The organism is Pontitalea aquivivens (assembly GCF_046507575.1).
Taxonomy (GTDB): domain Bacteria; phylum Pseudomonadota; class Alphaproteobacteria; order Rhodobacterales; family Rhodobacteraceae; genus Pontitalea; species Pontitalea aquivivens.
In genome coordinates, this window is sequence record NZ_JBKFEY010000002.1 from 167,748 (window position 1) to 222,849 (window position 55,102).

The 55,102-nt window shown below is 65.9% G+C and carries 54 protein-coding genes (2 of these 54 only partly in view); 27 read left to right on the forward strand and 27 right to left on the reverse strand.

Going from position 1 to position 55,102, the window contains the following annotated elements; all coding sequences use genetic code 11:
* The 5 genes from ACK8OU_RS04365 to ACK8OU_RS04385 form a co-directional block, all read right to left on the reverse strand.
* Nucleotides 1–221: the start of a TIGR03862 family flavoprotein gene (locus ACK8OU_RS04365; RefSeq protein WP_410302465.1), read on the reverse strand. The gene continues 955 nt to the left of window position 1, outside the view; 221 of the gene's 1,176 nt are visible here — the first part of the coding sequence; its start codon is at nt 219–221; the stop codon falls past the left edge of the window.
* 4 nt (nt 222–225) lie between these two features.
* Nucleotides 226–1,248, reverse strand: coding sequence for a DNA polymerase III subunit delta (gene holA, locus ACK8OU_RS04370; protein ID WP_410302166.1), 1,023 nt, complete (start codon nt 1,246–1,248; stop codon nt 226–228).
* Nucleotides 1,245–1,739, reverse strand: coding sequence for an LPS assembly lipoprotein LptE (gene lptE / locus ACK8OU_RS04375; RefSeq protein WP_410302167.1), 495 nt, complete (start codon nt 1,737–1,739; stop codon nt 1,245–1,247). The genes holA and lptE overlap by 4 nt, the downstream gene beginning before the upstream one ends.
* Nucleotides 1,726–4,269 (reverse strand): leucine--tRNA ligase, encoded by a 2,544-nt coding sequence (leuS, locus tag ACK8OU_RS04380; protein ID WP_410302168.1) that lies wholly within the window; start codon nt 4,267–4,269, stop codon nt 1,726–1,728. The genes lptE and leuS overlap by 14 nt, the downstream gene beginning before the upstream one ends.
* A 161-nt stretch (nt 4,270–4,430) precedes the next feature.
* Nucleotides 4,431–4,928: a DUF3576 domain-containing protein gene (locus ACK8OU_RS04385; RefSeq protein ID WP_410302169.1), complete on the reverse strand. Its 498-nt coding sequence runs from the start codon at nt 4,926–4,928 to the stop codon at nt 4,431–4,433.
* Nucleotides 4,929–5,199: 271 nt separating this feature from the next.
* Here ACK8OU_RS04385 and ACK8OU_RS04390 point away from each other — a divergent pair, with 271 nt between their 5' ends.
* From ACK8OU_RS04390 to ACK8OU_RS04400, 3 genes are all read left to right on the forward strand, one after another.
* On the forward strand, nt 5,200–6,123 hold the full coding sequence (locus ACK8OU_RS04390; protein WP_410302170.1) for a porin: 924 nt from the start codon (nt 5,200–5,202) through the stop codon (nt 6,121–6,123).
* Between the two features lie 147 nt (nt 6,124–6,270).
* The gene (locus tag ACK8OU_RS04395; protein ID WP_410302171.1) at nt 6,271–8,448 is read left to right on the forward strand and encodes a tetratricopeptide repeat-containing sulfotransferase family protein; all 2,178 of its coding nucleotides are present in this window, start codon (nt 6,271–6,273) and stop codon (nt 8,446–8,448) included.
* Nucleotides 8,435–9,088, forward strand: a complete 654-nt coding sequence (locus ACK8OU_RS04400; protein ID WP_410302172.1) for a YggS family pyridoxal phosphate-dependent enzyme — start codon at nt 8,435–8,437, stop codon at nt 9,086–9,088. The genes ACK8OU_RS04395 and ACK8OU_RS04400 overlap by 14 nt, the downstream gene beginning before the upstream one ends.
* Nucleotides 9,089–9,148: 60 nt before the next feature.
* Here the strand turns inward: ACK8OU_RS04400 and ACK8OU_RS04405 are convergent, their stop codons facing one another.
* Together ACK8OU_RS04405 and ribA are read right to left on the reverse strand one after the other, a co-directional pair.
* Nucleotides 9,149–9,655 (reverse strand): L,D-transpeptidase family protein, encoded by a 507-nt coding sequence (locus ACK8OU_RS04405; protein WP_410302173.1) that lies wholly within the window; start codon nt 9,653–9,655, stop codon nt 9,149–9,151.
* A complete protein-coding gene (gene ribA / locus ACK8OU_RS04410; protein ID WP_410302174.1) occupies nt 9,652–10,731 on the reverse strand; it encodes a GTP cyclohydrolase II in 1,080 nt (359 codons plus the stop codon). The genes ACK8OU_RS04405 and ribA overlap by 4 nt, the downstream gene beginning before the upstream one ends.
* A 136-nt stretch (nt 10,732–10,867) precedes the next feature.
* Between ribA and ACK8OU_RS04415 the strand changes: the two genes are divergently transcribed.
* Entirely contained in the window at nt 10,868–11,554 is a 687-nt protein-coding gene (locus ACK8OU_RS04415; protein WP_410302175.1) for a response regulator transcription factor, read from the forward strand.
* 17 nt (nt 11,555–11,571) lie between these two features.
* Here ACK8OU_RS04415 and ACK8OU_RS04420 read toward each other — a convergent pair whose 3' ends face one another.
* The 4 genes from ACK8OU_RS04420 to ACK8OU_RS04435 form a co-directional block, all read right to left on the reverse strand.
* Nucleotides 11,572–11,916: a DUF3775 domain-containing protein gene (locus ACK8OU_RS04420; protein ID WP_410302176.1), complete on the reverse strand. Its 345-nt coding sequence runs from the start codon at nt 11,914–11,916 to the stop codon at nt 11,572–11,574.
* A 69-nt stretch (nt 11,917–11,985) separates the two neighbouring features.
* Nucleotides 11,986–12,546 (reverse strand): DUF3833 domain-containing protein, encoded by a 561-nt coding sequence (locus tag ACK8OU_RS04425; protein WP_410302177.1) that lies wholly within the window; start codon nt 12,544–12,546, stop codon nt 11,986–11,988.
* A 35-nt stretch (nt 12,547–12,581) separates the two neighbouring features.
* Nucleotides 12,582–13,343: a DUF1365 domain-containing protein gene (locus ACK8OU_RS04430; RefSeq protein WP_410302178.1), complete on the reverse strand. Its 762-nt coding sequence runs from the start codon at nt 13,341–13,343 to the stop codon at nt 12,582–12,584.
* Complete coding sequence (locus ACK8OU_RS04435) at nt 13,340–14,626, reverse strand: NAD(P)/FAD-dependent oxidoreductase (protein WP_410302179.1); 1,287 nt, start codon at nt 14,624–14,626, stop codon at nt 13,340–13,342. The genes ACK8OU_RS04430 and ACK8OU_RS04435 overlap by 4 nt, the downstream gene beginning before the upstream one ends.
* Before the next feature lie 276 nt (nt 14,627–14,902).
* Between ACK8OU_RS04435 and ACK8OU_RS04440 the strand changes: the two genes are divergently transcribed.
* Both ACK8OU_RS04440 and ACK8OU_RS04445 read left to right on the forward strand, forming a co-directional pair.
* A complete protein-coding gene (locus ACK8OU_RS04440) occupies nt 14,903–15,412 on the forward strand; it encodes a sigma-70 family RNA polymerase sigma factor (RefSeq protein ID WP_250041519.1) in 510 nt (169 codons plus the stop codon).
* Between the two features lie 4 nt (nt 15,413–15,416).
* The gene (locus ACK8OU_RS04445) at nt 15,417–16,064 is read left to right on the forward strand and encodes a ChrR family anti-sigma-E factor (protein WP_410302180.1); all 648 of its coding nucleotides are present in this window, start codon (nt 15,417–15,419) and stop codon (nt 16,062–16,064) included.
* Here the strand turns inward: ACK8OU_RS04445 and ACK8OU_RS04450 are convergent.
* The 9 genes from ACK8OU_RS04450 to ACK8OU_RS04490 form a co-directional block, all read right to left on the reverse strand.
* Nucleotides 16,061–17,215 carry a DNA recombination protein RmuC gene (locus ACK8OU_RS04450; protein WP_410302181.1) on the reverse strand — a complete coding sequence of 385 codons (1,155 nt, stop codon included), beginning with the start codon at nt 17,213–17,215 and terminating at the stop codon, nt 16,061–16,063. The two genes, ACK8OU_RS04445 and ACK8OU_RS04450, sit on opposite strands and share 4 nt — an antisense overlap.
* Entirely contained in the window at nt 17,212–19,062 is a 1,851-nt protein-coding gene (gene mutL, locus ACK8OU_RS04455; RefSeq protein ID WP_410302182.1) for a DNA mismatch repair endonuclease MutL, read from the reverse strand. Before mutL ends, ACK8OU_RS04450 begins: the two co-directional genes overlap by 4 nt.
* Before the next feature lie 49 nt (nt 19,063–19,111).
* Complete coding sequence (locus tag ACK8OU_RS04460; RefSeq protein WP_410302183.1) at nt 19,112–20,416, reverse strand: M16 family metallopeptidase; 1,305 nt, start codon at nt 20,414–20,416, stop codon at nt 19,112–19,114.
* The gene (locus ACK8OU_RS04465) at nt 20,413–21,750 is read right to left on the reverse strand and encodes a M16 family metallopeptidase (RefSeq protein ID WP_410302184.1); all 1,338 of its coding nucleotides are present in this window, start codon (nt 21,748–21,750) and stop codon (nt 20,413–20,415) included. The genes ACK8OU_RS04460 and ACK8OU_RS04465 overlap by 4 nt, the downstream gene beginning before the upstream one ends.
* A 79-nt stretch (nt 21,751–21,829) precedes the next feature.
* Nucleotides 21,830–22,369: a DUF3035 domain-containing protein gene (locus ACK8OU_RS04470; RefSeq protein WP_410302185.1), complete on the reverse strand. Its 540-nt coding sequence runs from the start codon at nt 22,367–22,369 to the stop codon at nt 21,830–21,832.
* Between the two features lie 97 nt (nt 22,370–22,466).
* The gene (gene lspA / locus ACK8OU_RS04475; protein ID WP_410302186.1) at nt 22,467–22,964 is read right to left on the reverse strand and encodes a signal peptidase II; all 498 of its coding nucleotides are present in this window, start codon (nt 22,962–22,964) and stop codon (nt 22,467–22,469) included.
* An 84-nt stretch (nt 22,965–23,048) separates the two neighbouring features.
* A complete protein-coding gene (purH, locus tag ACK8OU_RS04480; protein WP_410302187.1) occupies nt 23,049–24,635 on the reverse strand; it encodes a bifunctional phosphoribosylaminoimidazolecarboxamide formyltransferase/IMP cyclohydrolase in 1,587 nt (528 codons plus the stop codon).
* A gap of 21 nt (nt 24,636–24,656) precedes the next feature.
* Nucleotides 24,657–26,450 (reverse strand): heparinase II/III family protein, encoded by a 1,794-nt coding sequence (locus tag ACK8OU_RS04485; RefSeq protein ID WP_410302188.1) that lies wholly within the window; start codon nt 26,448–26,450, stop codon nt 24,657–24,659.
* Between the two features lie 76 nt (nt 26,451–26,526).
* Nucleotides 26,527–27,816: an RsmB/NOP family class I SAM-dependent RNA methyltransferase gene (locus ACK8OU_RS04490; protein WP_410302189.1), complete on the reverse strand. Its 1,290-nt coding sequence runs from the start codon at nt 27,814–27,816 to the stop codon at nt 26,527–26,529.
* A 91-nt stretch (nt 27,817–27,907) separates the two neighbouring features.
* On the opposite strand from ACK8OU_RS04490, the gene ACK8OU_RS04495 reads away from it, so the two are divergent.
* Nucleotides 27,908–28,087 carry a DUF1674 domain-containing protein gene (locus ACK8OU_RS04495; RefSeq protein ID WP_250041219.1) on the forward strand — a complete coding sequence of 60 codons (180 nt, stop codon included), beginning with the start codon at nt 27,908–27,910 and terminating at the stop codon, nt 28,085–28,087.
* A gap of 37 nt (nt 28,088–28,124) precedes the next feature.
* On the opposite strand, the gene dapB is transcribed toward ACK8OU_RS04495, so the two are convergent.
* Nucleotides 28,125–28,940, reverse strand: a complete 816-nt coding sequence (gene dapB, locus ACK8OU_RS04500) for a 4-hydroxy-tetrahydrodipicolinate reductase (protein ID WP_410302190.1) — start codon at nt 28,938–28,940, stop codon at nt 28,125–28,127.
* Between the two features lie 99 nt (nt 28,941–29,039).
* Between dapB and rbfA the strand changes: the two genes are divergently transcribed.
* The 9 genes from rbfA (at nt 29,040) to ACK8OU_RS04545 (ending at nt 37,125) form a co-directional block, all read left to right on the forward strand.
* Nucleotides 29,040–29,465, forward strand: coding sequence for a 30S ribosome-binding factor RbfA (gene rbfA, locus ACK8OU_RS04505; protein ID WP_410302191.1), 426 nt, complete (start codon nt 29,040–29,042; stop codon nt 29,463–29,465).
* Nucleotides 29,443–30,171 carry a phosphodiester glycosidase family protein gene (locus ACK8OU_RS04510; RefSeq protein WP_410302192.1) on the forward strand — a complete coding sequence of 243 codons (729 nt, stop codon included), beginning with the start codon at nt 29,443–29,445 and terminating at the stop codon, nt 30,169–30,171. Before rbfA ends, ACK8OU_RS04510 begins: the two co-directional genes overlap by 23 nt.
* A 51-nt stretch (nt 30,172–30,222) precedes the next feature.
* Complete coding sequence (gene truB / locus ACK8OU_RS04515) at nt 30,223–31,125, forward strand: tRNA pseudouridine(55) synthase TruB (protein ID WP_410302193.1); 903 nt, start codon at nt 30,223–30,225, stop codon at nt 31,123–31,125.
* Between the two features lie 151 nt (nt 31,126–31,276).
* On the forward strand, nt 31,277–31,792 hold the full coding sequence (locus ACK8OU_RS04520) for a DUF1643 domain-containing protein (protein WP_410302194.1): 516 nt from the start codon (nt 31,277–31,279) through the stop codon (nt 31,790–31,792).
* Between the two features lie 104 nt (nt 31,793–31,896).
* A complete protein-coding gene (locus ACK8OU_RS04525; protein ID WP_410302195.1) occupies nt 31,897–32,823 on the forward strand; it encodes a calcium-binding protein in 927 nt (308 codons plus the stop codon).
* A gap of 156 nt (nt 32,824–32,979) precedes the next feature.
* Nucleotides 32,980–33,249: a 30S ribosomal protein S15 gene (rpsO, locus tag ACK8OU_RS04530; protein ID WP_250041523.1), complete on the forward strand. Its 270-nt coding sequence runs from the start codon at nt 32,980–32,982 to the stop codon at nt 33,247–33,249.
* 176 nt (nt 33,250–33,425) lie between these two features.
* On the forward strand, nt 33,426–35,573 hold the full coding sequence (gene pnp / locus ACK8OU_RS04535) for a polyribonucleotide nucleotidyltransferase (protein WP_410302196.1): 2,148 nt from the start codon (nt 33,426–33,428) through the stop codon (nt 35,571–35,573).
* A gap of 89 nt (nt 35,574–35,662) precedes the next feature.
* Entirely contained in the window at nt 35,663–36,355 is a 693-nt protein-coding gene (locus ACK8OU_RS04540) for a hypothetical protein (protein WP_410302197.1), read from the forward strand.
* Nucleotides 36,355–37,125, forward strand: coding sequence for a glycosyltransferase family 25 protein (locus ACK8OU_RS04545; RefSeq protein WP_410302198.1), 771 nt, complete (start codon nt 36,355–36,357; stop codon nt 37,123–37,125). The genes ACK8OU_RS04540 and ACK8OU_RS04545 overlap by 1 nt, the downstream gene beginning before the upstream one ends.
* Nucleotides 37,126–37,169: 44 nt before the next feature.
* Here the strand turns inward: ACK8OU_RS04545 and ACK8OU_RS04550 are convergent, their stop codons facing one another.
* The gene (locus ACK8OU_RS04550; protein ID WP_410302199.1) at nt 37,170–37,826 is read right to left on the reverse strand and encodes a peroxiredoxin; all 657 of its coding nucleotides are present in this window, start codon (nt 37,824–37,826) and stop codon (nt 37,170–37,172) included.
* Nucleotides 37,827–38,011: 185 nt separating this feature from the next.
* Between ACK8OU_RS04550 and ACK8OU_RS04555 the strand changes: the two genes are divergently transcribed.
* The 5 genes from ACK8OU_RS04555 (at nt 38,012) to ACK8OU_RS04575 (ending at nt 42,111) form a co-directional block, all read left to right on the forward strand.
* Nucleotides 38,012–39,448, forward strand: coding sequence for an aldehyde dehydrogenase family protein (locus ACK8OU_RS04555; RefSeq protein WP_410302200.1), 1,437 nt, complete (start codon nt 38,012–38,014; stop codon nt 39,446–39,448).
* A gap of 63 nt (nt 39,449–39,511) precedes the next feature.
* Nucleotides 39,512–40,300, forward strand: a complete 789-nt coding sequence (locus ACK8OU_RS04560; RefSeq protein WP_410302201.1) for an exodeoxyribonuclease III — start codon at nt 39,512–39,514, stop codon at nt 40,298–40,300.
* 63 nt (nt 40,301–40,363) lie between these two features.
* On the forward strand, nt 40,364–41,263 hold the full coding sequence (trxA, locus tag ACK8OU_RS04565) for a thioredoxin (RefSeq protein WP_410302202.1): 900 nt from the start codon (nt 40,364–40,366) through the stop codon (nt 41,261–41,263).
* A gap of 27 nt (nt 41,264–41,290) precedes the next feature.
* Complete coding sequence (locus tag ACK8OU_RS04570; RefSeq protein WP_410302203.1) at nt 41,291–41,929, forward strand: LON peptidase substrate-binding domain-containing protein; 639 nt, start codon at nt 41,291–41,293, stop codon at nt 41,927–41,929.
* 29 nt (nt 41,930–41,958) lie between these two features.
* Complete coding sequence (locus tag ACK8OU_RS04575; RefSeq protein ID WP_410302466.1) at nt 41,959–42,111, forward strand: Trm112 family protein; 153 nt, start codon at nt 41,959–41,961, stop codon at nt 42,109–42,111.
* Here the strand turns inward: ACK8OU_RS04575 and ACK8OU_RS04580 are convergent.
* Entirely contained in the window at nt 42,108–43,370 is a 1,263-nt protein-coding gene (locus ACK8OU_RS04580; protein ID WP_410302204.1) for a UbiH/UbiF/VisC/COQ6 family ubiquinone biosynthesis hydroxylase, read from the reverse strand. The genes ACK8OU_RS04575 and ACK8OU_RS04580 overlap by 4 nt on opposite strands.
* A gap of 43 nt (nt 43,371–43,413) precedes the next feature.
* Here ACK8OU_RS04580 and ACK8OU_RS04585 point away from each other — a divergent pair, with 43 nt between their 5' ends.
* From ACK8OU_RS04585 to ACK8OU_RS04600, 4 genes are all read left to right on the forward strand, one after another.
* Nucleotides 43,414–44,736, forward strand: coding sequence for an amidase (locus ACK8OU_RS04585; protein ID WP_410302205.1), 1,323 nt, complete (start codon nt 43,414–43,416; stop codon nt 44,734–44,736).
* Nucleotides 44,737–44,855: 119 nt separating this feature from the next.
* Nucleotides 44,856–46,034 (forward strand): aminotransferase class I/II-fold pyridoxal phosphate-dependent enzyme, encoded by a 1,179-nt coding sequence (locus tag ACK8OU_RS04590; protein ID WP_410302206.1) that lies wholly within the window; start codon nt 44,856–44,858, stop codon nt 46,032–46,034.
* A gap of 12 nt (nt 46,035–46,046) precedes the next feature.
* A complete protein-coding gene (locus ACK8OU_RS04595) occupies nt 46,047–49,187 on the forward strand; it encodes a DNA translocase FtsK (RefSeq protein WP_410302207.1) in 3,141 nt (1,046 codons plus the stop codon).
* Between the two features lie 83 nt (nt 49,188–49,270).
* Nucleotides 49,271–49,870 carry a LolA family protein gene (locus ACK8OU_RS04600; RefSeq protein ID WP_410302208.1) on the forward strand — a complete coding sequence of 200 codons (600 nt, stop codon included), beginning with the start codon at nt 49,271–49,273 and terminating at the stop codon, nt 49,868–49,870.
* A 17-nt stretch (nt 49,871–49,887) separates the two neighbouring features.
* On the opposite strand, the gene ACK8OU_RS04605 is transcribed toward ACK8OU_RS04600, so the two are convergent.
* On the reverse strand, nt 49,888–50,466 hold the full coding sequence (locus tag ACK8OU_RS04605; protein WP_410302209.1) for a transglycosylase SLT domain-containing protein: 579 nt from the start codon (nt 50,464–50,466) through the stop codon (nt 49,888–49,890).
* Between the two features lie 168 nt (nt 50,467–50,634).
* Here ACK8OU_RS04605 and hspQ point away from each other — a divergent pair, with 168 nt between their 5' ends.
* On the forward strand, nt 50,635–50,961 hold the full coding sequence (hspQ, locus tag ACK8OU_RS04610; RefSeq protein WP_410302210.1) for a heat shock protein HspQ: 327 nt from the start codon (nt 50,635–50,637) through the stop codon (nt 50,959–50,961).
* Nucleotides 50,962–50,964: 3 nt separating this feature from the next.
* Here hspQ and ppsA read toward each other — a convergent pair whose 3' ends face one another.
* The 3 genes from ppsA to ACK8OU_RS04625 all read right to left on the reverse strand — a co-directional run bounded on the left by ppsA (nt 50,965) and on the right by ACK8OU_RS04625 (nt 54,271).
* A complete protein-coding gene (gene ppsA / locus ACK8OU_RS04615; protein ID WP_410302211.1) occupies nt 50,965–53,349 on the reverse strand; it encodes a phosphoenolpyruvate synthase in 2,385 nt (794 codons plus the stop codon).
* A 78-nt stretch (nt 53,350–53,427) separates the two neighbouring features.
* Nucleotides 53,428–53,934, reverse strand: coding sequence for an ATP-binding protein (locus ACK8OU_RS04620; protein WP_410302212.1), 507 nt, complete (start codon nt 53,932–53,934; stop codon nt 53,428–53,430).
* Complete coding sequence (locus ACK8OU_RS04625; RefSeq protein WP_410302213.1) at nt 53,924–54,271, reverse strand: STAS domain-containing protein; 348 nt, start codon at nt 54,269–54,271, stop codon at nt 53,924–53,926. The genes ACK8OU_RS04620 and ACK8OU_RS04625 overlap by 11 nt, the downstream gene beginning before the upstream one ends.
* Nucleotides 54,272–54,364: 93 nt before the next feature.
* Here ACK8OU_RS04625 and ACK8OU_RS04630 point away from each other — a divergent pair, with 93 nt between their 5' ends.
* Nucleotides 54,365–55,102, forward strand: the 5' portion of a protein-coding gene (locus tag ACK8OU_RS04630) for an acetyl-CoA C-acyltransferase (RefSeq protein WP_410302214.1). It continues 441 nt past the right edge of the window; 738 of the gene's 1,179 nt are visible here — the first part of the coding sequence; it begins with the start codon at nt 54,365–54,367; its stop codon lies beyond the right edge, outside the window.

Here is a 55,102-nt window from a genome sequence, read left to right on the forward strand (position 1 = left end):
AAGCCCGCGACGATCGCTTCCAGCCAGTCGCAGCCGTAATGCGAAAGGAACGCGGGCAAGGGTTCGTCGCGCGTCAGGTTCAGCCCGGATTTCCCGGCCATCAGGAACTTGCGCGCAAGGGTGGGGCGGGCCTCGGCCAGGGTGACGCGGTGGCCGGCGCGGGCCAGTTCTTCCGCCGCCATCAGACCGGCCGGCCCCCCGCCGATGACCAGCGCCTGCATCATGTCAGCGCCGCGCCATCATCGCCAGCCGGATCAGCGCGCGTTCCATCACCGCCATCGCCGGTGCCCGGCTGGACGATCGCAACGTCAGATCGGTTTCGATCAGCGCCCGGATCGCGTCTTCCAGGCGGAACATCCCCCAGGCCTGCGCCTGTCGCTGCATCCGGTCACGCCGGGGGCCAAAGATCGGCGGGCGCATCCGCGCCATGCCCGCGCCGGGGCCACCGGGGTCGGCGGCGGCGGCATGCAGCGCGCGAAAATGGCGCAGCGCGGAAATGGCCAGCGTCACCGGGTTCACGCCCTGCCCTTCCAGCCGCCGCATCATCGGGCCAAGTTCGGCGGTGCGCCCTTCGGCAACGATGTGCAGCACGTCATCCACCTCGGCCTCGACGGTGGCGGGGGCGCAGGCGGCAACATCGGCGGGGGTCAGCGGTTCGGCATCGCCGTATTTGTAGATCGCGATCTTTTCCACCGTCTGGCGGAAATCGCCGGGGTCCAGATCCTTGGCCAGCGCCAGAAGATCGGTCATTGCCTCGGGGCCGATCCGCGCCAGCCCCGCCTTGCGCAAGGTATCTTCGATCTCTTCGCGCGATGGGGGATCGTCGTAGATGCCGATGGCATAGGCGTTCTTGTGATCCTCGAACGGCTTGCGCAGGGCGGATTTGGCCGTCAGCGACCCGGCGGTGACGATGATCTGCGCATCGCCGTCGCGCCAGTCGGCCAACGCGGCCCTGATCGTGGGGGCCAGTGTGTCGGTGGCATCCTCGACAAAGGCCACGCGCGGGCCGGGGAAAAACCCTACCGCCTTGACCGCATCCAGCAGCGCCGCCCCGTCCTTGCGCAGATCGGCGGCGGGGATGCGGGTCAGGCGCATCTCGGCCTCGCCTTCCGGGCCGATCAGGGCGGCGATCACCTCTTGCCGGCGCAGTGCCACGCGCATCGCATCGGCGCCAAAGATCAAAAGCCCGGTCCGGCCCGGTTCAGGGCGGGCGAAATAGCGGGTTGCGGCCACGCCGGTCAGCTTCATTGCGGCAAGGATCCCGCCTGCGCCAGCAGCCGCGTCACGATCTGATCCGCCAGCAGCCGCATCAGCCGTTCATGGGCATCCCGTTCGGCCGTCAGGGTGGATACGGTCGACCCCGTTGCCGACCATGAGGTGAACGAGGCGACACGGCCGTTCACCAGCACCGCATCGCTGGCCGCATCATGAAGGGTATAGTCGACCGTGCCGTTCAGCGAATGGCGCGTGGTGATGTTTTCCGGCGTGATCGCCTGGCCGATCGTGGTGGTGCGCACCTCATAGGCCAGACGGTAGCGCGCACCCTGTGCCGGGCCAAGCCGTTCCGAAAGCCGCCGGATCAGCGCGAATTCATCCTGCGTGGCCGGCGTATCGGGCGTGACCTGCCCCAAAAGCCCCGCCGCCCCGCCGCCGGGTGTATAGGCTGGCGCGAATCCGCAGCTGGCCAGGGCTGTGGCCCCAGCCAGCAACAGGAAGGTTCGGCGGTCAGATGACGACATTGATGATGCGCCCCGGAACCACGATGAGCTTTTTCGGCGGCTGGCCTGCCAGCACCTTGATCACAGTCTCATCGGCCAGCGCCAGTTTTTCAACCTCTGCCACCGGCATGTCCTTGGGCACGGTCAGTTCCGAGCGGCGCTTGCCGTTGATCTGGATCGGCAGCACGACGGTGTTGTCGACCAGCATCGCCGGGTCCGCCTTGGGCCAGGCGGCCCGCACCACGAACCCGTGCCCGTCCATCAGCGCCCAGACATCCTCTGCCAGATGCGGCACCATCGGCCCCATCAGCTGCGCCATGGTCCGCATCGCCTGCCGCCGGGCCGCGTTCGAGGCAGCGGATTTCGACAGCGTGTTGGCCAGTTCATAGATCTTCGCCACGGCCTTGTTGAAGGCAAAGCTGTCGATGGATCTGGTGATTTCGTCGATCGCCTTGTGGGTGGCGCGGGTCAGCGCCTCATCCTCGGCCCCGCCTGCGCCACCGGCGCCCTCGGCAATGTCATTGGCGATGCGCCAGACGCGGGCGAGGAACTTGTTCGCGGCCTCGGCGCCCGAGGCGGTCCATTCCACGTCGCGTTCGGGCGGGCTGTCCGACATCACGAACCAACGCGCGGTATCGGCGCCGAAGTCGCGGATGATGTTCATCGGGTCCACGACGTTTTTCTTGGATTTCGACATCTTGGCCGATGGAACGATCTCGACCTTCTCGCCGGTGGCCTTCAACACGCCGTTTTCCACATCCTCGGGCAGGTGATAGACCGGGCGGCCCTGCGAATCGCGGGTCATGTAGATTTCATGGGTGACCATGCCCTGCGTAAACAGCGCATCGAACGGCTCGATCGCCTTGGCGGGCAGATGGCCGGTCTTGTGCATCGCGCGGGCGAAAAAGCGCGAATACAGCAGGTGCAGGATCGCATGTTCGATCCCGCCGATATACTGGTCGACATTCATCCAGTAATCGGCCTCGGCCGGATCTGTGGGCGTGGCGGCATGCGGGCTGGTGAAGCGCGCGTAATACCAGCTGGAATCGACGAAGGTATCCATCGTGTCGGTTTCCCGCCTGGCCGCGCCGCCGCATTTCGGGCAGGCACAGTCGCGCCAGGTCGGGTGGCGGTCCAGCGGGTTGCCCGGCTGGTCAAAGGTCACATCGTCGGGCAGCCGGACGGGCAGGTTTTCCTTCTTCTCGGGGACCACGCCGCACCCGGGGCAATGCACCACCGGGATCGGACAGCCCCAGTATCGCTGGCGCGACAGCCCCCAGTCGCGCAGGCGATAGTTGGTGACACCATGCCCGATGCCATTGGCTTCGCAAAAGGCGATGGCTGCGGCAACGGCGTCTTCGCCGGTCTGCATCTCGGCCCCGGCGAAACCGCGGACATAGCGCACGGTCTCGGATTTCAGCGGCACATATTCGCCCGCCGGATAATCGCCTTCCGGCGGGGCAAAGACGGGCTCGATCGGCAGGCCGTATTTCGTGGCGAACTCGAAATCGCGCGCGTCATGGGCGGGGCAGCCGAAAATCGCCCCGGTGCCGTAATCCATCAGGATGAAATTGGCGATATAGACCGGCAGCTCCCAGGCCTCATCCAGCGGATGGCGCACCCGGATGCCGGTGTCCATGCCGCGCTTTTCCGCCTTTTCCAGCGCCTCTTCGGTGGTGCCGATACGGCGGCATTCGGCCACGAAATCCGCAATCTTCGGATCGTGGCGTTCCAGATGCCTGGCCAGCGGATGATCGGGGCTGATCGCGGCAAAGCTTGCGCCCATCAGCGTGTCGGGGCGGGTGGTGTAAACCTCCAGCCGGTCAAAACCCTCGGGCGCGCCCACGGTGGAAAAGGCGAATTGCAGCCCGCGGCTTTTGCCGATCCAGTTGGCCTGCATCAGGCGCACCTTCTCGGGCCAGTCCTTCAGCCCGTCCAGCGCCTCCAGCAATTCGCCCGCGTAATCCGCGATGCGGAAGAACCACTGCGTCAGCTCCTTGCGTTCCACCTGCGCGCCCGACCGCCAGCCCTTGCCGTCGATCACCTGCTCATTGGCCAGAACGGTCATGTCGACCGGGTCCCAGTTCACTACGGCGTTCTTGCGATAGACCAGCCCCGCGTCCAGCATGTCCAGGAACATCGCCTGCTGCTGGCCGTAATATTCCGGGTCGCAGGTGGCGAATTCGCGGCTCCAGTCGATCGACAGGCCCAGCGGCTTCATCTGGCCGCGCATGTCGGCGATGTTGCCATAGGTCCAGTCCTTGGGATGGCCGCCGCGTTCCATCGCCGCGTTTTCCGCCGGCATCCCGAAGGCGTCCCAGCCCATCGGATGCAGCACCGAAAACCCGCAGCTCATCTTGTAGCGCGCAACCACGTCGCCCATCGTATAGTTGCGCACATGCCCCATGTGGATCCGCCCCGAAGGATAGGGGAACATCTCCAGCACATAATATTTCGGCTTTGCCGGATCGCGCCGCGCTTCAAAGATATGGGCCGCGTCCCAGGCGGCCTGCCATTTTGCTTCGCTCTGGCTGGGTTCGTAACGCGACATGTCTGCCCCTCATGCGGAAATCTGCGCTGCCCGTGCTACACCGGCACACCCGCAAAGGTCCAGAGATCAGGCCTTCGGCTTTGCCCAAATATCCCCCGCGGAGCGTTCCACCGCGGCCAGATCACCCCACAGCCGGGATGCGCGCCCCCGAAATCAGGGGGTCAGAGCCTCGAATCGCGGATGCGCAGCTGGCGCGCGCGGGTCAGGATCGCGTCTTCGACCGCGCGCACGGTATCGGCCGAAACCGCCCCGCCCCGGCTGTCCAGCGCGACCTTCAGGCTGCGCGCGTCCAGCGCGGGGTCCTGCACATAGACCGTGGCGCGATAGGCGCGCCCGCCGCCGGGCGGGGTGCCATAGCCGGTCACGATCACGCCCGAAAACGGATCGACGGATTCGACCGGCAGGAAATCCAATACCTCAAGCGAGGCCTGCCACAGGTATCTGTTCACTTCCAGCGTGGTGTTCGGATCGTCGTTGTTGGCGAACAGGTCAAAGACCGATGACCGCAGCGTCTGGGGCCCCTCGGACCGCGCAAGATTGGCGCGTTGTTCCACCGCCGCTTCGCGCGAACCCAAAAGTTCATTGCCGCTGCCGCAGCTGGCCAGCGCCGCGCCTGCCATCACAATGCCGCAAGCGCGCGCGATGCGTTTCATGGTCATCGGAAAGCCGCCCCCTTTTTCCTTTCCCGATCTCTAGCCCAAGGCCCCGTGGGCGACAAGGTTTTTCCCCGCCGCCGGGATGACGCGCCGCGCCACCCCGCCGCCACCCCGGCCTGCGCCCCTACTGTGGCAAGACTGCACCACGCGGGCGGGCTTTCGACCGGATCGGGCCGTTTCCGTTGCAATGCGGGGGCAGGGGGGTGAAAAAGCGGCATACCCAATTCGGATTCCCCTGAGTTGGGCATCACTCTTGAGACAACGAGGGAAAACGATGAAAAAGATTCTTCTGGCTTCGACCGCCCTGGTCGCCTTCGCTGGCGCCGCTGCCGCCGAAGTGAAAATCGAAGGCACCGGCATCATCTCCGTGATCGGTGGTGACGGTCTGGGCGCCAACGACGCGCCGCGCTTCCTGTCCAGCGCCGACGTTCAATTCTACATGTCGGGCGAAACCGACGGCGGTCTGGCCTTTGGCGCCAAGATCGACCTCGACGAGGCTGGCCTGACCGCCAATGCCAACGAAACCGTCTGGGTTTCGGGCGCGTTCGGCAAGTTCACCATCGGTGACACCGACTCCGCTCTGGACTGGGCGATCGCTGAAACCACCCAGGGTGCGAACCTGATCGACGAATACACCATCCACGCCGGTGCGTTCGCCAACTTCCTGGACGAAAAAGTCGACAACACCATCGCGCGTTACGAATACGCCATGGGTGACTTCGCGTTCGCCGCCTCGCTGGAAATCGACGATGCTGACGTCGCCGATCCGTCGTGGGCTCTGGGCGCCAAGTACAACATGGGCATCTCGGGCGGTTCGGTGACCCTGGCTGCCGGTTACCAGGACACCACCGTTGCTCAGGTTGAAACCTCGGTTGCCACCGTTGGCGCCTCGGTCAAGCTGGACAACGGCCTGAGCGCCTCGGCCTCGTACTCGCAGATCGACAACTACAGCGGCGTTGGCCTTGACGCCGACCAGTGGGGCATCGGTGCTCAGTACGTCACCGGCGCGCTGACCCTTGGTGCGTCCTACGGCGAAATCGACTCCGACCTGAACACCGCTGACGTCGAAAGCTATGCGCTCGCTGCGTCCTACGATCTGGGCGGCGGCGCGCGCGTCTTCGCTGGTATGATCTCGGAAAAAACCGGCGCTGGTCCGAGCCTCGAAAAGTACCAGGCTGGTGTGGCTCTGTCCTTCTGATCCAACGATCAGCCGGAACAAGGGAGAGCGGGCTTCGGCCCGCTCTTTCCTTTTGGGCCGGTCGTTCGCCTGGCCCGCCGCGGGCCCTTGCCTCGACAAGCCAGGGCCACGGCGATAAGGTCCGCCCACCGATGGAAAGGGCGCCCGATGTCGAACCTTGACCCCAAACAGTTGCAGGCGCTTTATGCCGAAGCGATGAAGCTTCAGGCCGAAGGGCGCCATCCCGCGGCGCTGGACCGCTATGCCCGGATCATCGCGGCCAATCCCCGCATCGCCGAGGCGCATTTTCAGATCGGGCGCATCCATACCGCCGCGGGCCAAAGCCCCCGGGCGCTGCCCCATCTGGCCGCCGCCGCCGCGTTGAAACCCGCCGAACCCGCGATCTGGCAGGCCTGGGCCGATGCCGTGGCCCTTGCCGCCGATGAAGCGGCGGAAACGGCGCTGCTGCAGGCCGTGAAACAGGCACAGCTTGCGCCCCGGTTGCGGATCGCGCTGCAGGACCGTTTTGCCCCCCACCGCCCGCGCCCGGTGCCCGGCATTCCCCCCGCCCTGCGCCCGGTGCTTGACCGGATCGCCAGACTGGGCAGTGCCGGAAAATTGGCCGAGGCCGAACGCCTGGCCACCGCCGAGGCCGCCCGCCACCCGCAATCGGCGGGTCTTGCCAATGCGTTGGGCATCGCGCAGCTGCGGATCGGGCGGCATGCGGCGGCGCTGGCCAGTTTTCAGCGCGCGGCAAGCCTGGAACGCGGCTATGCCGATGCCTTGAACAACATGGGCCAGCTGCTGCTGGAACTGAACCGGGCGGACGAGGCCGTGGCACCGCTGCGCGCGGCGGTGGTGGCCGCGCCGAACTGGCCGGTGGCGCTGACCAATCTGGCCGATGCGCTGAGCCGCACCCGTCAGGAACGCGCCGCCCTGCCCTATGCGCGCAAGGCCGCCCGGCTGGCGCCGAAATCAGCGCCCACGCTGATCGTTCTGGCCAATACCCACACGCGCCTTGGCGATCATGCCGCCGCCGCCGAGGCGCTGCGCGATGCGGTGGCCGCGGCGCCGACCCGGCCCGATGCGCTTGTGCTGCTGGCGCAGGCGCTGTCACGGCTGGGTCAGGATCAGGACGCGCTGGGCCTGTATGACCGCGCGCTTGACCTGGCGCCCACGCTGTCCGCGGCCCTGTCGGGCAAGGCGCAGCTTTTGCAGACGCTGGGCGATTTCGAGGCTGCCGAAACCTGGTTCCGCCGCTGTTTTGACGCCGACCCGTCGAATGGCGAAAACTACCGGCTGTTCATCGCTTCGCACAAGACGCGGGCCGATGACCCGCTGCTGGCGCAGATGATCGCCCGGTTCGATGACCCCGCCACGCGGGAAACCGACCGCATGAACCTTGGTTTTGCGATCGCCAAGGCGCTGGAGGATGTGAAGGATTATGGCCGGGTGTTCCCCTATCTGAACACCGCCAATGCGCTGATGCGCAGGCAATGGCCCTATGACATTCATCAGCGGCTGGATGAAATCCGCGATTTCAAGGCCGCGCTGGACGGATTCGATTTTCACGGCGCGCGCATCGAAGGGGCCAGCGATTACGCCCCGATTTTTGTGACCGGCATGCCGCGGTCGGGCACGACGCTGGTGGAACAGATCATATCCAGCCATTCCGCGGTGTCCGGCGCGGGCGAGGTGGGCATCGCCGCGGGTCTGGCGCTGGCCGCGTTGCGCGGGCCCGATGGCGGGCTGCGCCGCGCAGGCGACGTTCCCGACGCGGTCTTTGCCGCGCAGGGCCACGATTATGCCCAGGCAATGCGCGTGCGCTTTCCCGATGCGCCGCATGTCACCGACAAGTCGATCCTGACCTATCAATACATGGGTCTGATTCGTCTGGCGCTGCCCCGCGCGCGTTTTGTCGTGGTGCGGCGTGATCCGCGCGACACGCTGTTGTCGATCTACAAGAACAAATTCGCCGAAGGTACGCATCTTTACGCCTATTCGCTGCGCGACCTGGGGCTTTATTACCGCAGTTTCATCGACATGGTCGAATTCTGGCGCGCCCGTGTGCCCGATTGGTTCCATGTGGTCGAATATGAGGATCTGGTCGCCAATCCCGAGGCGGAAAGCCGCCGTCTGATCGATGCCTGCGGGCTGGCGTGGGAAGACCAGTGCCTTGATTTCCACAAGAACACCCGCAAGGTCGAAACCCTGTCGGTCTTTCAGGTGCGCCAGCCGATCTCGAAAGGGTCGGTCAAGGCATGGCAGCGTTATGAAGCCGAGATCGGTGAGATGGTCGAAGCATTGGGCGATCTTTTGCCAGAGGGACAAGATGGGGCTGCATGACATTCGTGACCGGATCGCCCGGGCCGCGGCCGCGGCGGGCCGCGCTGCCGGATCGGTTCAGCTGATTGCCGTGTCCAAGGTACAACCTGCGGCCCGGGTCGAGGCCGTGCTGCGCGAAGGCCACCGCCTTTTTGGCGAGAATTATGTGCAGGAGGCGGCCGGAAAGTGGCCTGCCTGGCGCGGGGAATTTCCCGATGTGGCGGTGCACATGATCGGGCCGCTGCAGACCAACAAGGCGAAGTTGGCGGTGGAACTGTTCGAGGCGATCCATACGCTGGACCGGCCGTCATTGGCCGAGAGGCTGGCGCGCCTGGCGCAGGCGCGGGGGGCAAGCCCCGATCTGTTCATCCAGGTCAACACCGGAGTTGAACCGCAAAAGGCCGGGGTGCTGCCCGACGAGCTGGATGATTTCGTCGCGATGACGCGCAGGCTGGACCTGCCTGTGGTGGGGCTTATGTGCATCCCCCCCGAGGAGGAGGCGGCCGCGCCGCATTTCGCCATGCTGGCCGAAATGGCCGCGCGCAACGGACTGGCCGGCCTTTCGATGGGGATGAGCGGCGATTTCGAAGCGGCGATCGCCGCAGGGGCCACGCATGTACGCGTGGGCAGCGCGATCTTTGGCGCGCGCGCTTATGGCTAGGCCGGGGGCGCCGCCCCCGGACCCCCGGGATATTTGAACAAAGCCGAAGGGGCCAGCGTTTCAGCCAGCCCGCACGATCAGACGTGCGCCCGGGCACAGGCGGTTCACCACCCACAGCAGGTCGGTGCGGCGGAAGGCGACGCAACCCGCGGTCGGATATCCGGGGCGGCGCTGCAGGTGCAGGAAGATGGCCGAACCCTTGTCCGGCACCGCCCGGGGCCAGTTCCAGTCGGTGATCAGCACCAGATCGTACAGCGGATCGGCGCGGCGCAGCTTTTCGTGGCTGTCCCGAAAGGGGGCGCGGACCATCTGGTTGTAATCGGTGTGGCCGGGTGCATCGCACCACAGGTCTTGTGCCCCGATCGGCACGGCCCAGCGGGGCAGAGCCGTGCGCGCGATCCGGTCTGGACGGTAAAGCAGGCCGACAATCCGGTGCCGGCCCGCGGGGGTGGCGCCGTCGCCCTCATGTTTGTCGGTGGTGATGCCGTTGCGCCCGATGGTGACGGGAAAGCGGCGCCCCTGAAAGCGCAAGCCCGTCGGTGTCAGAACAAGGTCATCCGGTGTCACAGGATATGGCCTGATTTGGCCGCCTTGGTGGCAAGGTATTGCGCATTGTGCCGGCTGAGGCCGACGCGCAGGGGCACGCGTTCCGTCACCGCGACGCCATTGGCTTGCAGCATCGCCACCTTGGCGGGGTTGTTGGTCAGCAGACGCACCCTGGAAAAGCCCAGTTTCTTCAGCAGCGCCGCGCCGATGCGAAAATCGCGTTCGTCATCCTCGAACCCCAGACGATGGTTGGCCTCGACCGTGTCGAAGCCCTGGTCCTGCAGTGAATAGGCACGCATCTTGTTGGCCAGTCCGATGCCCCGGCCTTCCTGGTTGAGGTAGAGAAGGATACCCGCGCCCGCGGCCCCCATCTGGGTCAGGGCGGCATCCAGTTGCGGGCCGCAGTCACATTTCAGGCTGCCCAGCACATCGCCCGTAAAGCAGGCCGAATGCAGCCGCGTCAGGACCGGCTGATCGCGGGGGGGGGCGCCGATTTCGATGGCATAATGTTCCTCGCCGCCGTCTTCGGGGCGGAAGATGTGCAGCCGGCCCTGTTCGGCGGCGCGCATCGGCACGCGGGCCGCGGCGACCGGGGCAAAGCGGACCTCGTTGGCGATCAGGTGCAGGGTGTCCGCAGCGTCGAGCGCGGTCAGATCGGGCGGCGCCGCAGTGTCGAGCGTGACCAGTATCGCCGCGGGCAGAAGGTGGGCCGATTTCGACAACGCAAGGGCGGTGCGCGCCAGATCGGCGGGGCCATCCCGCAGGGTGGCCAGGGGTCCTTTCATCGGCATGCGCAGATCATCGGCGGGGTCGGCCAGCGCGCGTAACCAGGCCAGATCTGCCCCCGGCGGCACGCTGATCCGGGCCAGATTGCCATCATAGGCGCGGGCCTTCAACGTCTCGGCCCGGCGCGCGGTCAAGGCAAGCGTCAGAGGCCCAAGCGCGGAAAGCGCGGCCAGACGTTCGGGTGACAAGGTTTCAACCGCGACGGCCAGCGCCTTGCCGGACAGCACCACGGGCAGGCCCATGCGCAGATCGGCGCGGGCGCGATTGAGGCGTTCGGGGGCCGTGGGGCCCAGGGCGGGTGGCATCGTCATGCCCTACAGATAGCCTTGGGTGAAACAAATTGAAACATATCCCCGCATTCCGACACGTCCGCGTGAGAAAGATTTCACACCCCTTGCCGCGCCCGTGATCGCACGACAGCTTTGTCCCAAAGAACAGGAGGCCAAGATGCCGGGACTTAAGAAAATTCTTCTAGTGGATGACGATACCGACCTGCGCGAGGCGCTGGCCGAACAATTGGTCGCAACCGATGATTTTGACGTGTTTGAGGCAGGGTCTGGCACTGAGGCGGTGGAAAAGGCCAAAGGGGCGCTTTACGATCTGGTGATCCTGGATGTCGGGCTGCCCGACACGGATGGGCGCGAACTGTGCAAGAAGCTGCGCAAGCATGGGGTGAAATGCCCGATCGTGATGTTGACCGGCCATGATACGGATGCCGATACGATCCTGGGGCTGGACAGCGGGGCGAATGACTACATCACCAAGCCTTTCAAGTTTCCCGTGCTGCTGGCCCGGTTGCGCGCGCAGTTGCGCACGCATGAACAATCCGAAGATGCGGTGTTCCAGCTTGGCCCCTATACGTTCAAGCCGGCTATGAAGATGCTGATCGACGAAAAGGACCGCAAGATCCGCCTGACCGAGAAAGAGACCAACATCCTGAAGTTCCTGTACCGCGCCGCCGACGGGGTCGTGCCGCGCGATGTTCTTTTGCATGAGGTCTGGGGTTATAACGCGGGCGTCACCACGCATACGCTGGAAACCCATATCTACCGGCTGCGCCAGAAGATTGAGCCTGATCCCTCGAACGCGCGGCTTCTGGTGACGGAATCGGGGGGCTATCGGCTGGTGGCCTAGGGTCGTTGCGCCCCCGGTCACGTCGTGGGGAAGATGTCTTCCTCGGCCTCTTCCAGGGTGATGCCAAGCGCCTCCATCCCGTCTTCCAGGTAATCCGACAACAGCGGGATGCCCAGCAGGTAATCCTCGGTCGGGGCGGTCTTTTCGGCGCGGGCGGTGGCGACCGCCTCATCCAGTTCTTCGGGTGCAAAGGTTTCGCGCCCGATCCACATCACGGCGACCAGGCTGGCCTGTTCATCGTCATTCAGGCTTGCGATGAAGGCGCGCAGTTCGTTTTCATGCCCGGTGCCGGGAATGCCCGCGTCGAATTCGCGGGCGCGGATGATGACATGGGCGATTTTGGCGGGGCTGATCTGCAACATGGTGCTCTCCTGGTTGCGGTCAGTCTTGCCGCAACGAGGGGCGGGCGCAAGCCTTTCCGGGCGCCCGGGTCACGACGCGGGGCGGTGCATCGTGGCCACCAGTTCGGCGACCTTGATGCCGAACTTGCGGAACTGGCTGCGGTTCACGATGCTGCCATCGGGGGCAAGATACATCCAGTCGGTCACCGACAGGACATGGTCCCCGGAATCAGCGGGCAGGCGAAGACGATAGCGCAAATGCACGGCGCTGCCCTGCTGGCGGCCGGTTCCGGTGCCGACAACATCGGGGGCTTCGGCGCGGATGCTGCCGTCGGCGCCCAGATGCAACGTCCAGCAGCGCGATTGGGTGGCGCCGCTGGCATAGTGGAATTCCTCGGCCAGTTGGCAGGTATCGCCATCCCATGTCCCATGCATGTCTGCCGCGAACCGCGATTCGACACGGCCCAGTGGTCCGTAGATCACACCTTGACAGCGCAGGGGGCCGGCGAATTCGCGGCGGATGTCGAAGGCCGGGGCACCATCGGCGTAATCGGCGGGGCGCTGCGCGGCAAAGCCGATCTTGCGGCGGGCCAGAAACAGGCCAAGCACGGCGGCAACGACCCCCGACAGGAAGGCAAGGAATGGGGACATGGGTCAGGACCTGATCCTGGGTCGCGGGGTGCCGGTCATCGCGATACCTCTTGTGTCGGGGGCTTGGGGCGGGTGCGGTAGGGCGCGCGCTTCAGGAACAGCCGCAGCGCCTGCCAATGGATCAGCGCCAGGACCCGGCGCGACCCAAAGGGCCGGCGCAGGCAGGCCGCAACGATGCCACGGTTGGTCAGGGGGACAAGCCGACCGGTCAGCGTGGCATGGACCCCGCCATCCGCGTCATCGCGGTAATCGATCAGGATGCCGATCTTGTCCGCCCCGATGTCAAAGCGGAAGCGGTATTCCCCCGACACCGGCTGAAACGGCGATACATGAAAGATCTTGCGCGCGGTCAGCCGATCCCTGGGGGTGATCGGCGCCAGGTCGGGATGGGCGCACAGATAGGAATGGCGGTCACCGAAGGTATTGGTCACCTCGGCCACCACGGCGCGCAGCCGGTCCGATCCGTCATGGCACAGCCAGAAGGATACGGGGTTGAACACATGGCCCAGAACGCGCGGCTGCGCCAGCAGCCGGATCGTCAGGCCGGGGATATGCGCCCCCTCGCGTATCAGCAGATCGCGCAACCAGGGCGCGCCACGTCCCTTGCCGGGCTGGCCGCCGTGATCGGCGTCATGCAGTGACACAAGGCCTGCACGGTTGCGGGCCAGCAGGCGGGGTTTGGGCTGATCCGCCTCGGGCGTGGTCAAAAGATAATCTACGCCATAGCCGAAGCGATGGGTCACTGCGCCGCGCCGGGTATGCACGGTATGGCCGCGCAGATGCAGGACCGGGGTCATGCCGCCATCCTTTCGCGCGCAATCAGCGCCTTGGCCACGTCGATGGCGCTGGCAAAGCCATCCTCGTGAAAGCCGTTGTGCATCCATGCGCCGCAGAACCATGTGCCGTTCGCGCCATTCAGCGCGCGCACCATTCGCTGTCCTTCCAGCGCGGCAAGGTCATAGAACGGATGGCGGAAGGTGACCCGGTCATGGATCAGATCGTCGCGGATCGGGCGGTTCGGGTTCAGCGTGACGAACAGCGGATCATCCTTCGGGATCGGTTGAAGCGCGTTCATCCAGTAGGTCAGACCGATCCGGTCGCGCGCGGTGGTATTGCGGTCTTCGGTATAGACCCAACTGGCCCAGGCCGATTTGCGCCGGGGCATTACCGTGGCGTCGGCATGCAGGATGGCCTCGTTCGGCTGATAGCGGATGCGCGACAGCGCGGCGTGTTCCCGGGGGCGGGGGTCGGACAGCAGCGCCAGCGCGTCATCGGAATGGGTGGCCAGGATCACCTCATCAAAGCTTTCCCATTCGCCCCCTTCACAACGCAGCTTCGGTGCGGGCGCGCGGGTGATGCCCGCCACGGGGGCGTTGGTGCGGATGCTGACGCCGCGTGCGCGCAAGGACGCCTCCAGCCTGCGGACATATTCGATCGACCCGCCCTGCACCGTATACCACTGGTGCTGGCCAGTGGTCGACAGCAGCGCGTGATTGTCGAAAAAGCGCAGCAGCGCCCCGGCGGGGAAATCCAGGATGCCGCGCGTCGGGGTCGACCAGATCGCGCCCGACAGCGGCGTGATGTAGAAGTCGCGGAACCATTCGCCGGTGCCCAGTTTCGCAAGCAGTTCACCGATTGTCATGTCGGGGCGGTCGGCGCTGGCCAGCGCGCGGGCGTTGAAGCGAAAGATATCGCGGATCATGCCCCAGTAGCGCGGGTCGGCGATCCGCCGTTTCTGGGAAAAGACCGCCCGCAGGTTCTTGAACCCGAATTCGAACCGCCCGCCGTCGATCGATGCACCAAAGCTCATATCGCTTTCGGTGACCGGTACGTCAAGTTCGGCAAACAGCCGGCACAGGTTGGGATAGTTCACCCGGTTGAAAACGATAAACCCGGTATCCACGGGCTGATCGCCCCGTTTTCCGGCCAGGACCGTGCGGGCGTGGCCGCCCAGGCGCGGTGCGGCCTCGATCAGCGTCACGCCATTGTCGCGCGCCAGAAGATGTGCCGCGGCCATGCCGGAAATGCCGGCCCCGACAATGGCGATGCGGCGGCAGGGAGGCGAATGTTCAAAGGGCATGATCCGTTCCGTTTTGTTGTCCAAGGGACTACGCGGACATCGGCGAACCGGATCATTTGCGGCTTTTTGCCCCGCAGGGGTGATCCGACCGACCCGGTGTGCCGTATACCGTGCATGTTGACGCAAGCCGCCCCGCGCCTTTTTCCTGATGCACGCCGTTCGGCGCGCCCCTATGCTGTGGTTCGAAGCAGGGCCCTGAACGAAGGATCCTGCGTGATGGGGACCGGTGTGGACAGAACCACAGTAAAGGGTGATGAGGCGGATTGGACCAGCGCAATGCTGGCGTTGCGCGACCGGCAGGACCGTGAGGCATTTGCCGCGCTGTTTCGGCATTTTGCGCCGCGGGTCAAGGCGTTCCTGATGAAGGGCGGCGCCAGCGCCCCCCAGGCCGAAGAGGTGACGCAAGATGTGATGGCGACCTTGTGGAACAAGGCGCATCTGTTTGACCCGACCCGTGCCAGCGTGGCGACATGGATCTTTACCATCGCGCGCAACCGCAGGATCGATGCGATCCGCCGCACGCGCCGCCCCGAACCCGAGGATTTGCCCTGGGGCCCCGAACCCGAGCCCGATCAGGCCGAGGTGATGGCCCTGCAGCAGGAAACCGAACGGCTTGGCCAGGCCCTGGCCCAGCTTCCCGAAAAACAGAGGGAATTGATCGAACGGGCGTATTTCGGGGAACTGACCCATTCCGAAATCGCGCATGAAACCGGGTTGCCGCTGGGCACGATCAAATCCCGTCTGCGGCTGGCGCTTGACCGGCTGAGACATGAACTGAAGCGATGACGCCATGACGCAAGACACGATCAACCACCACCTGACCGAAGACCTGCTGGCCGATTACTCCACCGGGATGCTGGATGAGGCCTTTGCCCTTGCCGTGGCCACGCATGTGTCGCTATGCGACGAATGCCGCGCACGGCTGGGCGCGCTGGAGGCGTTGGGCGGGGCGGTCCTGGAAACCGCAGGGTCCGTTGCGATGGCCGATGACAGTCTGGACGCGGTCTTGGCGCGTATTGCGGGCGGCCAGCGTGATACCACCCCGCGCCGGTCTGCGGGCGTGCTGCCCGCGCCATTGCAGGATTATGTCGGTGGTGATCTTGCGGCGATCCGCTGGCGTCCGGTCGGTATGGGGGTGCGGCAAGCCATATTGCGCACTGGTGGCACGGGCCGTGCACGGCTTTTGTATATCCCTGCGGGCGTTGCGGTGCCCGATCACGGCCACAACGGGCGCGAACTGACGCTGGTGTTACAGGGTGCCTTCCGTGATAAGGATGGCCGCTTCGCGCGGGGCGATGTGGAATGCGCCGATGAGGCGGTGGAACATACGCCCATCGCCGAACCCGGCGAGGATTGCATCTGCCTTGCGGTCACTGATGCGCCGCTGAAATTCCGCCGGCTGATCCACAGGGTTGCCCAGCCCTTCCTGCGGATCTAGTCGATCCGCACAACCCGGGGCGCGGTATCGGGGGCAAGTTCCTCAAAATCGAAATTGTCCAGACGGCGGGCGCGCTTGCCCGCCTTATCGGCCGAGATCTTGATCTCTTCGATATCCTTGGCGGCCTGGCCGAAGTGGCGGTCAAGATTTTCCACCCGCGTGCCCAGCCGGTCCACATCGGCGTAAAGCGCCGCCAGTTCCTTGCGGATCGCGCCCGCCTGTTCGCGCATCCTGGCATCTTTCAGCACCGCGCGCATCGTGTTCAGCGTGGCCATGCAGGTGGTGGGCGACACGATCCAGACCTTGGCGGCGAACCCCTCACGCACCAGTTCGGGGAAATTGGCGTGCAGTTCGGCATAGACCGCCTCGGAGGGCAGGAACATCAGCGCGCCATCTGCGGTTTCACCTTCCAGGATGTAGCGTTCGGAAATCGCCTTGATATGGGCGCGCAGGGCGATCCGCATCATCCGCTGCGCCTCGATCAGCTGGCTTTGGTTTTCGGCGCGGCGCAGGGCTTCATAGGCCTCCAGCGGGAATTTGCTGTCGATGACGATGGGGCCGGGCGGATTGGGCAGGTGGATCAGGCAATCCGCCCGCCGACCGTTCGACAGCGTCGCCTGCATCGTGTAGCTGTCGGAGGGCATCGCCTTTTGCACGATGTCATGCAGCTGGATTTCGCCAAAGGCGCCACGGGTCTGCTTGTTCGACAGGATGTCCTGCAGGCCCAGCACATTGCCCGACAGTTTCTCGATATTGGCTTGTGCGCGGTCGATCGCTTCAAGGCGCTGGTGCAGGTCACCCAGGCTGCGGGCAGTGCGGGTCGCGGTGCCGTGCAGGCTTTCGGTCATGCCGCGCGATACATCGGCCAGCCGCTGTTCCATCAGGGCCAGCATCCGGGTCTGGCTGGTCACCTGCGCCTCGGAAACGTGATGCAGGCCGCCGGCCAGCTGCTGTTGCCCGTCTGACAGGCTTTGCACCCGCTGGCCCAGGGCCGTCAGCTGCGTCACCACCGGATCAAGGGCGCGGGCCGACCGGCTGGCTGCGCGCAAAACCAGAACGGCCAGCAGCACCAGCAGCAGGACCGGCCCGGCGAGGGCGGCCAGAACCGCCGGATGGTCCAGCGGAAAAACGGTCTGGCCCAACTGGATCATGTGCGCCCGAACAGCCGCTCGATATCGGCCAGCCGCAGTTCCACATAGGTGGGACGCCCGTGGTTGCACTGGCCGGAATGCGGCGTCGCCTCCATCTCACGCAGCAGGGCGTTCATTTCTTCGGGGCGCATCTGGCGGCCGGACCGGACTGAGCCGTGGCAGGCCATGCGCGACAGAACCGCCTCGATCCGGGCCTGAAGGCGCTGGCTGTCGCCCAGATCGGCCAGTTCGTCCAGAACATCGCGCAACAGGGCGGCGGCGTTGATTTCCCCCAGGATCGCCGGGGTTTCGCGCACGGCAACCGCGCTGCCGCCAAAGGGTTCGATCGACAGGCCAAGACGGGACAGGTCGTCGGTCATGTCCAGCAGGCGCGCGGCATCCTGCGGTGACAGGTCCACGATCTCGGGGATCAGCAGGGCCTGCGCGGCCACCCCGGTTTCCGCCATCTGGCGTTTCAGCCGTTCATAGACCAGCCGTTCATGCGCGGCGTGCTGATCGACGATCACGATGCCGGTGTCGGTCTGCGCGATGATGTAGTTTTCATGCACCTGGGCGCGGGCCGCGCCCAAGGGCCGCGCGGTCAGGTCGGGCGCGGGCGGGGCAGGGTCGGCCACGCGGGCGGTGGGGGTGAAAGGCGCGGCAAAGGGATGCGGGCTTTCGGCAAAGATCGGAGCCTGCGCCGTGTGGTTGGCGTGCAGCGCCCCCTGCGAAGGGCGATCCATCTGATAGACGCGCGGGAAGGGCGCGGATTCGGGCCGCATCGCGCCCAGTGTCGCGCCCGCGACGGTGCTGGACGCCCGGTGCCCCGCCCCCGCCAGCGCATGGCGCAGCGCGGTCACGATCAGGCCGCGCGCAAGGCCCGCCTCACGAAAGCGCACCTCGGCTTTGGCGGGATGGACGTTCACGTCCACGCGCTCCGGGTCACAGGTCAGGAACAGCGCCGCGGCGGGGTGACGGTCGCGCGACAGGAAATCCATATAGGCCGCGCGCAGTGCCCCCACCAGCAGCTTGTCGCGCACCGGGCGACCGTTGACGAACAGGAACTGTTCCACCGCTGCGCCGCGCGAATAGGTGGGCAGGGCGGCGTATCCGGTCAGCCGCAGGCCGTCGCGCTCGGCGTCGATCGGCACGGCATTGTCGGTAAAATCGCGGCCCAATACGCGGGCAAGGCGGCGTTCCAGCGCGCCGAACAGATCACCCTGCTCGGCATCGGCGCGGAAGATTTCCCGCGATTGCCCGCCGGATACGTCGTTCAGGGTAAAGCTGACGTAGGGTTCCGCCATCGCCAGCCGCTTGATCACATCGGAAATCGCGCCCGCTTCGGCCCGGTCGGTGCGCAGGAATTTCAGCCGCGCCGGGGTGGCAAAGAACAGGTCGCGCAGTTCCACCACGGTGCCCCGGTTCAGCGCGGCGGGTTTCACGGCGCCGCTGCGCCCGCCCGCCACCTCGATCCGGGCCGCGTCAAACCCTTCGACGCGCGAGGTGATCGCCAGCCGCCCTACCGCACCAAGGCTGGGTAACGCCTCGCCGCGAAAGCCGAAGGTGTGGATGTTCAGCAGGTCCGATCCGTCGATCTTGGATGTCGCATGCCTGGACAGGGCCATCGGCAGATCATCGGGCGTCATGCCGCAGCCGTCGTCGGTGATGCGGATCAGCGTCTTGCCGCCATCGGCATAATCCACCGCGATCCGCGTGGCCCCGGCATCCAGCGCGTTTTCCACCAGTTCTTTCACTGCCGAGGCCGGGCGTTCCACCACCTCGCCCGCCGCGATGCGGTTGGCGGCGGTTTCATCCAGTTGGCGGATGATCGGGCGTGTGGCGCCTATCTTGGGTCGGGTTGCGGTCATGCCACAACAGATAGCATGACCGCGCCGCCAGAGCCATAGATTCGGGGCGTCAGTTCAACCCGACCGGCCGCCCCACCACGACAAAGTGCAGCGCCCCGGCATCCAGAAGCCGGCGCGCCACGCGGGCGACGTCTTCGGCGGTGACCGCCTCGACCTTGGCGTTGCGGGTGTTGACATAGTCGATCGGCAGGTCCGACAGCTGCATCCCCACCAGAATGTCCGCGATCCGGCCATTGCCGTCAAAGCGCAGCGGATAGGCGCCGGTCAGATAGGTCTTGGCATCTGCCAGTTCCTGCGTGGTGACGCCTTCATCAACGATGCGGGCCCATTCGGCCCTGACAACGCCAATCGCCCCGGCGACCTTTTCATTGGCCGACGCGAAGGATCCTTGCCAGGTTTCCGCCAGATCCTTGGGTACGATGTAGGATGCGATGCCATAGGTCAGGCCGCGCTTTTCACGCAGCTCATTCATCAGCCGTGATGAAAACCCGCCCGCGCCCAGCACCTCATTCAGGACATAGGCGGCAAAGAAATCGGGGTCGTCCATGGCAAGGCCGCGATGGCCGAAGATCACCACCGATTGCGGGCTGTCATGATCCACCTCGGTGATCCCGCCGGTCAGGCCCAGCCCCGCCCGCGGTGGCATCGGTGCGCCGGTTTCGGGCAGATCGCCCAGAAGGCGGTCCAGCAGGGCACCCAGATCTTCGGCGGTAATGTCACCCACAGCGGACACGAACAGCCGATCGCGGGCCATGACGCGGGCGCGTGCCTTGAACATGTCTTCGCGGGTCAGCGCATTCACACTGTCCGCCGTGCCATTGATCGAGGATCCATAGGGATGATCGCCATAGGCCAGCCGTGCGAAGGTTTCGTCCGCGATCGACTGCGGATCCTTGGCCGCGCGCGCGATGGAGGACAACACCTGTCCGCGTACCCGGTCCAGCGCGGTCTGGTCAAAGCGCGGGTTGACAAGCGCCTCGCGCAGCAGCGCAACCGACGCATCGCGGTTTTCGGTCAGCATCTGCGCCGAGATCGACAGTGTGTCGTCGCCCACGTCAAAGGCAAAGCGCGCGGCCAGCGTTTCTGCGGCCTCGGCAAAGGACTGCGCGTCCATGTCGCCCGCGCCCTCTTCCAGCAGCGCGGTCATCAGGTTGATCGCCCCCCTTTCGTCCGGCGTATCCAGACTGGCCCCGCCCCGGAACCGGATTTCAAGCGCGGTGAAGGGAATGTCGTGGTTTTCCACCAGCCATGCGGTGATCCCGCCGGGTGAGGTAACCGGCGTGATGTCAACGGCGGCCCGGGCGGGCAGGGCAAGGCTGATCGCGGCAATCATGGCCAGAACGAAACGGATCATTGTGTCACCCCGGCTTCGGGTTTCGCCAGGTAGCCGGTCACCGCGCGGCGCCGGTCGAACAGGTCACGCGCCGCGGCCATCACATCGGCCTCGGTCACCGCCATCAGGGCAGCGGGCCAGGCCTGCACATCGGCGACGGTCAGCCCGGTGGCCAGCGCCTCGCCATAGCGGTGGGCAAGGCCCTGGGCATTATCGCGTGCATAGATTTCCGCGGCGCGGATCTGGGTGCGGATGCGTTCGAACCGATCGTGGTCAACGCCTTCGGCCAGGAAACGGGCGATCGCCGCATCCAGCGCCGCCTCGGCCTCTGCCAGGGGTACATCGGCGGCGGGAACGGCCATCACCGTGAAGGTTGTGTCATCCAGCGACAGCCCGTCATAAAAGGCGGCGGCATAAATCGCCACGCCGCTGTCAAAGACCAGCGACCGGCCCAGAACCGAAGTCGCCACGTTCCCCCCCAGAAGCTCGGCCAGAACCGTCAGCGCGGCGGCGCGCGCCTGATCGCCCGGGTCGCGTTCGGGGGCCAGATAGCTGCGCATGACATAGGGCTGCGCCACCCGCGGATCTTCATATCGCAGCCGCCGCTCGGCCAGCTGCGGCGGTTCCTGCACGCGCTGGCGCGGGGTCAGGTCGGGGGTCGGTTCCAGCCCGCCGTAATGGGTTTCGGCCAGGGCCCGCACTTCATCGGCGCTGACATCGCCTGCGACCACCAGGATTGCGTTGTTGGGCGCATAGAACCGTGCATACCACGCCTGCGCATCTTCACGGGTCAACGCTTCCATTTCATGGCGCCAGCCAATGATCGGGCGGGCATAGGGATGGTTCAGATACTGTGCCGCCCTACGCTGTTCGGCAAAGATCGCGGCGGGGTCGCTGTCGGTTCGCTGGTTGCGCTCCTCGATGATGACCTGAAGTTCGGTGCGCCAGTCATCTTCGGACAGGATCAGATCGCGCATCCGGTCGGCTTCCATCTTCATCACAAGGTCCAGCCGATCCGCCGCGATCCGCTGGAAATAGGCGGTATAGTCGTAAGAGGTGAAGGCATTGTCCGACCCGCCATTGGCCGAAACGGTCTTTGACAATTCGCCCGGGACCAGATCGTCGGTACCCTTGAACATCAGATGTTCCAGAAAATGCGCCACACCCGACTTGCCAGACGCTTCATCGGCGGACCCCGCCCGGTACCAGACCATATGCACCACTACCGGTGCCCGGCGATCCTCGATCACCACGGCGTCCATGCCATTGGCCAGGGTGAAATGGCTGACCGTCCCGGCGGCGGCCTGCGTTGTCAGGGCGCCGGCCAGGACTGCCAGGAACAGCGATCGGAACATGGTAACCTCCTCAAGACCGGGCTACAATTTACCCCCGGGGCAAGAGGCTTCAACCCGCATGACGCGTTGTTGATCGGTGTCAGTCAAGCCGCGGATCGGGGGGCGCTGCCGGTGTGCGCAGACCCGCGCGGCGCCAGCGTTCCAGCTCGGATTCCTGATCCAGCGACATGGGGGCATAGGCGCGGTAATAGGTGTTCAGATCAAAGATGCGTTCCAGCAGCCGGCCATCGTTTGCGCGCCGGTAGGCGACATCCTCTGCCGCAAGCTGGCCGCGAATGTCGCCAGCGGTGCCAAACCGCCGGGCATGGGCCACAAGTCCCGCATCCGCCGCAGGCAGCGCGCCGGCCAGCGCAACCCGGGCCGGGTTGCCACCAAGGGCTGCGACCGCATCGGCCATCGGCGTCGGATCGGTAAGGTTCGCACCGCCCGGCGCCGGTTCCGGCAGGGCGGCAAGATCCGCGGGCATCTGCAGGGGTTTGGTGGGCAGGATGCCGAATTCATCCGGCCCTTGGGTGGCCGAACGCAGGTTCATCAGTTGTGGCTCACCCTTGTCGCCGCAGGCGGCCAGCATCAGAACCGCCGCAAGTGCAATCGCGCTTCTGCCGATCCTTGCCTGCATGGGCCATTCCCTCATCCGTTCGCCCCCGTTCCGCCCCTCTTAGCGCATGTGGCAGCGCGCGTCACGGGGGAAAGGCATCGCGCCCGCATGCCGCACGCTAGTGCCTGGCGGACCCGCCCTTGCCCTTGTCCTCGCCCTCCTGCCCGGTGAACAACACCAGCCCCGCGGCGCCAAGGAAGATCGTGATATCGGCCACGTTGAACGAATAGGGGTTATCGAACCAGGGCGTCGACATGTTCAGAAAATCGGCGACCGCCCCGTACATCAGCCGGTCGATCACATTGCCGATCGCGCCGCCCACCAGAAGCCCGGCCGAAACCTGCACGATCCCCCGGTGCGGGCTGCGCGCCACCCAGATCCAGATCCAGGCGGAAACGGCCAGCGCCACGCCGATCAGCACCCAGCGCGCCAGATCGCTTTCACCCGAAAACAGGCCGAAATTGATACCCTGGTTCCACGCCATGCGCAGATTGATCCATGGTGGCAGCACCTCGACCACCAGCCTCCGGTCAAGGCCCAGCCCATGCACAACGGCATATTTGCTGACCTGATCAAGCAGCAGAACCGCCGCCGCCACCTTCGCCGCCAGACGCATGAACCCCGCCTCTTCTTCTTGGACCAAATACTCCCGCCGGAGGCATCCGCGGTCCGGACCCGCGCAGCCCCCGGCCAATGCGCATCAGTGCCGGAAATGCCGCATCCCGGTAAAGACCATCGCCAGCCCGCGTTCATTGGCGGCATCGATCACTTCCTGGTCGCGCATCGACCCGCCCGGCTGGATGATTGCCGTGGCGCCGGCCTCGGCGGCGGTGATCAGCCCGTCGGCAAAGGGAAAGAACGCATCCGAGGCCACGACGGACCCCCTGGTCAGCGGCGCGGGCAGGCCCATCACCTCGGCCATGTCCTGTGCCTTGCGGGCGGCGATGCGGGTGCTGTCAACGCGGCTCATCTGACCGGCGCCGACGCCCACCGTGGCGCCGTCCCTGACATAAATGATCGCGTTCGACTTGACGTGCTTGGCGACCTTCCAGGCGAACAGCAGATCCTGCAGTTCCTGTTCCGTCGGCTGGCGCTTGGTGACAACCTTCAGATCCGCGCGCGTGATTGCGCCATTGTCCTTGCCCTGCACCAGGAACCCGCCCGCGACCTGACGATAGGTGGTGATCGCCGCCTTCGGGTCGGGCAGGGCGCCGGTGGTCAGCAGCCGCAGGTTCTTTTTCGCGGCAAAGATCGCGCGGGCCTCATCGCTGGCATCGGGGGCGATCACGACCTCGGTGAAAATCTTGCAGATCTCTTCGGCCGTTGCGCCATCCAGGACCTGGTTCAGCGCGATGATGCCGCCGAAGGCCGAGGTGCGGTCGCAATCGAAGGCCCGGGCATAGGCCTCGGTCAGGGTGGCGCCGGTTGCCACGCCGCAGGGGTTGGCGTGCTTGATGATCGCACAGGCCGGGGCGTCGGCGCCGAATTCCGCGACCAGTTCAAAGGCCGCATCGGTGTCGTTGATGTTGTTGTAGGACAGTTCCTTGCCCTGCCACTGTTTCGCCGTGGCCACGCCCGGGCGGTTTGATCCGTCCAGGTAGAAAGCCGCCTGCTGATGCGGGTTTTCGCCATAGCGCAGGGTCTGGGCCAGCGTTCCGGCAAAGGCGCGTCGGCGCGGCGTTTCCTGCCCGATCGCGCCGGCCATCCAGGTGGACACGGCGGCGTCATAGGCGGCGGTGCGGGCATAGGCGATCTGCGCCTGATGCTGACGGAACGCCAGCGATGTGCGCCCGTCATTGGCGGCCAGTTCGGCCAGCACCGCGTCATAATCCTGGACATCGACGATGGTGGCGACAAAGGCGTGGTTCTTGGCCGCAGCCCGGATCATGGCGGGGCCGCCGATGTCGATGTTCTCGATGCAATCGGCGTAATCGCCGCCACGGGCCACGGTCTGTTCGAACGGATACAGGTTGACCACCAGCAGGTCGATCGGCTCGATGCCGTGGGCCGCCATGGCGACCAGATGTTCGTCATTGTCGCGCAGCGCCAGCAGGCCGCCGTGGACATTGGGGTGCAGCGTCTTGACGCGGCCATCCATCATCTCGGGGAAGCCGGTCACCTCGGCCACGTCGCGCACCGCCAGCCCCGCATCGCGCAGCGCCTTTGCGGTGCCGCCGGTGGACAGCAATTCCACCTCTTGCGCGGCCAGGGCCCGGGCAAAATCGATCAGCCCGGTCTTGTCGGAAACGGAAATCAGCGCACGGCGAAGGGGCACGAGGTTGGTCATGGGGATGGCAGTCCTTCTGGGTCAATCGTCGGTAGGGGGTGGGGCATCGGGACCGATGTCGCGTAACGCCGCGGGCGTATCCTGTGCTTTCGCCAAGGTCCAGCCCAACTGGCAGGCATAATCCAGAACCCGCGCCGTAAGCACGATCTGGCGCGTGGCACGCGGGCGCAGCCGCCCGCTTTCCAGATAGACCGAAGGTTCCAGCGTCAGATCGCCGGTGCCGTCATGGCGGAACACCCAGATTTCGCCCGATTTCAGCGCCATGGACACGGCCGCCCCGCCCAGATCCAGTGTGGCATCCACATCGGGATGCAGGTGAAAACGGATCGCAAAGGGGATGCCTTGCAGGCCGGTGCGGTCGAACAGCACCTCAAATCGCTTGCGATCCCCGGGCGTCATCGCGCCCAGCGTATCGGTGCCCCGCAGGGTCCGGCCATCGGATGACAGGTCCAGATCGCGCACATGGGTCATGCCGTGGGTCGGCACATAGCCATCATGGCCGCACAGCACGCGGGTGCCGTCGCAATCGGGTTCCGGTTGCACCCACACCTGTTGCGGCACCTCGGTCAAAAGCCCGCGCGTGCCGCGCCCCAGCATCCCGTCGGGGCCCAGCCGCGACGAGGAATACCCCCGGATCCCCAGTGTGGAATGGCTGGGCGTGGCGCGCCCGGCACGATGCCAGTCGACCCCGAAGCCCGCGCCCGAACCGCAATTGACGATCAGCGGGCGCCGCCCCGACGTCAGCTCAAATGCCAGCGTCGCGGCATGGGCATTGGCCGAGGCCCGCCCCTGCGGCGGGGCCGCGGCATCCACGATCACCGTGGTGCGACCGCCATGCAGCCGCGCAAATCCCATCGCCAGACCCGCCGCCATCGTGGCCGTGGCCCTTGGCCCCGCCCGCACCCCGGATTGTGCCAGCGCCTGATCCAGCCGGCCTTCGCCGCCGCGCCCGCCGCCGTGAAAGCGCGCAAGCCCGCCATCGGCATGGCGAAGGGCGCGCAGGGTGGGGGCGATGCGCTCGATCGCGGCCAGATGCGCGGGGGCGGGGGTGCGCCCGGCCTGCGACAGGGCGGCGGCAGCCCAGGTCAGCAGGGTCATCACCTCCAGCAGATCTTCGGGATTGCGGGTGGGGATGCCGCCCTGGGCATCGATCTGATCGCCGCATTCACGCGCCAGCGCGGCCGCGGCGGGGCCTGCCAGGCGTTCCATCCCGGTCAGCGACAGGCCGGCATAGACCAGACCCGTCAGCGCCTCAAAGCGTGGCAGACCGGGCGAGGCCGCTTTCCAACGCCGGGAAAGAAAAATGGTCTGCTGGCCAAGGCTGCGAAAGAAACGGTCGGCGGCGGCGCGGTCCTGTCCGTTCAGCAACAGGATCGCGTGGTTGATCCAGCGGATCAGCCGCCGTCCCGTCAGATCGGGGGTCCAGCCCGGGCCCTTGCCGGTGCCGAAACGGGCGATCCAGTCAAACACCCAGGCCTGGGCGCGCACCCGCGCCTCGCGGTCGCCGACGGCGGCCAGATCGTCCAGCCAGGCGCCGCCATGCAGCGCCTCTTCAAAGGCCGGGTCGGGCATCGGCAAATCCCAAAGGCCAGTGCCGGGCCCCTCGATCAGGAAGCCCGCGAACAGGAAATTGCCGGCGATCAGCTGACGTCCGCGCGCGAAAGATCCGATGGTGCGCGGTTCGGGCTGGCTGACAAAGCCGGTTGCCGGGCGCGCGCGCGCCGCGAGTCGCGCCGCCAGCCGGGTCAGCACCCGATCCGCGCGCCCCGAAAGGCCGCCTGCCGCCTGTCCCTGCCGCGTGACTCGCCCTGCCATGATCCCGCCGGTTGTCCCGTTTCGTGCCGCCTCATGCCGGGGGCACCATAGTGCGGCCCCCCTGCGCTGTCACCGTTCAATTCCCCGCCTCGGCGGGCACATGCAGGGCGGCGATGTAAAAGCCGTCAAGCCCGCCGCGACCGGCCCATTGATCGGGGCGCAGCCGCAGGCCGCCCTCGGGGCTGCGCCACTGCGGGTCCAGGCCCGGCAGGTCGGGGGGCAGGATACCAAGGCCCGGGTGCCGGTCCAGTGCGGCGCGGATCTGTGCCTCGCCTTCATCGGGCAGAAGCGAGCAGGTGCAGAACACCAGCCGCCCGCCCGGAACCAGCCAGTCCAGCGCACGGTCCAGCAGCCGGGCCTGCAGCGCGACAAGATCCTTCAGCCCGGCGGGGTCCTTGACAAAGGGCAGATCGGGGTGGCGGCGGATCGTGCCGGTGGCCGAACAGGGCGCGTCCAGCAGGATCGCGTCAAAGGGCGCATCGGGCACCCAGTCCAGCGCATCGGCCACCACGGTCTGCGCCGCCAGCCCGCAGCGCGTCAGGTTGTCGTGCAGCCGCGCCATACGCGGGGCGGAAATGTCCAGCGCCGTCACCGTGGCCCCCGCGGCGGCCATCTGCATCGCCTTGCCGCCCGGTGCGGCGCACAGATCCAGCACCCGTTCACCCGGCTGCGGGGCCAGGATACGCGCGGCCAGCGCGGCCGCGGCATCCTGCACCCACCAGGCGCCCTCGGCAAAGCCGGGCAGGTCCGACACCTGGCCGCGCGCCGCCAGCCGGACCGACCCGGTCGGCAGTGCCACCCCGCCCAACCGCCCCGCCAGCGTTGCGGCATCGCCATCCCGTGGCGTCAGGTCCAGCGGTGCCCCGGCCAGATGCGCGGCCTCCATCGCCTGCACCGCCGTCTTGCCCCAGGCCGACATCAGTCGCCCGCGCAGCCAGCCGGGCAGCGCCGGCGCGGGCAGGGTGGGCCAAAGCGCGGGGCCGGTTTCGGCCACCCGGCGCAGCACGGCATTGACCATCCCGGCATAACCTTCGGTGCGCCGCCCGCCCGCCCGCGCCAGCGCAACGGCGGCATGAACCACACCATGCGGTGGGGCGCCTTCTTCCAGCATCTCGACGGTGGCCAGGCGCAGAAGCGCGCGCAGGTCGGCGGGGGGGGCCTTGCGCAGATGCGGCTTCAGCACCGCATCGGCCCGCCCCAGATGGCGCAGCGTGGTCAGCGCCAGACGCTGCGCGCGCGCGCGGTCGGCCGGTTCCAGCGTTGCAAGCGCGCCTGCCGCCAATTGATCGGACAGCGCCTGCCGCCCCTCGGTCACGCCCGTGATCAGCCCCAGCGCCGCCCGGCGCGCCGCATCCGTCCTGCTCATGCCCCGCGACCCTTCGCCTTGTTGCGCCCGCGTCCCGGCCCTATATCATGCCCCGACCATTGCCAAGGAAGGCCCGCCAAGGAACGCCCGGATGACCGACGAGCCGCAAAAAGACCTGCCCGCAGCCGCGCAACGCGCGCTGGCCGAGGCCGAGGCGCGCCGCAAGGCCGCCCGTGCGCTGGACCTGCCGCCCGAACTGGGCGGTCGCGACGGCCCCGAGCCGGTGCGATTCGGCGATTGGGAAAAGAAGGGCATCGCGGTCGATTTCTAGCCCGCCGCGCCGGGTTGGGCCGCGCCCGGGGCGGGTGTCAGTCCGCCAGCCCCAGGACATTGATCATGTCATATTCGCCGGGCTTCTGCGTCTGGCCCCACAGGGCGGCCTTCAGCGCGCCGCGGGCAAAGATCGCGCGATCCGTGGCGACGTGGCGCAGCACGATGCGTTCCCCCGCGCCCGCGAACAGCACGTCATGTTCGCCCACGATGTCGCCGCCCCGGATCGCGGAAAAGCCGATCGCCCCGGGCCGGCGCGCGCCGGTGATGCCATCGCGACCCGATTCGCGATTTTCTTCCAGCTGGATGCCGCGCCCCTCGGCCGCGGCCTCGCCCAGCATCAGCGCCGTGCCCGAGGGCGCGTCGACCTTCATCCGGTGATGGGCTTCGATCACCTCGATGTCCCAGTCGGCATCCAGTGCGCGTGCCACCTTTTTCGTCAGTTGCACCAGCAGGTTGACGCCCAGGCTCATGTTGCCGGCGCGCACGATCACGGCATGGCGCGCCGCGGCCTTCAGCCGGGCCAGATGGTCCGCCTCAAGGCCGGTGGTGCCGATCACATGCACCGCACGCGCCTGCGCGGCCAGCGCCGCGAATTCCACCGTCGCCGCAGGGGCGGTAAAGTCGATCACCGCCTGCGCGCGGGAAAATGCCAGCAGCGGGTCATCGGTCACGGTCACGCCATTGGCCTGCCCGCCCAGCATCACCCCCAGATCCTGCCCGATCCAGTCATGGCCCGCGCGTTCCACCGCCCCCACCAGCCGCGCCTTGTCGGATGCGGATACGGTGGCGGCCAGCATCCGGCCCATCCGGCCCGAAACCCCGGTGATGACGATACCCGGCAGATCGGTCATGTCTGTCTCTCTCCTTCGTGATCGGCTTTCCTTAGCGGCTTGGCGCGCGCTTGGCAAAGGCCCGTTGCGGGCGCGCCGGGCTTGGCCTACATGGGGGGCATGGCAAAGAACCGTTTTTCCCCGGGCGATGGCCCCTCGCAACGACAGCTCCGCGTGGGCGAGCTGATCCGGCGGACCCTGTCGGATGTGCTGATGCGTGGCGATGTGCATGACCCCGACCTCAACCGCATCTCGATCACCGTGGGCGAGGTGCGGACCTCGCCCGACCTCAAGGTGGCCACCGCCTATGTCACGCCGCTGGGCGGGCAGGGCGCCGAAGAGATGCTGGCCGCGCTGCGCCGCAACAAGGGCGAGCTGCGCCACCTGGTGTCTCGCACCCTGACGCTGAAATTCGCGCCCGAACTGCGGTTTCGCCTGGATGAGACGTTTGACCGGCTGGATGAAACGCGGCGGATGTTTGCCGACGAACGCGTGCAGCGCGACATTGCGCAACCCGACACGGATGATGAAGACGATCTGGATTAACGCGGCCCTGCTGGCGCTGGCGACCCCCGCGGGGGCCCAGACCTGCCGGGCGATCGTTTTCGAAGACACCCCCTTTACCGTCTGTCAGGTGCAGGCCGGCGCTGATCTGCGGTTGTGGCTGAACGATTCCGAGGGGCGGCTGATCGGCACCCCGGAACGGCTGGCCAAGGAACTGGCCGAAGGCGAGGCGCTGGCCTTTGCCATGAACGCGGGCATGTATCACCCCGACCGCCGCCCCGTGGGGCTTCATGTCGAGAACGGGGCAAAGGTCGCGCCGATCGTCACCGCCGAGGGTCCGGGAAACTTCGGCATGCTGCCCAACGGCGTCTTCTGCGCCGATCAGGGGTTTGCGGTGATCGAATCGCGCCGCTTTGCGAATGACGCGCCCGCCTGCCGCATCGCCACCCAATCCGGCCCGATGCTGGTGATCGGGGGCGCGCTGCACCCCCGCTTTCTGCCCGACAGCGACAGCCTGAACATCCGCAACGGCGTGGGCGTATCTGCGGACGGGCAGACCGCTTGGTTCGCGATCTCGGACGCGCCGGTGACCTTCCACCGCTTTGCCCGGCTGTTCCGCGATGAACTGGGCGCGCCGGATGCGCTGTATCTGGACGGTTCGGTCTCGCGGCTGGTCGCGCCGGAACTGGGGCGTGCGGACCCTGGCGTGCCGATGGGCCCGATCATCGGGGTCGTCACCCGCGATTGACGCGCGCGGGGCCTTGGGCTAGCACGCGGCCTTTCGGAACAGGAGGGCACCATGGCTCGCAAGAAGGGTCGCGACATTTCCGGCTGGCTGGTGGTGGACAAACCCGCAGGCGTCACCTCGACCACCGTGGTCAACAAGGTGCGCTGGGCGCTGGACGCGAAAAAGGCGGGTCATGCGGGCACGCTGGATCCGGCGGCGACCGGCGTTCTGGCCGTGGCGCTGGGCGAGGCGACGAAGACAGTGCCCTACATCACCGATGCGCTGAAATGCTATCGCTTCGCCGTGCGCCTTGGCGCCGCGACCAATACCGACGATGCCGAAGGCGCGGTGGTCGCCACCTCGGACATGCGTCCGACCGACGCGGATATCGCCGCCGCCCTGCCTGCCTTCGTGGGCGACATCCAGCAGGTTCCCCCGCAGTTTTCCGCCGTCAAGGTCGAGGGGGAGCGCGCCTATGACCTGGCCCGTGCGGGCGAGGAAATGGACCTCGCCGCCCGCCCGCTTTATGTGGAAAGCCTGGTGCAGGTGGCGCGCCCTGATGCGGATACGGTCGAACTGGAAATGGTCTGCGGCAAGGGGGGCTATGTGCGGTCCATCGCGCGTGACCTGGGGCGGGCGCTGGGCTGCATGGGACATGTGCTCTGGCTGCGCCGGGTATGGTCGGGCCCCTTTGAGGCTGAAGACGGGCTATCGCTGGAGGATGTCGACCGCCTTGCCCGCACGCCGGATCTGGACGCCAGGGTCCTGTCGCTGGAAACGGGCCTTGCCGACCTGCCAGAACTGCGCGCCACCCCCGAGGGCGCGGCGCGGCTCAGGAACGGCAATCCAGGCATGGTGATCGCGGCCGATGCCGATTACGGCGATGAGGCCTGGGCAAGTTTTCAGGGCAAACCCATCGCCGTGGGTATCTACAAGTCGGGCGAGTTGCACCCCAGCCGGGTCTTCAACCTCTGACGGATCACGGGCGGCGCGGGCGAATGAGTATTTTTGCCAAGAAGAAGCGGCATCTGTTTCTTCTTGGCAAAAATACTCCTGCCGGAGGCTTCCGCAGCCAGGTCCGGGCGCCGAGGGTTGTCAAGTCGCGCTGCAGGGCCGAGAAGAACACATGATCACACGCCATCATCAGAAGGGCGATGCCGCCTCGACCGCCGTTTATTCCGATTGCGAACGCTATCGTTACCTGTTGACCCGCACCTGGGATGGGGGCGGGGCGCGCGTCTTGTTCGTGCTGTTGAACCCCTCCACCGCCACCGAAGCGCAGAACGACCCGACCGTCGAGCGGTGCGAGCGGCGCGCGCGCCGGCTGGGCTTCGGGGCGTTTCGGGTGGTGAACATCTTTGCTTTCCGCGCGACGGATCCCAAGGTGATGCGGGCGCAGGCTGATCCGGTGGGCCCCGGCAATGACGCGGCGATCCTGGAAAGCCTGGACTGGGCGGGTGCATCGGGGCACCGGGTCATCTGCGCCTGGGGCGCGCATGGCGCGCATCTGGGGCGCGGCGCTGCGGTTGAACGGATGCTGCGCGCCTCGGGGCATGATTTGTTCCATCTGGGGCTGACCGGCGCAGGTGCGCCCAGGCATCCGTTGTATATCGGCTACGATCGCCAGCCGGAACGGTGGTGAGGGCGTCCGTGTTAACCCATGGTCCCGCAGACTGTGCTAAGAAAGTCTGAACGGCCGAAGGGGTGGTGTTGCCCGCGTGATGGCCGGTAAGGGGTGTGTGGGTCATGTTTCTGATTTCGGGGCTGCTTGGATTGCTGGTCGCGGGTGTGTCGATCGGGCTTGCGCCCGCGCCGGGATCGCAAGAGCCGGGCGGCGGTGCCGGGCCTGAGGATGGTGCGTCTGATACGGCGCCGTCTGTGCCGGTGTCTGACACGATTGCCTGGGGCGGGGCAGAGGGCGATGTTCTGTCGGGCGGCGTCGGCGATGATCAGCTGAACGGATATGCCGGGGAAGACAGGCTTGAAGGCGGGCCGGGGCACGATGTGCTGGTTGGTGGCGCGGATGACGATGTGATCCTTGGTGGTCCGGGTGACGACAGCCTGATCGGCGAGGCCGGTGATGACACGATCCAGGGGGGCGCGGGCAACGATCTTCTGGCGGGCCATTTCGGTGACGACAATCTTGAGGGAGGGCCGGGTGACGACAGCCTGATCGGCGGCGCCGGGGCCGACCTTCTGCTGGGCGGGCCAGGTGATGATACGCTTGAAGGCGCGGCGGGTGATGACACGCTGGACGGTGGCCCCGGTGCGGATGAGTTGTTCGGTGGCGCCGGGGATGACTGGATCACCGGCCTTTCGGACGCGGATGAAGCCGATGCGCCCGACCTTCTGAATGGCGGGGAAGGGGCCGACATCCTGCTGGCAGGCCCGGGTGATTGGGCGCATGGCGGCGAGGGCGGCGATCTGTTCGCGATTGCCGATTGGGACGGTGCCGATACCCCGGCCAGAATAACCGATTTCAACCCCGCCGAAGACCGGATCGCCATCGTCTGGGACGGGAATCCCCCGATGCCGGACCTGACGGTCGAGGCTGCGGGGGCGGATATGGCGGTGATCATGCTGAACGGCGCCAGGATCGCCGAGGTTCTGAATGCGCCGCAACTGACGGCAGGTGATCTGCTGATCATGCCGCAGGGCGCCTTTGCGCGCTAAGCGGCCCGGGGTGCCTGCCGGGCCTGTGAAACAGGCTTCCCTTTTCGGCAAAATTCCCTTATACGCGCGCATCCGCCGCCTTTGGCGGATGCTCCATGGGCCTTGCTGGACGACATCCCGGCCTGCGCCATCCCTCTAACCGACAAGGAGACCCCGATGTCGATTACCGTTGAAGAAAAAGCCCGTCTGATCAAGGAATACGCGACCAAGGAAGGCGACACCGGTTCGCCGGAAGTCCAGGTGGCGATCCTGTCGTCGCGTATTGCGACGCTGACGGAACATTTCAAGGCCCACAAGAAGGACAACCACTCTCGTCGTGGTCTTCTGATGATGGTGGCCCAGCGCCGCAAGCTGCTGGACTATCTGAAGGGCAAGGACGAAGCGCGCTACGCCAAGCTGATCGAGCGTCTGGGCCTGCGCCGCTGATCCAGGGACGCGCCCTTCGGGGCGCGTTTCTCTTTCGACCTGGACGGGATGTCCGGGTGTCGGCCTCCCCACCGGGCCTTATGGGGCGCAGCCGTGAAAGGAAAAGAGGCCACGGGCATGGGGCCCGTACGCAAACAGGCGCGGGGAGGGTCCCTGCGCGACGATAGGAAAAGCTGATGTTCAATATCACCAGGAAATCGATCCAGTGGGGCGAAGAAACGCTGACGCTGGAAACCGGCAAGGTCGCCCGTCAGGCGGACGGTTCGGTCATCGCGACGCTGGGGGAAACCTCGGTCATGGCCAACGTGACATTCGCGAAAGAAGCGAAGCCGGGGCAGGATTTCTTCCCGCTGACCGTTCATTACCAGGAAAAATACTATGCCGCCGGCAAGATCCCGGGCGGCTTTTTCAAGCGTGAGGCGCGCCCGTCCGAAAAAGAGACGCTGACCTCGCGTCTGATCGACCGTCCGATCCGCCCGCTGTTCGTCGATGGCTTCAAGCACGAAGTGCTGGTGATGTGCACCGTCCTGAGCCATGACCTTGAAAATGAACCCGATATCGTGGCGATGATTGCCGCCTCGGCCGCGCTGACGGTTTCGGGCGTGCCGTTCATGGGCCCGATCGGTGCCGCGCGCGTGGGCTTTGCCAACGGCGAATATGTGCTGAACCCTGCCGTCGACGACATGCAGAAGCTGCGCGAAAACCCTGAACAGCGGCTGGATCTGGTCATCGCCGGCACCAAGGACGCGGTGATGATGGTCGAATCCGAAGCCTATGAGCTTTCGGAAGCCGAGATGCTGGGCGCCGTGAAGTTCGGCCATGAGGCGATGCAGCCGGTGATCGACCTGATCATCGATTTCGCCGAAGACTGCGCGAAAGAGCCCTTTGACTTCACCCCGCCGGATTATTCGGCGCTGTATGCCAAGGTGAAGGCCGCGGGCGAGGCGCAGATGCGCGCCGCCTTTGCGATCAAGGACAAGCAAGAGCGTCAGAACGCCATTTCGGCGGCCCGCGATGCGGTCAAGGCCGCGCTGTCCGATGAGGAACTGGCCGACATCAACCTGGGTTCGGCCTTCAAGAAGCTGGAATCGTCGATCCTGCGCGGCGACATCATCAACGGTGGCGCGCGCATCGACGGGCGCGACAACCGCACCGTGCGCCCGATCGTGTCGGAAGTGGGGATCCTGCCGCGCACCCACGGTTCGGCGCTGTTCACCCGTGGTGAGACGCAGGGCCTTGTCGTGACCACGCTGGGCACCGGCGATGACGAACAGATCATCGACGCGCTGCATGGCAACAGCCGTTCGAACTTTCTGCTGCACTACAACTTCCCGCCCTATTCGGTGGGCGAGGTTGGCCGCGTGGGTTCGCCCGGTCGCCGCGAAATCGGCCATGGCAAGCTTGCCTGGCGCGCGCTGCAGGCGGTTTTGCCGGCGGCGACCGATTTCCCCTACACGATCCGCGTCGTGTCCGAGATCACGGAATCGAACGGCTCGTCCTCGATGGCGTCGGTCTGCGGCGGGTCGCTGTCGATGATGGATGCGGGCGTGCCGCTGAAGGCGCCGGTCGCGGGTGTGGCCATGGGCCTGATCCTTGAAGAAGACGGCCGCTACGCCGTTCTCACCGACATTCTCGGCGATGAGGATCACCTGGGCGATATGGACTTCAAGGTGGCCGGCACCGCCGAGGGCATCACCAGCCTGCAGATGGACATCAAGGTCGCGGGCATCACCCCCGCGATCATGGAACAGGCGCTTGCGCAAGCCAAGGATGGCCGGATGCACATCCTGGGCGAGATGAACAAGGCGCTGTCCGCCGGCCGTCAGGAATTCTCGGCCCATGCGCCGCGGATCGAGACGATGACGATCCCGACCGACAAGATCCGCGAAGTGATCGGCTCGGGCGGCAAGGTCATCCGCGAGATCGTCGAGGTTTCGGGCGCCAAGGTCGACATCAACGACGACGGCGTGATCAAGATCGCCTCGGCCAATGCCGATTCCATCAAGAAGGCCTATGACATGATCTATTCGATCGTGGCAGAGCCGGAAGAAGGCAAGATCTACACCGGCAAGGTGGTGAAACTGGTCGATTTCGGTGCCTTCGTGAACTTTTTCGGCAAACGCGACGGTCTGGTCCATGTGTCCCAGATCGCCAACAAGCGGCTGAACCACCCGAACGAACTGCTGAAGGAAGGGCAGGAAGTGAAGGTCAAGCTTCTGGGCTTTGACGACCGTGGCAAGGTGCGCCTTGGCATGAAGATGGTCGATCAGGAGACCGGCGAAGAGATCGCCCCCGAGAAGAAAGAGGAATCGGCGGAAGGCTGAGCTTTCCGGTCCAGCCTTGACGGCAGCCCCCGCACTTGCGGCCGGGGCTGCCGTATTGAATAACCGAATTTCCTGAAGGCTGGGAAGACATGTCAGATATTCCGACCACCTACACGTTCTATCAAAGCAATGTCGATCGCAGGATCGTCGAGGCTCAGGCCTCGGTTTTTGCGCATCTGGGAATCCCGCTTGTGCAGCAGCTGGACGATTCGCTTGATCATGCCGGATGGCTGACCAGGATCATGCGCGACGACAGCCTTGGAAACCTTGCCGTAGTTGCCGATATCGACGCCTTCCCGCTTTGCCTGGCGGGATACCGGCGGCTGACCGATGCCGCCATGGGCGGCAGCGTTTCCGGGCTGGCGCAGGTTGCCAATCACAAGAACCCCGATCACATCTATGCCGCGCCGATGTTCCTGTCGGTCAGGCGCGACATCTACAAGCAGGCCGGTGCCCCGGACATGAGCCGGACGAACCGCTCGGATGTTGCCCAGATCCTGACCCTCCGCGCCGAAGAGGCAGGGATTCCGGTGTCGCTGATCTGGCCGAAATTCTCCATCTCTCCGCGCTGGAGCCTGGCCCAGTATGGCGTTTACGGGATCGGCACCTTCTACGGAGAGAACGAATTCTTCCACCTGTTCGAGGCGCGCAGGCAGCAATCCATGGAACTGTTCCTGGCGGTCGCCGAAGGGGTTCTTGCGGGGCGCCATGATTTCGACCGTTATTTGGCGATCCTTGATCTGGTGCCGCCGAAGCGGAAGAAATTTCTTGGATTGTTCTGATGGCGCCGGTTCCGGTTTTCGTCATCAACCTTGATGGGTCCGACGACCGGCTGGCCTCGGCCTCGGCCCAGCTCGGGGCGGCGGGGCTCGCGTTCGAGCGCCTGCCCGCCTTCGACGGGCGCAGTTTGCGCCCGGAGGAGTTCCCCGATTACGATGCCCGCGCCGCGCAGCGATACATGGGCCGGCCCCTGCGGGGGGGCGAGATCGGCTGCTATCTCAGCCATCTGCGGGCCGCCCGGCGGGTGGCCGAGGGTGCAGCGCCCTTCGGCATCGTGCTGGAAGATGACATGGAGCTGGTTTCCGGTGCCGCGGAAATCCTTGCGCAGATGATCGGCTGGCTTTCGGCCCGCCCGATCGACTGGGATCTGGTCAATCTTGGCCCGAACAAACACAAGATCTATACGCCGCTGGCCCATTTCGGGGACCCGCAGGCCGGGCATGCGCTTACCCGCGCGCATTATTTTCCGATGATGACCTCGGGTCTCTTGTGGTCGCGGAAGGGGGCGCAGGCCTTCGTTGCCGGGCACGGGCGTATCTTCGCGCCGGTCGACAATTATTTCCGCCACTGGCTGACCCGCAGCGACCGGGGGCTTGCGGTCTGGCCGCCGATCGTGCGCACGACGGGGGTGGAAAGCGACATTTTCGCGGGCAATGTCAGCCGCTCGCGCGAGGGGCGCCATCCGCTTTACGGGCTGATCAAGCAAAGGTGGTTGATGACGGACAAGATCCTGGCCCGCTGGCACAAGCATGCCTTCCGGCGGCAAACGTGAAAGGCCCGGCAAACGCCGGGCCTTTTGCATTTCCGCGCCGCCTTTCAGGCCGGGCGCTTGACGGTGCGCAGGTAGGGCAGTTTCACGTCCACCTCTCCGAAGCGCGCCTTTGCATCCTCGGTCGAGACCGAAAGCGCCACGATCACGTCCTGACCGGGCACCCAGTTGGCCGGGGTGGCGAAGGGGGCGTTGTCGGTGGCCTGCACCGCGTCCAGCGCGCGCAGGATTTCCGCAAAGTTGCGGCCCACCGACATCGGGTAGGTCATCGTCAGGCGTACCTTCTTGTCGGGGCCGATGATATAGACGGTGCGCACCGTGGCGGTGTTCGCGGGCGTGCGCCCCTCGGTCGGCAGGTAGTATTCGGCGGGCAGCATGTCGAAGGCCTTGGCCACCGTCAGGCTGGTGTCGTCGATGATCGGGAAATCCGCCGGCGCGCCGCCAAAGGCTTCAATGTCGCGCTTCCATTTCTGGTGATCCGCGACCGAATCGACCGATACGCCCACAACCTTGGTGTTGCGCCTGGCCCATTCACCGGCCAGCTGTGCCACGGCGCCGAATTCGGTGGTGCAGACCGGGGTAAAGTCGCGCGGGTGGCTGAAAATGATCGCATAGCTGTCGCCGATCCAGTCATGGAACCGGATCTGACCTGCGGTCGAGTCGGCGGTGAAGTCGGGGGCGATGTCGTTGATGCGCAGGCCCATGGTGGTCTCCTTACCTGGATGGTTCGGGCCCTACTTAAGGGGTGAAGAACAAAATTGCATCCCACTGCATTGTGGCGGCTTGAAAATGGGATGAAATAGCGCCCTGCCGTTGCCATCCGAAACAATGTTCTCGTGCATTGCATCCGCCCGTTTCGGATGCCACCTTGCCGCAAACGGAGGCTGGAATGATTTTCAAGCGTGATTTCTACATTGACGGCAGGTGGATCACCCCGGCGGCCGCGCGCGATCATCAGGTGATCGACCCCTCGACCGAAGAACCCTGTGCGGTGATCTCGCTGGGCGATGCGGCCGATACCGATGCGGCGGTGGCCGCGGCCAAGGCGGCGTTGCCGGCCTGGGCGCTGACCGACCCGGCAGGGCGGCTGGCATGCGTCGAACGCATCCTGCAGATCTATCGCGCCCGCGCCGAGGATATGGCCCAGGCGATCAGCCTGGAAATGGGGGCGCCGGTAGATCTGGCGCGGTCCGCACAGGTTGAGGCCGGGGCAAGCCACATCCAGAACTTCATCACCGCCTTCCGCGACTTTCGGTTTCTGCGCCCGCTGGGCCCGCATGCCCCCGGCGCGATGATCGCGATGGAGCCGGTGGGCGTGGTCGGCCTGATCACGCCGTGGAACTGGCCGATGAACCAGGTCACGCTGAAGGTGATCCCGGCGCTGCTGGCGGGCTGCACCATGGTGCTGAAACCGTCCGAAGAATCGCCACTGTCCTCGCTGCTGTTCGCGGAAATCATCGATGCGGCGGGCGTGCCGGCGGGTGTGTTCAACCTGGTGAACGGCGATGGCATGGGGGTCGGCACGCAGCTGTCCACCCACCCGGATGTCGAGATGATTTCTTTCACCGGATCGACCCGCGCGGGCATCGCGATCAGCAAGGCCGCTGCGGATACGCTGAAACGCGTCTGCCTGGAATTGGGCGGCAAGGGTGCGAACCTGATTTTCGCCGATGCCGACGACAAGGCGGTGCAGCGTGGCGTGCGGCATTGCTTCAACAATTCGGGCCAGTCATGCAATGCGCCGACCCGGATGCTGGTGGAACGCGGTATCTATAACCGCGCGGTGGAAATCGCGCGCGAAACCGCCGAGGCCACCAGTGTCGGCCCGGCATCCGAACCCGGGCGGCACATCGGCCCGGTGGTGAACAAGGCGCAGTATGAAAAGATCCAGGGCCTGATCGAAAAGGGCATCGCCGAGGGCGCGCGGCTGGTCGCGGGCGGCCCGGGGCGGCCCGACGGTCTGAACCGGGGCTTCTTCGTGCGCCCCACGGTCTTTGCCGACTGCACCCCCGACATGACGATCATGCGCGAGGAAATCTTTGGCCCCGTCCTGTCGATCATGCCCTTCGACACCGAGGAAGAGGCCCTGCGCATCGCCAACGATACGCCTTATGGCCTGACCAACTATGTCCAAAGCCAGGATGGCGCGCGTCGGAACCGTCTGGCGCGGCTGTTGAAATCCGGCATGGTCGAGATGAACGGCCAAAGCCGGGGCGCGGGCGCGCCCTTCGGCGGTGTCAGGGCCTCGGGGCGGGCGCGCGAGGGCGGGCATTGGGGGATTGAGGAATTTCTCGACGTCAAGTCGATTTCCGGCTGGGCCGACTGACGGCAGCGGGTTGCCCTTGGCCGCGCGGTCCGTCAGTATCGCGCGGCTTTCAAGGAGACTGCCATGACCTTCACCCTCGCCACCTGGAACATCAACTCGGTCCGCCTGCGCGAGGGGCTGGTGGCGCGCCTTCTGGCCGAAGAGGCGCCCGACATCCTGTGCCTGCAGGAATGCAAGAGCCCGGTGGACAAGATCCCGCTCGATGCGTTCCGGGCGCTGGGCTACAACTGGATCGTGGCGCGCGGGCAAAAGGGCTATAACGGCGTGGCGATCCTGTCGCGCCTGCCGATCGCCGAGGCGGGGGCGGGCGATTACGCCGGGCTGGGCCATGCCCGCCATGTGGCCGCGCGGCTGGAAAACGGCGTCACCATCCACAATTTCTATGTCCCCGCGGGCGGCGACATTCCCGACCGCGAACAGAATGTGAAGTTCGGCCAGAAACTGGACTTCCTGACCCATATGCGTGACGATTTCCACGCCGACCGGCCGCAAAAGGCGATCCTTGTGGGCGATCTGAACATCGCCCCGCGTGAGGATGACGTCTGGAACCACAAACAATTGCTGAAGATCGTCAGCCACACCCCGATCGAGGTCGAGCATCTGGCCCAGACCCGGGATGCAGGCCATTTTGTCGACATCACCCGCCAGGACATTCCACAGGGGCTGTTGTATTCGTGGTGGTCCTATCGTTCCCCCGACTGGGATGCTGCCGACAAGGGCCGCCGGCTGGATCACATCTGGGCCACGCCCGACATTTCCAGCGCCGCGCATGGTTCACGCGTGTTGCGGGCGGCGCGGGGATGGGAACAGCCGTCCGATCACGCCCCGGTTTTCGCGACTTTTGATCTCTGACCCTTGGCGGCGGCGCGGCGCGCGCGCATATAGGGAACAACCGATTTCCAGAGGAGCCCGAAGATGTTTGGCACCCAAGCACAACCCGCCCATTCCGAACCCGTGAAAGACGTGACCGAAGCCAATTTCATGGACGAGGTGATCGACAAGTCCATGACCGTCCCGGTGATCGTGGATTTCTGGGCGCCGTGGTGCGGCCCCTGCCGTCAGCTTGGCCCCGCGCTTGAGGCGGCGGTGAATGACGCCAAGGGCAAGGTCGTGATGGTCAAGATCAACGTGGACGAAAACCAGATGATCGCGGGTCAGATGCGGGTGCAGTCGATCCCGACGGTCTATGCCTTCTGGCAGGGTCAGCCGGTCGATGGCTTTCAGGGCGCTTTGCCGGGGTCGGAACTGAAGAAATTCGTTGAAAAGCTGGCCGCTCTGGCCGGTGATGGTGGCCTGGCCGAGGCTGTCGAGGCCGCCGAGACGATGCTGGCCGAAGGCGCGGCCGTGGATGCCGCCGAAACCTTTGCCGCCATTCTGGGCGAGGATGCGGAAAACGCCGATGCCTTTGGCGGGCTGGTGCGCGCGCATATCGCACTGGGCAATCTGGATCAGGCCGATGCCTTCCTGGCCGGTGTGCCCGCCAAGATCGCCACCGCCGCCCCGGTCGAGGCTGCGCGGGCGCAGCTTGCGCTGGCCCGTCAAGCCGCCGAAGCTGGTCCGCTGGGCGAGCTGGAGGCCGCGGTGAATGCCGATCCGGCCAACCATCAGGCCCGCTTCGACTATGCCCAGGCTCTGTTCGCCGCGGGGCAGGTCGAACAGGCGGTCGATCAGCTGCTGGACCTGTTCCGCCGCGACCGCGACTGGAACGAAGGGGCGGCAAAGACGCAGCTGTTCACCATCTTCGATGCGCTCAAGCCCACCGACCCGATCGTGCAGAAGGGGCGTCGTCGCCTGTCGTCGATGATATTTGCCTAAGGTCGCGTGCGACCTAGGTTCTTGACGATGATAAAGCCCGGCGACCTGCCCGATACCATTCCCTTGTTCCCGTTGACCGGGGCGCTGCTGTTGCCGCGCGCCCGGTTGCCCCTGCATATCTTCGAACCGCGTTATCTGCAGATGCTGGAAGATTGCATGAAGACCCCCACCCGGCTGATCGGCATGATCCAGCCGCGCAAGGGCCCGCATGGCGAGGCGCGGATGAACGCCATCGGCTGCGCGGGCCGGTTGACCGGGTTTTCGGAAACCGAGGACGGGCGCTACATGATCACCCTCTCGGGTATCTCGCGGTTTCGTCTGATGCGTGAGGTCACCGGCTTTACCCCCTATCTCCGCGCCGAGGTCGGCTGGTCTGATTTCACCCGCGATCTGGGCCGGGCCGAAACCGACCCCGGCTTTGATCGCGACGGGTTTCTGGACCTGCTGGGCCGCTATTTCGCCGCGCAGGGCCTTGATACCGACTGGGAGGCACTGCGCGAGGCCGAAGATGAATTGCTGCTGAATTCGCTGTCGATGATGCTGCCGCTGGAACCCGAGGACAAGCAGGCCCTGCTGGAGGCGCCGGCCCTGCAGAACCGGCGCGAGACATTGGTGACGCTGCTGGAATTCGCCCTGCATGGCGGTGGGGAAGAGAGGTTGCAGTGACCGATCCGCGACAGCCCTATGACCGCCGCATGCTGGAGGCGCTGGTCTGCCCGGTCACCCAGACGACGCTACAGTTCGATGCCGACCGGATGGAACTTGTCTCGAAGGCTGCGGGTCTTGCCTATCCGATCCGCGGTGGCATCCCGATCATGCTTGAGGATGAGGCCCGCCGCCTGGATTAAAGCGGCAGGCCCTGCAGCAGGCGTGGCAGATCGCCCGACAGGCCCGCGGCCTGCCGCATGAAGCCGCGCCGCAACGGCCCGATCGCCTGCACCACCCCCATGCCAAGGTCACGGCCCAGGCGCAGAATGGGGTTGTCGTTGGAAAACAGCCGGTTCATCGCATCCATCCCCAAGGCCAGGGTGGTCGCATCGAACCGCCGCCAGCCCTGATAGCGTTCCAGAACGTCGATCGCGCCGATATCCTCACCTCGCCGCATCGCCTCGACCAGAACCTCGGCAAGCGCCGCCACATCGCGCAGGCCCAGGTTCAGGCCCTGCCCGGCGATCGGGTGGACGCCATGCGCCGCATCGCCCACCAGCGCCACGCGCGGGGTGACATAGGCATTGGCCAGCGTCAGGTTCAACGGATAGCTGAAGCGGGGCCCGGCCAGCCGGATCTGTCCCAGAAAATCACCAAAGCGGGGGCGTAGCACCGCCAGGAAATCGTCATCATCCAGCGCGGCGATGGTTGCGGCATTCGCGGCGGCCTCGCTCCAGACGATGGAACAGCGGTTGCCCGGCAGCGGCAGGATCGCCAGCGGCCCGGTGGGCATGAAGAACTGATGCGCGATGCCGTGGTGGGGCTTTTCATGTTCAATCGCCGCGACCAGCGCGACCTGACCATAATCCCAGCCGCTGCGGGTGATGCCGGCGCGTTCGGCCACCCCCGATTTCCGCCCATCCGCCCCCACCAGAATGCGCGCGGACAGGGTGCGCCCGTCCGACAGGGTGACGCTGATCCCGCCGGGGGCGACCTCTTGGGCGGTGACGGCGGTGTCATGGATCAGGGTGATCCCCGGCGTGGCCCGCATGGCGGAAAGGAAGGCGCGATACAGGAAGCGGTCTTCCAGCATGTAGCCCACGGGGCCGCTGTCCAGTTCGCGGCTGTCGAAATGCAAAAAGAAAGGCGCGGGGCCTTCGCCGGCATGGCCATCGCTGGCCTTGACCTCGTTCAGGCGCTGCGCCTGATCGGCGACCGCAGGCCAGATGTCGATCGCGGCCAGAAGTTTCTGCGAGGCGATCGCCAGCGCATAGGCGCGCCCGTCGAATGCATCCCCGCCCCGGCGGCGCGCGGGGGCGGCATCGACCACCGTCACCGAAAGCCCGGCCCGGGCCAGCGCCAGCGCCAAGGCCGGGCCGTTCAGCCCGCCGCCTGCAATGATCACGTCGGAATCATGTTTCATGCCCGCCAATATGGCGTGACGGGCGGGATTGTCCATGCGTGGCCTTGTCGCTAGCGTGGCGCAAAGCGGAGGGCGCGGGATGGATTGGCACAGGCTGACAGCGGCAGAACAGGGGCGGGCGATTGCCGCAGGCAAGCTGGACCCGGTTGAACAGGTTGACGCCTATCTGGAGGCCGCGGGCGGGCCTGACGGCGCGCGCATCTATGCCCGCCTGACCCCGGACCGTGCCCGGGCCGAGGCGCAGGCCGCGCGTGCCCGCGCCCGCCAGGGTGTGCGGCGTGGCCCGCTGGATGGTGTGGCGCTGTCGTGGAAGGATCTGTTCGACAGCGCAGGCGTTGGCACCGAGGCAGGCTCGCGCCTGCTGGCGGGGCGCATCCCGCGAACGGATGCGGCGGTCCTGGCCATGGCGACGTTGCAGGGCACGGTCTGCCTGGGCAAGACGCATATGACCGAGCTGGCCTTTTCCGGCCTGGGTGTGAACCCGATGACCGCGACGCCCCCCAATGCCCACGATCCGCGGCTGGCGCCGGGGGGGTCGTCTTCGGGCGCGGCTGTGTCGGTCGCGCTGGGCATGGCCGCGGCGGCGGTTGGGTCCGATACCGGGGGGTCGGTGCGCCTTCCGGCGGCATGGAACGACCTGGTGGGGCTGAAAACCACGCATGGGCGGTTGTCGCTGCGGGGCACGGTGCCGCTGTGCGCGCGCTTTGACACGATCGGCCCCATCGCCCGCAGCGTCGAGGATTGCGCGCTGCTGCTGGCCGCGCTGGACGGGGCCCCGGCGCCCGATCTGCGCGGGGCTGATCTGAAACCGGCCCGGCTGCTGGTGCTGGAGGGGCTGCCCCTTGATGGCGCGCGCGACGCGCCCGTGAAGGGGTTTGAGGCTGCCGTTGATCGCCTGGCCCGCGCTGGCGCCCGGATCGACCGGCGCGCCCTGCCGATGGTTGCCCCGGCGATGGACCTGTCGCCCATCCTGTTCGCGCCCGAAGCCTATGGCCTGTGGAAGGACGTGATCGAGGCCGCCCCCGGCAAGATGTTCCCCCCGATCCTGGAACGGTTCCGGGGCGGGGCCGGGGTGGCGGCCTGTGATTATGTGGCCGGCTGGGCGGCGCTTGAAGGCCACCGCGCCGCCTATCTTGCCGCTACGGCGGGCTATGATGCCGTGCTTGTGCCCACCGCGCCGATCCTGCCCCCCGATGCCGAACGGCTGCTGCAGGATCCCGCCTATTTCGCGGCGGAAAACCTGCTGGCGCTGCGCAACACCCGGATCGGCAACATCCTGGGCCTGTGCGTGCTGACGCTGCCCACCGGGGTGCCCTGCACCGGCATAAGCCTGATGGCGGCCCCCGGTGCCGAACACCGCCTGTTGCGCCTTGGCATCGCCGCCGAGGCGGCGCTTGGCTGAAAAGACACATATCCGCCGGTCAAGGGGCGGGGTTTTATCGCTTTTTCTGGACGTCACGGCCCGGCTTGGCTAACCTGACCGCCAAACGGGGCGAAACGACCCCGATGATGAGGCATGTTATGGCATTTCCCGAGCGGTTTTCGAACCTGCCCGAATACGCATTTCCGCGTTTGCGGAAGCTTCTCGACGTGCACGCGCCGGGGGCGGACCCGATCGCCATGACGATTGGGGAACCGCGCCACCCGATGCCGGGGTTCGTGGCCGATACGCTGGCCGCGCATGTGGCGGAATTCGCGGTCTACCCGCCCAACGACGGCTCGCCCGAGCTGTTGGCGGCGGTGTCCGGCTGGCTGAAGGGACGTTATCGCGCCGATGTGGCGCCAGAGCGGATCATGGCGCTGAACGGCACGCGCGAAGGGCTGTTCAACGCCGCCATCGCGTTGTGCCCGGAAACCAAGAACGGCCAGCGCCCCGTGGTGCTGATCCCCAACCCGTTCTATCAGGTCTATGCCGTTGCCGCCCTGACCGTCGGCGCCGAGCCGCTGTTCGTGCCCGCGACCGAGGACACCGGCTTTCTGCCCGATTACGCCAGCCTGCCCGCATCGGTTCTGGACCGGGTTGCGATCGCCTATCTGTGCTCGCCGGCCAATCCGCAGGGCGCGGTTGCTTCGCGCGCGTATCTGTCAACCTTGCTGAAACTGGCCGAGAAGCATGATTTCCGCATCTTTGCCGATGAATGCTATTCTGAAATCTGGCGCGACGTTGCCCCGCCGGGTGCCCTTGAGGTGGCCCATGACGAAGGCCACGATCCGGAACGCGTGGTGATCTTTCATTCGCTGTCCAAGCGGTCCAACCTGCCGGGCCTGCGGTCGGGCTTTTGCGTCGGGGGGCCGGAATCCATGCGCCGCATCCGTCAGTTGCGGTCCTATGCAGGGGCGCCGCTGCCGCTGCCGATCCAGCGTGTGTCGGAACGCGCCTGGGGGGATGAGACCCATGTGGCCGAAAACCGCGTGCTTTATAATGAGAAATTCGCCGATGCCGAACGCATCTTTGCGGGCATCAATGGCTATCGCACCCCGGAGGGGGGCTTTTTCCTGTGGCTGCCGGTCGAGGATGGCGAGGCGGCAGCCCTGAAGCTGTGGCGCGAGACGGGGGTGCGGGTGTTGCCCGGCGCCTATCTGTCGCGCGAGGTTGATGGTTTCAATCCCGGCAAGGGATATATCCGGGTGGCCCTGGTCGCCCCAAAAGAAGAAACGCAGCGCGGGCTGATCAAGCTGCGCGACTGCCTTTACGCGTGAGGACGGGCAGAGATGGCATCCTATCAGATAAGGCAGCGCGACCCCCTTCTGGACCAGAACACCCAGGCCGCCCTTGAACGGCGTGGCAAGGAATTGCTGGGCGGGGTTCTGGTGGTTCTTGGTCTGCTGGTCGGCCTGATGCTGGGCAGCTATTCGCCTGATGACCCAAGCTGGATGGCGGCGTCGGACGCGCCGGTGAACAACCTTCTGGGCCGGCTTGGGGCGGGTATTGCCTCGCCGCTTTACATCATCGTGGGCTATGCCTGCTGGCTGCTGCCGCTGGGTCTTGTCGCCTGGGGATTGCGCTTTGTGCTGCACCGGGGCGAGGAACGCGCGATGGCCCGCGTCATTTTTCTGCCGATCGCGGTGGTGCTGGCCTCGGCCTATTCCTCGATGCTGGTGCCGGGCGCCGGATGGGGGCAGGTGTTTGGTCTGGGTGGCCATTTCGGCGACATGATCGCGGGATTGTTCGTGGAACTTTCCCCGGTCTCGTCCAGCTTCGGGCTGAAGCTGATGTCGCTGATCTTCGCCTTTGGCATGGTGGCGATGGCTGTGTTCGTGCTGGGCTTTGACCGGGCTGAATTGCAGATGATCCTGCGGTTTCTGATCCTGGGCAGCATCACCAGCTATGCCCTGGTGATGCATGCGCTGGGGCGCGGGGCCGCAGCCTCGGTGCGGGCGGCGCAGATGGCGCAGGAACGTGCCCGCCAGCGCCGGGCCGAGGCAAGGGACCGGGCCGATGATCTGGCAACCTGGCAGGCCCAGCAGGCCGCCTGGGATGCCAGCCAGACGGGCTTTGCCCCGCAGGCGCAGCCCGAGCGCGCGGGCCTGATCTCGCGGATCCGCCGCGCGGTCGAGCCCGAGCCCTATGCCAGCCCCGACGACCTTGAACCCGAACTGATCGAGGTTCATCGTGATTGGCCGGGGACCCCGGCTGCGGCCCCGTCGGAAGACCGCATCCGCGCGCGCATCGCACAGGCCGTGCGCACCCATGCCACCACGACCCCCCCGCTGCGGGCCGAACCGCAGATGGCGTCGGGTATCGCCGATCCGATGCAGGGCTTTGCGCCGGATCAGCCCGCCCCCCGCCCGGCTGATCCGCGCCTGGACGCCGCGGCGATGGAGGCGGCGGCGCCGGTCCCCGCTGCCCCGGCCCCCGCTGCGCCCGCGTCGGTTCTGGCCGCTGTGGCGTCGCGCCTTGCACGGGCGGGCAAGCCCGCCGCGCCGGTGCTGCGTGCCGAGCCACCGTTGAAGGCCACACCCCGTTTCATGCCGGGCAGCGCGCCGCAGCCTGCGGTGCTGCACGAACCGCGCCCCGAGCCTGTGCTGACGGCCCCGATGGCTGCCTCCGAGCCTGTGCAAACGGCCCCGGTCTGGACCCCCGAGCCGCAGGCGCCCCTTGCCGCGCCGCAGCAGGACGACTGGGCGGATGAGGCCGATTTCGACCGCAATGCCTTTGCCTCGCTGGATGAGGAGGACGATTTTGCCGATCCGCCGCCGCGGGTGGAACTGTCGCGCAAGGTGATCCCTGCCACGCCTGAGGCGCGCCGCGTGGTGATGCCCGCGAAAAAGCCGGTCGCCCCGTCGCGGCAGGCTATGGCCGAGGCGCAGCCCGCGTTGAAATTCGATGCCGACCCGCAGCACATCTACGAAGCGCCGCCGCTGTCGCTTTTGACCAACCCCGCCACGGTTCAGCGCCATTCGCTGTCCGATGAGGCGTTGGAAGAAAACGCGCGGATGCTGGAAAACGTTCTGGACGATTATGGCGTCAAGGGTGAGATCGTCAGCGTCCGGCCGGGCCCCGTGGTCACCATGTACGAACTGGAACCCGCGCCGGGCCTGAAGGCCAGCCGGGTGATCGGGCTGGCAGATGATATCGCGCGGTCGATGTCGGCGCTGTCGGCGCGGGTGTCCACCGTGCCGGGGCGCAGCGTGATCGGGATCGAACTGCCCAACGCGCACCGCGAAAAGGTGGTGCTGCGCGAAATTCTGTCGGCGCGCGATTTCGGTGACAGCAACATGCGCCTGCCGCTGGCGCTGGGCAAGGATATCGCGGGCGAACCCGTGGTGGCGAACCTGGCCAAGATGCCCCACCTGCTGATTGCCGGGACCACGGGTTCGGGCAAGTCGGTGGCGATCAACACGATGATCCTGTCACTGCTGTACAAGCTGTCGCCCGAGGAATGCCGGCTGATCATGATCGATCCCAAGATGCTGGAACTGTCGGTCTATGACGGTATCCCGCATCTGCTTTCGCCCGTGGTGACGGACCCGAAAAAGGCCGTCGTGGCGCTGAAATGGGTCGTGGGCGAGATGGAGGAACGCTATCGCAAGATGTCCAAGATGGGCGTTCGGAACATCGAGGGCTATAACGGCCGCGTCCGCGAGGCGCTGGCCAAGGGCGAGACCTTCAAGCGCACGGTGCAGACCGGCTTTGACGAGGAAACCGGCGAACCCGTGTTCGAGACGGATGAATTCCAGCCCCAGCCGATCCCCTATATCGTCGTCATCGTCGACGAGATGGCCGACCTGATGATGGTCGCCGGCAAGGAAATCGAGGCCTGTATCCAGCGTCTGGCGCAGATGGCGCGGGCAAGCGGCATTCACCTGATCATGGCGACGCAGCGGCCTTCGGTCGATGTCATCACCGGCACGATCAAGGCGAACTTCCCGACCCGGATTTCCTTCCAGGTGACATCGAAGATCGACAGCCGCACGATCCTGGGCGAACAGGGCGCCGAACAGCTGCTGGGCATGGGCGACATGCTGTATATGGCCGGCGGCAGCCGCATCACCCGTATCCACGGCCCCTTTGTCAGCGACGAAGAGGTCGAGGAAATCGTGAACCACCTGAAATCCTTTGGCCCGCCGGAATACATGTCCGGCGTGGTCGAAGGCCCCGATGATGAGGTGGCATCCGATATCGACGCGGTGCTGGGCCTGGGCGGGAATACCGATGGCGAGGATGCGCTGTACGATCAGGCGGTGGCGATCGTGATCAAGGATCGGAAATGCTCGACCTCCTATATCCAGCGCAAGCTGGGCATCGGCTATAACAAGGCCGCGCGGCTGGTGGAACAAATGGAAGATCAGGGCGTTGTCACCCCTGCCAACCACGTCGGCAAACGCGAAATCCTTGTGCCCGAACAATAAGGGCGCGACATCGTGAACAAGGGCCCCGCCAGACGTGATCGGGCGGGGCTTTCTTATGGCCGCCAAGCGGCTAGATAGGGGATATGAAAATGCTTCGCTTCGCCCTTGCGCCCGTTCTGTCGCTTGCCCTTGCGGTCCCGGCTTTCGCCGAGAAGATCCCGCTGGGTGAACTGTCGCGCTACCTCAATGGGCTCCGGACGGCCGAGGCCGACTTTACCCAGGTGAATGCCGATGGCACGATTTCGACCGGCAAGCTGTTCATTCAGCGTCCCGGCCGGGTGCGGTTCGAATATGCCCCGCCCGACAAGACGCTGGTGCTGGCCAGCGGCGGGCAGGTGGCGATCTTCGATGCCAAGTCGAACCAGCCGCCGGAACAATACCCGCTGTCGCGCACGCCGCTGAACCTGATCCTGGCGCAGAATGTCGATCTGGGCCGTGCGCGGATGGTGGTGGGCCATACCGCCGATGACAAGACCACCTCGATCGTCGCGCAGGACCCCGAGCACCCGGAATACGGTACCATCCGTATGGTCTTTACCGCTGCGCCCACGGAACTGCGCCAATGGGTGATCACCGATAACACCGGCGGGCAGACGACGGTTATCCTGGGCGATTTGCAAAAGGGGCAAAGCTATGCACCCAGCATGTTCAGCATCACCCTGGAGGCTGACAAGCGCGATTGACCGGCGTGCGCCTGGCCCTAGCGGCGGCAGGACGCAAGCTGTTGCTGATACAGGTTCGCCCGTGCCTGAACGCGATCAGCCACCGCAACCAGCCAGCCCTTTGTATTATAACTGCTGCGGGCATAGCCCGAACGCCCCTCGTGATAGGCAAGGTACTGATTGCGCGCATCATATTTGGAAATGCCCAGCCGCGCCTGGCTTTCATGCATGTACCAGCCCATGAAATCGGTGGCATCCGCGATCCGGTCGCGCCTGGCGCTGCGCTTGCCGGTGGCGCGGCGGTATTCGTCCCAGGTACCATCCAGCGCCTGGCTATAGCCATAGGCCGAGCTTTGCCGCCCCATCGGGATCACCCCCAGCGCGAAACGAAAGGGGGTGCGCGCATTGCCGATGAATTTGGATTCCTGATGGATCGTGGCCATCTGCACCGCCACCGGAACGCCCCAACGCTGCTCGGTTCGCTTCATGGCGGTGTAATACTGGGGTCGCTCACGCACCAGTGCGCAGGCATTGTCCAGATTGCGCGGGGCTGAATTGTTGCCACCGCCGCAAGAGGCGACAAGAAGCACGATGGCTACCTTCAGGAACTTGTTCATGACTGCTCTGCCCGATCGGATCTGTTTTCCCTTCTTTTAAAGGAAAACCCGCCGATGGGAAATCACGAAAGCGGCGCGGCGTTCACAGACTGTTTCCGGCGCGCCCTGCCTGGGGCGGTGGACAAAGGGGCGGGCAAGGGATTAGTAACGTGAATCATGGGGTCAACGATGCTGACGACGCGGGCAAAATATCATCTGGGCCAGGTGGTCCGCCACCGGAAGCATCCCTTCCGGGGGGTGATCTTTGACGTCGACGCGATGTTTTCCAACACGCAGGAATGGTACGACGCCATCCCCGAAGACAGCCGCCCGGCCAAGGACCAGCCCTTCTATCACCTGCTGGCCGAGAATGATCACAGCTATTACGTCGCCTATGTGTCCGAACAGAACCTGGAGGCCGACGAATCCGGCGAGCCGGTCGACCACCCGGACCTGCAAGACCTGTTCGGAGAGTTCGAGGACGGTTTCTACCCGCTGCAGTTCCAGCTGAACTGATCCTCAGCCCGCGCTTTCCGCCGCCGCCACGTTTTGCTTCACGGCCAGAAAACTGTCCGGCGTGACGGAAATCGAATCGATCCCGGCCGCTACCAGAAGCCGCGCGAAATCGGGATCATTGCTGGGGGCCTGGCCGCACAGGCCGATCTTGCGCCCTGCCGCCCGCGCCCGCGCGATCACTGTTTCGATCATCCACATCACAGCCGGATCGCGTTCACGAAACAGCCCCGCAAGCCGGTCGCTGTCACGGTCAACGCCCAGAACCAGCTGCGTCAGATCGTTCGACCCGATCGAGAAGCCATCAAATCGCGCCGCAAACTCTTCGGCAAGGATCACGTTTGAGGGGATTTCGCACATGACATAGACCTGAAGGCCGTTCCGGCCCCGTTTCAGCCCGTTTTCGTCCATCACCGCCAGGACGCGGTCGGCCTCTTCGGGGGACCGGCAGAAGGGGATCATCACGATGACATTATCGAATCCCATCTGTTCGCGCAGATGCCGGATGGCGCGGCATTCCAGCGCGAAACCGTCACGATACGCATCGGAATAGTAGCGCGAGGCGCCGCGGAAGCCGATCATCGGGTTTTCCTCGGCGGGTTCGAACTGGCGCCCGCCCAGCAGATCGGCATATTCGTTTGTCTTGAAATCGCTCATCCGCACGATGACCGGGCGCGGATACCAGGTCGCCGCGATGCGTGACAGGCCGCGCGCGAGCGTCTGCACGAAATAGTCGCACCGATCGGCAAAACCGCGGGTCAGGCGTGCGATTTCCTGACGGGCGGCACTGTCCTGCAACTGGTCGAACCGGGTCAGCGCCAGCGGATGCACCCGCACGGTGTTCGAGATCACGAATTCCATCCGCGCAAGGCCGACCCCGTCCACCGGCAGCCGCCACCAGCGCGCCGCCGCCGCCGGGTTGGCGATGTTCAGCATCACCTGCGTGCGCGTGGGGGGCACCGAATCGAGACGCAGATCCTCAACCTCGAATTCTGCCACGCCGTCATAGACGAAACCTTCCTCGCCCTCGGCGCAAGAGACGGTGACCGACTGCCCGTCATGCAAGACCCGCGTCGCATCGCCGCTGCCGACGATGGCGGGCAGGCCCAGTTCACGGCTTACGATCGCGGCATGGGATGTGCGCCCGCCGTGGTCGGTGATGATGGCCGCGGCGCGCTTCATCACCGGCACCCAGTCCGGATCGGTGGTGCCCGTCACCAGAACCGCACCATCGACGAAACGGTCGATATCGGCGGCGCTTTCGATCAGGCAGACCTCGCCTGTCGCAACCGCATCGCCCACGCTGAGCCCGGACAGAAGCTTTTGCCCCTTCGAGGTGATCCGATAGGACCGCAAGGCGCCGATATCGGCGCGCGACTGTACCGTTTCGGGCCGGGCCTGGACGATGTAGATCACGCCGGTTTCCCCATCGCGCGCCCATTCCATATCCATCGGCTGGCCGTAATGCGCCTCGATCACGCGGGCCTGACGCGCAAGATCCAGGATCTCGGCATCCGACAGCACAAAACTTTCCCGCTCCGCCCGCGATGTGGGCAGATTGCGCGTGGCCAGCCCTTCGCGCGCGTAAACCATCTTGCGTTCCTTGGTCCCGCATCGTTTTTCCAGAACCGGGGTCAGGCCAGGGCGATCAAGGAAGGGCTTGAACACCTGATATTCATCGGGATTTACAGCGCCTTGCACGACGTTTTCCCCCAGACCCCAGGCCGCGTTGATCAACACCACGCGGTCAAAGCCCGTTTCCGTGTCGATCGAAAACATGACCCCCGCCCCGCCCAGATCGGCACGGACCATCATCTGCACGCCAATCGACAGGGCGACCTTTTCATGTGCGAAACCCTTTATCGTCCGGTAGCTGATCGCCCGGTCGGTGAACAACGAGGCAAAGCAACGCCGGCAGGCTTCCAGCAGTGCGGCTTCGCCGCGGATGTTCAGAAAGGTTTCCTGCTGGCCCGCGAAACTGGCATCGGGCAGATCCTCGGCGGTGGCGGACGACCGAACCGCAACCGCGGGCTCTGCCTGGCCAACCCGGGTTCCAAGCCTGCGATAGGCGCCCAGAATCTCGGTGCGCATCGCCTCGGGCCACTCACCGTCCAGAATCGCTGCGCGGATCGCCTGGCCGCAGGCCTGCAAGGTCCTGCGCCCGGCCTTCAACTCGGCCAGCTCGGCCCGTATCGTCGTTTCCAGATTGTTCGCCGCCAGAAAGCGCCGATAGGCCCCGGCCGTGGTCGCGAACCCATCCGGAATCCGAATGCCTTTGGGGGCCAGTGCCTGCACCATTTCCCCCAAAGAGGCATTCTTGCCGCCAACGATGGCCACATCCTGCCGCGAAACCTCTTCGAACCACAGAAGTGTCGCCCCATTGCCAGCCATGTCGCCCCCCGAATCCCCTGCTTTCGGGCGATTGTCAGGCCTTGACCCGATATGTGGCAAGGCCTGCGTTCGCGGGCGCTACGGGACGGCTGCAGGCGCCGGCGCGACAAGCGGGATGCGGAACGCCAGCAGATTGCGGCTGCCTTCGCGATGATAGCCCAAATCTTCGGCCAGATCGCGGATCAGGCACCAGCCAAAACCACCCTCGGGCAGGCTTGCCGGGTCGGGGCGGCTTTGCGCCGGATCGGCAGGGTTCAGCAGTGCCGATGCCGGAAGCGCCACGCCATCATCGCTGACCGAACAGCTCAGCCCCCGGCGATCCCGCACGATCGACAGGGTGATGGTGCCGGGCAGGCCGTCGCCATAGCCATGTTCGACGATATTGTTCAGCACTTCCGCCAGGATCAGTTCCAGGGTTCCGGCCTCATCCTCGCGCAGTTGGCGCAGGAACCGGGCCAGTGCGGCGCGCAGTGCCCGGCGCACCGACATGGGGTCGGCGACAAAGCTGTGGTGAAATATCTGCGGGTCATGGCGCGCGCCGGCCCGGCGAAACGCCTCTTTTTCGGCAATGCGGTTAGCCAGCATCGCGCACCCCCATCGCCATCGCGTCCGCCACGGTCGCATGAATGCGAAAGACCGTGTCCATCCGGGTCAGGTGAAAGACCTTCTGCACATTGGGCGTCAGGCCTGCCAGATCCAGTTGCCGCCCGGGCGCCAGCATTTTCATGACGGAAACCACCGCGCCCAGGCCCGAACTGTCCAGAAACCCGATTGCGGACATGTCCAGAATGACCCGTTGCGCGGGTTGGGTCATGATATCGCGCATCTGGTCCTTGAAGCGAATCGCATTCGCCGCATCAAGCCGTGCCTCATCCACCTGCACCACAAGGGTGCCGTTCCGGGCTTCGGCGAAAAGGTTCATCTTGGGCCTCCAGCACAGCTTTTCCGCGATCAGGCTAGACGCGAATGCTTACTTTTCGGTATCCGGGTTCAAGGTTGCTTGTGGGAGGCGCAGATGGACAAGGTGGTGATCGTGGGCGCGGCGCGCACGCCGATGGGGGGACTTCAGGGCAGCTTTGCCGATGTCCCTGCGGCAACGCTTGGCGGGGCGGCGATCGCGGCGGCGCTGGCACGCGCCAGCGTGGCGCCCGACCGGATCGAGGAATTGGTGATGGGCTGCGTCTTGCCCGCGGGGCAGGGGCAGGCCCCGGCCCGGCAGGCGGGCTTCGCCGCGGGCCTGCCGCAGGGTGTGCCGGCGACAACGCTTAACAAGATGTGCGGTTCGGGGATGAAGGCGGCGATGGTCGCCTTCGACCAGATCGCCTCGGGCAGTACCGGGTTGATGGTCGCGGGCGGCATGGAAAGCATGACCAACGCCCCGTATCTTCTGCCCAGGCTGCGCGGGGGGGCGCGGCTGGGCCATGCGCAGGCGCTGGATCACATGTTTCTGGATGGCCTGGAAGATGCCTATGACAAGGGCCGCCTGATGGGCACCTTCGCCGAGGATTGCGCCGGGGCCTTCGGTTTCACCCGCGCCGCCCAGGATGATTATGCGCTGGCCTCGCTGACCCGCGCCAGGGCGGCGCAGGCCAGTGGCGCCTTTGCCGCGGAAATCATCCCCGTCACGGTGACCGGGCGCAGCGGCGAACGTATCGTCGCCGAAGATGAACAGCCCGGCCTTGCACGGCCGGAAAAGATCCCGGCGCTGAAACCCGCTTTTCGCGCAGGCGGCACTGTGACGGCGGCGAATTCC

Bases quoted from the DNA above. Each gene is read 5' to 3' on its own strand.
- holA (WP_410302166.1), bottom strand. From the start codon at position 1,248: ATGAAGCTGACCGGCGTGGCCGCAACCCGCTATTTCGCCCGCCCTGAA.
- lptE (WP_410302167.1), bottom strand. From the start codon at position 1,739: ATGTCGTCATCTGACCGCCGAACCTTCCTGTTGCTGGCTGGGGCCACA.
- leuS (WP_410302168.1), bottom strand. From the start codon at position 4,269: ATGTCGCGTTACGAACCCAGCCAGAGCGAAGCAAAATGGCAGGCCGCC.
- ACK8OU_RS04385 (WP_410302169.1), bottom strand. From the start codon at position 4,928: ATGACCATGAAACGCATCGCGCGCGCTTGCGGCATTGTGATGGCAGGC.
- ACK8OU_RS04390 (WP_410302170.1), top strand. From the start codon at position 5,200: ATGAAAAAGATTCTTCTGGCTTCGACCGCCCTGGTCGCCTTCGCTGGC.
- ACK8OU_RS04395 (WP_410302171.1), top strand. From the start codon at position 6,271: ATGTCGAACCTTGACCCCAAACAGTTGCAGGCGCTTTATGCCGAAGCG.
- ACK8OU_RS04400 (WP_410302172.1), top strand. From the start codon at position 8,435: ATGGGGCTGCATGACATTCGTGACCGGATCGCCCGGGCCGCGGCCGCG.
- ribA (WP_410302174.1), bottom strand. From the start codon at position 10,731: ATGACGATGCCACCCGCCCTGGGCCCCACGGCCCCCGAACGCCTCAAT.
- ACK8OU_RS04415 (WP_410302175.1), top strand. From the start codon at position 10,868: ATGCCGGGACTTAAGAAAATTCTTCTAGTGGATGACGATACCGACCTG.
- ACK8OU_RS04420 (WP_410302176.1), bottom strand. From the start codon at position 11,916: ATGTTGCAGATCAGCCCCGCCAAAATCGCCCATGTCATCATCCGCGCC.
- ACK8OU_RS04425 (WP_410302177.1), bottom strand. From the start codon at position 12,546: ATGTCCCCATTCCTTGCCTTCCTGTCGGGGGTCGTTGCCGCCGTGCTT.
- ACK8OU_RS04430 (WP_410302178.1), bottom strand. From the start codon at position 13,343: ATGACCCCGGTCCTGCATCTGCGCGGCCATACCGTGCATACCCGGCGC.
- ACK8OU_RS04435 (WP_410302179.1), bottom strand. From the start codon at position 14,626: ATGCCCTTTGAACATTCGCCTCCCTGCCGCCGCATCGCCATTGTCGGG.
- ACK8OU_RS04440 (WP_250041519.1), top strand. From the start codon at position 14,903: ATGCTGGCGTTGCGCGACCGGCAGGACCGTGAGGCATTTGCCGCGCTG.
- ACK8OU_RS04445 (WP_410302180.1), top strand. From the start codon at position 15,417: ATGACGCAAGACACGATCAACCACCACCTGACCGAAGACCTGCTGGCC.
- ACK8OU_RS04450 (WP_410302181.1), bottom strand. From the start codon at position 17,215: ATGATCCAGTTGGGCCAGACCGTTTTTCCGCTGGACCATCCGGCGGTT.
- mutL (WP_410302182.1), bottom strand. From the start codon at position 19,062: ATGACCGCAACCCGACCCAAGATAGGCGCCACACGCCCGATCATCCGC.
- ACK8OU_RS04460 (WP_410302183.1), bottom strand. From the start codon at position 20,416: ATGATCCGTTTCGTTCTGGCCATGATTGCCGCGATCAGCCTTGCCCTG.
- ACK8OU_RS04465 (WP_410302184.1), bottom strand. From the start codon at position 21,750: ATGTTCCGATCGCTGTTCCTGGCAGTCCTGGCCGGCGCCCTGACAACG.
- ACK8OU_RS04470 (WP_410302185.1), bottom strand. From the start codon at position 22,369: ATGCAGGCAAGGATCGGCAGAAGCGCGATTGCACTTGCGGCGGTTCTG.
- lspA (WP_410302186.1), bottom strand. From the start codon at position 22,964: ATGCGTCTGGCGGCGAAGGTGGCGGCGGCGGTTCTGCTGCTTGATCAG.
- purH (WP_410302187.1), bottom strand. From the start codon at position 24,635: ATGACCAACCTCGTGCCCCTTCGCCGTGCGCTGATTTCCGTTTCCGAC.
- ACK8OU_RS04485 (WP_410302188.1), bottom strand. From the start codon at position 26,450: ATGGCAGGGCGAGTCACGCGGCAGGGACAGGCGGCAGGCGGCCTTTCG.
- ACK8OU_RS04490 (WP_410302189.1), bottom strand. From the start codon at position 27,816: ATGAGCAGGACGGATGCGGCGCGCCGGGCGGCGCTGGGGCTGATCACG.
- ACK8OU_RS04495 (WP_250041219.1), top strand. From the start codon at position 27,908: ATGACCGACGAGCCGCAAAAAGACCTGCCCGCAGCCGCGCAACGCGCG.
- dapB (WP_410302190.1), bottom strand. From the start codon at position 28,940: ATGACCGATCTGCCGGGTATCGTCATCACCGGGGTTTCGGGCCGGATG.
- rbfA (WP_410302191.1), top strand. From the start codon at position 29,040: ATGGCAAAGAACCGTTTTTCCCCGGGCGATGGCCCCTCGCAACGACAG.
- ACK8OU_RS04510 (WP_410302192.1), top strand. From the start codon at position 29,443: ATGATGAAGACGATCTGGATTAACGCGGCCCTGCTGGCGCTGGCGACC.
- truB (WP_410302193.1), top strand. From the start codon at position 30,223: ATGGCTCGCAAGAAGGGTCGCGACATTTCCGGCTGGCTGGTGGTGGAC.
- ACK8OU_RS04520 (WP_410302194.1), top strand. From the start codon at position 31,277: ATGATCACACGCCATCATCAGAAGGGCGATGCCGCCTCGACCGCCGTT.
- ACK8OU_RS04525 (WP_410302195.1), top strand. From the start codon at position 31,897: ATGTTTCTGATTTCGGGGCTGCTTGGATTGCTGGTCGCGGGTGTGTCG.
- rpsO (WP_250041523.1), top strand. From the start codon at position 32,980: ATGTCGATTACCGTTGAAGAAAAAGCCCGTCTGATCAAGGAATACGCG.
- pnp (WP_410302196.1), top strand. From the start codon at position 33,426: ATGTTCAATATCACCAGGAAATCGATCCAGTGGGGCGAAGAAACGCTG.
- ACK8OU_RS04540 (WP_410302197.1), top strand. From the start codon at position 35,663: ATGTCAGATATTCCGACCACCTACACGTTCTATCAAAGCAATGTCGAT.
- ACK8OU_RS04545 (WP_410302198.1), top strand. From the start codon at position 36,355: ATGGCGCCGGTTCCGGTTTTCGTCATCAACCTTGATGGGTCCGACGAC.
- ACK8OU_RS04550 (WP_410302199.1), bottom strand. From the start codon at position 37,826: ATGGGCCTGCGCATCAACGACATCGCCCCCGACTTCACCGCCGACTCG.
- ACK8OU_RS04555 (WP_410302200.1), top strand. From the start codon at position 38,012: ATGATTTTCAAGCGTGATTTCTACATTGACGGCAGGTGGATCACCCCG.
- ACK8OU_RS04560 (WP_410302201.1), top strand. From the start codon at position 39,512: ATGACCTTCACCCTCGCCACCTGGAACATCAACTCGGTCCGCCTGCGC.
- trxA (WP_410302202.1), top strand. From the start codon at position 40,364: ATGTTTGGCACCCAAGCACAACCCGCCCATTCCGAACCCGTGAAAGAC.
- ACK8OU_RS04570 (WP_410302203.1), top strand. From the start codon at position 41,291: ATGATAAAGCCCGGCGACCTGCCCGATACCATTCCCTTGTTCCCGTTG.
- ACK8OU_RS04575 (WP_410302466.1), top strand. From the start codon at position 41,959: ATGCTGGAGGCGCTGGTCTGCCCGGTCACCCAGACGACGCTACAGTTC.
- ACK8OU_RS04580 (WP_410302204.1), bottom strand. From the start codon at position 43,370: ATGGACAATCCCGCCCGTCACGCCATATTGGCGGGCATGAAACATGAT.
- ACK8OU_RS04585 (WP_410302205.1), top strand. From the start codon at position 43,414: ATGGATTGGCACAGGCTGACAGCGGCAGAACAGGGGCGGGCGATTGCC.
- ACK8OU_RS04590 (WP_410302206.1), top strand. From the start codon at position 44,856: ATGGCATTTCCCGAGCGGTTTTCGAACCTGCCCGAATACGCATTTCCG.
- ACK8OU_RS04595 (WP_410302207.1), top strand. From the start codon at position 46,047: ATGGCATCCTATCAGATAAGGCAGCGCGACCCCCTTCTGGACCAGAAC.
- ACK8OU_RS04600 (WP_410302208.1), top strand. From the start codon at position 49,271: ATGAAAATGCTTCGCTTCGCCCTTGCGCCCGTTCTGTCGCTTGCCCTT.
- ACK8OU_RS04605 (WP_410302209.1), bottom strand. From the start codon at position 50,466: ATGAACAAGTTCCTGAAGGTAGCCATCGTGCTTCTTGTCGCCTCTTGC.
- hspQ (WP_410302210.1), top strand. From the start codon at position 50,635: ATGCTGACGACGCGGGCAAAATATCATCTGGGCCAGGTGGTCCGCCAC.
- ppsA (WP_410302211.1), bottom strand. From the start codon at position 53,349: ATGGCTGGCAATGGGGCGACACTTCTGTGGTTCGAAGAGGTTTCGCGG.
- ACK8OU_RS04620 (WP_410302212.1), bottom strand. From the start codon at position 53,934: ATGCTGGCTAACCGCATTGCCGAAAAAGAGGCGTTTCGCCGGGCCGGC.
- ACK8OU_RS04625 (WP_410302213.1), bottom strand. From the start codon at position 54,271: ATGAACCTTTTCGCCGAAGCCCGGAACGGCACCCTTGTGGTGCAGGTG.